The 54,696-nt window shown below is 58.8% G+C and carries 47 protein-coding genes; 23 read left to right on the top strand and 24 right to left on the bottom strand.

Annotated elements, in window-relative coordinates; genetic code table 11:
- On the top strand, positions 1 to 455 hold a 455-nt coding region (locus DI396_RS15650), incomplete at its 5' end, for a TolC family protein (protein ID WP_162617253.1).
- Here DI396_RS15650 and DI396_RS15645 read toward each other — a convergent pair.
- The 5 genes from DI396_RS15645 to DI396_RS15625 all read right to left on the bottom strand — a co-directional run bounded on the left by DI396_RS15645 (position 452) and on the right by DI396_RS15625 (position 6,812).
- Positions 452 to 1,093, bottom strand: a complete 642-nt coding sequence (locus DI396_RS15645) for a rhomboid family intramembrane serine protease (protein WP_110797288.1) — start codon at positions 1,091 to 1,093, stop codon at positions 452 to 454. The genes DI396_RS15650 and DI396_RS15645 overlap by 4 nt on opposite strands.
- On the bottom strand, positions 1,090 to 2,466 hold the full coding sequence (locus tag DI396_RS15640) for a hypothetical protein (protein WP_110797286.1): 1,377 nt from the start codon (positions 2,464 to 2,466) through the stop codon (positions 1,090 to 1,092). The genes DI396_RS15645 and DI396_RS15640 overlap by 4 nt, the downstream gene beginning before the upstream one ends.
- A gap of 96 nt (positions 2,467 to 2,562) precedes the next feature.
- A complete protein-coding gene (locus tag DI396_RS15635) occupies positions 2,563 to 3,162 on the bottom strand; it encodes a polysaccharide biosynthesis/export family protein (RefSeq protein ID WP_235851907.1) in 600 nt (199 codons plus the stop codon).
- Between the two features lie 230 nt (positions 3,163 to 3,392).
- Positions 3,393 to 5,849 (bottom strand): tetratricopeptide repeat protein, encoded by a 2,457-nt coding sequence (locus DI396_RS15630; RefSeq protein WP_110797284.1) that lies wholly within the window; start codon positions 5,847 to 5,849, stop codon positions 3,393 to 3,395.
- Positions 5,850 to 6,092: 243 nt separating this feature from the next.
- Complete coding sequence (locus DI396_RS15625) at positions 6,093 to 6,812, bottom strand: sugar transferase (RefSeq protein ID WP_235851906.1); 720 nt, start codon at positions 6,810 to 6,812, stop codon at positions 6,093 to 6,095.
- A gap of 604 nt (positions 6,813 to 7,416) precedes the next feature.
- On the opposite strand from DI396_RS15625, the gene DI396_RS15620 reads away from it, so the two are divergent.
- From DI396_RS15620 to DI396_RS15600, 5 genes are all read left to right on the top strand, one after another.
- On the top strand, positions 7,417 to 8,265 hold the full coding sequence (locus DI396_RS15620) for an ExeA family protein (protein ID WP_110797282.1): 849 nt from the start codon (positions 7,417 to 7,419) through the stop codon (positions 8,263 to 8,265).
- On the top strand, positions 8,265 to 9,824 hold the full coding sequence (locus tag DI396_RS15615) for a GumC family protein (RefSeq protein ID WP_110797280.1): 1,560 nt from the start codon (positions 8,265 to 8,267) through the stop codon (positions 9,822 to 9,824). Before DI396_RS15620 ends, DI396_RS15615 begins: the two co-directional genes overlap by 1 nt.
- Before the next feature lie 37 nt (positions 9,825 to 9,861).
- Positions 9,862 to 10,686 carry a CpsD/CapB family tyrosine-protein kinase gene (locus DI396_RS15610; RefSeq protein ID WP_110797279.1) on the top strand — a complete coding sequence of 275 codons (825 nt, stop codon included), beginning with the start codon at positions 9,862 to 9,864 and terminating at the stop codon, positions 10,684 to 10,686.
- 170 nt (positions 10,687 to 10,856) lie between these two features.
- On the top strand, positions 10,857 to 11,276 hold the full coding sequence (locus DI396_RS15605) for a PACE efflux transporter (RefSeq protein WP_110797277.1): 420 nt from the start codon (positions 10,857 to 10,859) through the stop codon (positions 11,274 to 11,276).
- 146 nt (positions 11,277 to 11,422) lie between these two features.
- A complete protein-coding gene (locus DI396_RS15600; protein ID WP_110797298.1) occupies positions 11,423 to 11,683 on the top strand; it encodes a spike base protein, RCAP_Rcc01079 family in 261 nt (86 codons plus the stop codon).
- Positions 11,684 to 11,747: 64 nt separating this feature from the next.
- On the opposite strand, the gene DI396_RS15595 is transcribed toward DI396_RS15600, so the two are convergent.
- Genes DI396_RS15595 through DI396_RS15575 form a run of 5 tightly spaced genes read right to left on the bottom strand, consistent with a single transcriptional unit; the run spans position 11,748 to position 16,578 of the window.
- Positions 11,748 to 13,112 (bottom strand): oligosaccharide flippase family protein, encoded by a 1,365-nt coding sequence (locus DI396_RS15595; protein ID WP_110797275.1) that lies wholly within the window; start codon positions 13,110 to 13,112, stop codon positions 11,748 to 11,750.
- Positions 13,113 to 13,119: 7 nt separating this feature from the next.
- Positions 13,120 to 14,097: a glycosyltransferase family 2 protein gene (locus DI396_RS15590; protein ID WP_110797274.1), complete on the bottom strand. Its 978-nt coding sequence runs from the start codon at positions 14,095 to 14,097 to the stop codon at positions 13,120 to 13,122.
- Positions 14,090 to 14,707, bottom strand: coding sequence for a sulfotransferase family protein (locus DI396_RS15585; protein WP_110797272.1), 618 nt, complete (start codon positions 14,705 to 14,707; stop codon positions 14,090 to 14,092). The genes DI396_RS15590 and DI396_RS15585 overlap by 8 nt, the downstream gene beginning before the upstream one ends.
- 27 nt (positions 14,708 to 14,734) lie before the next feature.
- Positions 14,735 to 15,583 carry a sulfotransferase family protein gene (locus DI396_RS15580; protein WP_110797270.1) on the bottom strand — a complete coding sequence of 283 codons (849 nt, stop codon included), beginning with the start codon at positions 15,581 to 15,583 and terminating at the stop codon, positions 14,735 to 14,737.
- Complete coding sequence (locus DI396_RS15575) at positions 15,580 to 16,578, bottom strand: glycosyltransferase family 2 protein (RefSeq protein ID WP_110797268.1); 999 nt, start codon at positions 16,576 to 16,578, stop codon at positions 15,580 to 15,582. The genes DI396_RS15580 and DI396_RS15575 overlap by 4 nt, the downstream gene beginning before the upstream one ends.
- A gap of 164 nt (positions 16,579 to 16,742) precedes the next feature.
- Between DI396_RS15575 and DI396_RS15570 the strand changes: the two genes are divergently transcribed.
- Complete coding sequence (locus DI396_RS15570; RefSeq protein WP_110797266.1) at positions 16,743 to 18,398, top strand: hypothetical protein; 1,656 nt, start codon at positions 16,743 to 16,745, stop codon at positions 18,396 to 18,398.
- Here DI396_RS15570 and DI396_RS15565 read toward each other — a convergent pair.
- The 5 genes from DI396_RS15565 to DI396_RS15545 form a co-directional block, all read right to left on the bottom strand.
- A complete protein-coding gene (locus DI396_RS15565) occupies positions 18,352 to 21,054 on the bottom strand; it encodes a calcium-binding protein (protein WP_162617252.1) in 2,703 nt (900 codons plus the stop codon). The two genes, DI396_RS15570 and DI396_RS15565, sit on opposite strands and share 47 nt — an antisense overlap.
- 371 nt (positions 21,055 to 21,425) lie before the next feature.
- Entirely contained in the window at positions 21,426 to 22,403 is a 978-nt protein-coding gene (locus tag DI396_RS15560; RefSeq protein WP_162617251.1) for a sulfotransferase family protein, read from the bottom strand.
- Positions 22,404 to 22,437: 34 nt separating this feature from the next.
- Entirely contained in the window at positions 22,438 to 23,286 is an 849-nt protein-coding gene (locus DI396_RS15555; RefSeq protein ID WP_110797260.1) for a glycosyltransferase family 2 protein, read from the bottom strand.
- Positions 23,276 to 24,130, bottom strand: a complete 855-nt coding sequence (locus DI396_RS15550; protein ID WP_110797258.1) for a sulfotransferase family protein — start codon at positions 24,128 to 24,130, stop codon at positions 23,276 to 23,278. Before DI396_RS15550 ends, DI396_RS15555 begins: the two co-directional genes overlap by 11 nt.
- Entirely contained in the window at positions 24,127 to 24,879 is a 753-nt protein-coding gene (locus DI396_RS15545; protein WP_162617250.1) for a WecB/TagA/CpsF family glycosyltransferase, read from the bottom strand. Before DI396_RS15545 ends, DI396_RS15550 begins: the two co-directional genes overlap by 4 nt.
- Before the next feature lie 291 nt (positions 24,880 to 25,170).
- Here DI396_RS15545 and DI396_RS15540 point away from each other — a divergent pair, with 291 nt between their 5' ends.
- Positions 25,171 to 26,568 (top strand): mannose-1-phosphate guanylyltransferase/mannose-6-phosphate isomerase, encoded by a 1,398-nt coding sequence (locus DI396_RS15540; protein WP_110797256.1) that lies wholly within the window; start codon positions 25,171 to 25,173, stop codon positions 26,566 to 26,568.
- Between the two features lie 54 nt (positions 26,569 to 26,622).
- On the opposite strand, the gene DI396_RS15535 is transcribed toward DI396_RS15540, so the two are convergent.
- Positions 26,623 to 27,585, bottom strand: coding sequence for a sulfotransferase family protein (locus DI396_RS15535; RefSeq protein WP_110797254.1), 963 nt, complete (start codon positions 27,583 to 27,585; stop codon positions 26,623 to 26,625).
- A 28-nt stretch (positions 27,586 to 27,613) separates the two neighbouring features.
- The gene (gene xrtD, locus DI396_RS15530; RefSeq protein ID WP_110797252.1) at positions 27,614 to 29,209 is read right to left on the bottom strand and encodes a VPLPA-CTERM-specific exosortase XrtD; all 1,596 of its coding nucleotides are present in this window, start codon (positions 29,207 to 29,209) and stop codon (positions 27,614 to 27,616) included.
- Positions 29,210 to 29,469: 260 nt separating this feature from the next.
- Here xrtD and DI396_RS15525 point away from each other — a divergent pair, with 260 nt between their 5' ends.
- On the top strand, positions 29,470 to 30,543 hold the full coding sequence (locus DI396_RS15525) for an acyltransferase family protein (RefSeq protein ID WP_110797250.1): 1,074 nt from the start codon (positions 29,470 to 29,472) through the stop codon (positions 30,541 to 30,543).
- 23 nt (positions 30,544 to 30,566) lie between these two features.
- On the opposite strand, the gene DI396_RS15520 is transcribed toward DI396_RS15525, so the two are convergent.
- On the bottom strand, positions 30,567 to 31,499 hold the full coding sequence (locus tag DI396_RS15520; RefSeq protein ID WP_235851908.1) for a replication initiator protein A: 933 nt from the start codon (positions 31,497 to 31,499) through the stop codon (positions 30,567 to 30,569).
- A gap of 640 nt (positions 31,500 to 32,139) precedes the next feature.
- Between DI396_RS15520 and DI396_RS15515 the strand changes: the two genes are divergently transcribed.
- The 3 genes from DI396_RS15515 (at position 32,140) to DI396_RS15505 (ending at position 36,114) form a co-directional block, all read left to right on the top strand.
- Positions 32,140 to 33,540 carry an AAA family ATPase gene (locus tag DI396_RS15515; RefSeq protein ID WP_110797247.1) on the top strand — a complete coding sequence of 467 codons (1,401 nt, stop codon included), beginning with the start codon at positions 32,140 to 32,142 and terminating at the stop codon, positions 33,538 to 33,540.
- 144 nt (positions 33,541 to 33,684) lie between these two features.
- Positions 33,685 to 34,716, top strand: a complete 1,032-nt coding sequence (locus DI396_RS15510; RefSeq protein WP_110797296.1) for a ParB/RepB/Spo0J family partition protein — start codon at positions 33,685 to 33,687, stop codon at positions 34,714 to 34,716.
- A gap of 201 nt (positions 34,717 to 34,917) precedes the next feature.
- Positions 34,918 to 36,114 (top strand): acyltransferase family protein, encoded by a 1,197-nt coding sequence (locus DI396_RS15505; RefSeq protein WP_110797245.1) that lies wholly within the window; start codon positions 34,918 to 34,920, stop codon positions 36,112 to 36,114.
- Here the strand turns inward: DI396_RS15505 and DI396_RS15500 are convergent.
- Genes DI396_RS15500 through DI396_RS15490 form a run of 3 tightly spaced genes read right to left on the bottom strand, consistent with a single transcriptional unit; the run spans position 36,103 to position 39,598 of the window.
- On the bottom strand, positions 36,103 to 37,392 hold the full coding sequence (locus DI396_RS15500; RefSeq protein ID WP_110797244.1) for a glycosyltransferase: 1,290 nt from the start codon (positions 37,390 to 37,392) through the stop codon (positions 36,103 to 36,105). The genes DI396_RS15505 and DI396_RS15500 overlap by 12 nt on opposite strands.
- Positions 37,389 to 38,423 carry a Gfo/Idh/MocA family protein gene (locus tag DI396_RS15495; RefSeq protein WP_110797243.1) on the bottom strand — a complete coding sequence of 345 codons (1,035 nt, stop codon included), beginning with the start codon at positions 38,421 to 38,423 and terminating at the stop codon, positions 37,389 to 37,391. The genes DI396_RS15500 and DI396_RS15495 overlap by 4 nt, the downstream gene beginning before the upstream one ends.
- Positions 38,424 to 38,461: 38 nt before the next feature.
- On the bottom strand, positions 38,462 to 39,598 hold the full coding sequence (locus tag DI396_RS15490; protein WP_110797241.1) for a Gfo/Idh/MocA family protein: 1,137 nt from the start codon (positions 39,596 to 39,598) through the stop codon (positions 38,462 to 38,464).
- A gap of 256 nt (positions 39,599 to 39,854) precedes the next feature.
- Here DI396_RS15490 and DI396_RS15485 point away from each other — a divergent pair, with 256 nt between their 5' ends.
- Entirely contained in the window at positions 39,855 to 41,177 is a 1,323-nt protein-coding gene (locus tag DI396_RS15485; protein WP_110797239.1) for a hypothetical protein, read from the top strand.
- A 30-nt stretch (positions 41,178 to 41,207) separates the two neighbouring features.
- Here DI396_RS15485 and DI396_RS15480 read toward each other — a convergent pair whose 3' ends face one another.
- Complete coding sequence (locus DI396_RS15480; protein ID WP_110797237.1) at positions 41,208 to 41,900, bottom strand: VPLPA-CTERM sorting domain-containing protein; 693 nt, start codon at positions 41,898 to 41,900, stop codon at positions 41,208 to 41,210.
- 443 nt (positions 41,901 to 42,343) lie between these two features.
- Here DI396_RS15480 and rfbC point away from each other — a divergent pair, with 443 nt between their 5' ends.
- From rfbC to DI396_RS15455, 5 genes are read left to right on the top strand one after another with little or no spacing between them, the layout of a single operon-like run.
- Positions 42,344 to 42,913: a dTDP-4-dehydrorhamnose 3,5-epimerase gene (gene rfbC, locus DI396_RS15475; protein WP_110797235.1), complete on the top strand. Its 570-nt coding sequence runs from the start codon at positions 42,344 to 42,346 to the stop codon at positions 42,911 to 42,913.
- The gene (gene rfbB, locus DI396_RS15470) at positions 42,910 to 43,950 is read left to right on the top strand and encodes a dTDP-glucose 4,6-dehydratase (protein WP_110797293.1); all 1,041 of its coding nucleotides are present in this window, start codon (positions 42,910 to 42,912) and stop codon (positions 43,948 to 43,950) included. The genes rfbC and rfbB overlap by 4 nt, the downstream gene beginning before the upstream one ends.
- Positions 43,947 to 44,795 carry a dTDP-4-dehydrorhamnose reductase gene (gene rfbD, locus DI396_RS15465; RefSeq protein WP_110797294.1) on the top strand — a complete coding sequence of 283 codons (849 nt, stop codon included), beginning with the start codon at positions 43,947 to 43,949 and terminating at the stop codon, positions 44,793 to 44,795. Before rfbB ends, rfbD begins: the two co-directional genes overlap by 4 nt.
- Complete coding sequence (gene rfbA / locus DI396_RS15460) at positions 44,792 to 45,694, top strand: glucose-1-phosphate thymidylyltransferase RfbA (protein WP_110797233.1); 903 nt, start codon at positions 44,792 to 44,794, stop codon at positions 45,692 to 45,694. Before rfbD ends, rfbA begins: the two co-directional genes overlap by 4 nt.
- Complete coding sequence (locus DI396_RS15455; protein ID WP_110797232.1) at positions 45,695 to 46,423, top strand: metallophosphoesterase; 729 nt, start codon at positions 45,695 to 45,697, stop codon at positions 46,421 to 46,423. It begins immediately after the preceding gene.
- Here DI396_RS15455 and DI396_RS15450 read toward each other — a convergent pair.
- A complete protein-coding gene (locus tag DI396_RS15450; protein WP_110797291.1) occupies positions 46,420 to 47,586 on the bottom strand; it encodes a nucleotide sugar dehydrogenase in 1,167 nt (388 codons plus the stop codon). The genes DI396_RS15455 and DI396_RS15450 overlap by 4 nt on opposite strands.
- Before the next feature lie 385 nt (positions 47,587 to 47,971).
- The gene (locus tag DI396_RS15445) at positions 47,972 to 48,466 is read right to left on the bottom strand and encodes a DVUA0089 family protein (protein WP_110797230.1); all 495 of its coding nucleotides are present in this window, start codon (positions 48,464 to 48,466) and stop codon (positions 47,972 to 47,974) included.
- A gap of 559 nt (positions 48,467 to 49,025) precedes the next feature.
- On the opposite strand from DI396_RS15445, the gene DI396_RS15440 reads away from it, so the two are divergent.
- From DI396_RS15440 to DI396_RS15420, 5 genes are all read left to right on the top strand, one after another.
- Positions 49,026 to 51,206: a type I secretion system permease/ATPase gene (locus DI396_RS15440; RefSeq protein ID WP_110797228.1), complete on the top strand. Its 2,181-nt coding sequence runs from the start codon at positions 49,026 to 49,028 to the stop codon at positions 51,204 to 51,206.
- Positions 51,167 to 52,468, top strand: a complete 1,302-nt coding sequence (locus DI396_RS15435) for an HlyD family type I secretion periplasmic adaptor subunit (protein WP_162617248.1) — start codon at positions 51,167 to 51,169, stop codon at positions 52,466 to 52,468. Before DI396_RS15440 ends, DI396_RS15435 begins: the two co-directional genes overlap by 40 nt.
- Before the next feature lie 248 nt (positions 52,469 to 52,716).
- Positions 52,717 to 53,424 (top strand): IS6 family transposase, encoded by a 708-nt coding sequence (locus DI396_RS15430; RefSeq protein ID WP_110797290.1) that lies wholly within the window; start codon positions 52,717 to 52,719, stop codon positions 53,422 to 53,424.
- Positions 53,425 to 53,482: 58 nt separating this feature from the next.
- The gene (locus DI396_RS15425) at positions 53,483 to 53,665 is read left to right on the top strand and encodes an SGNH hydrolase domain-containing protein (RefSeq protein WP_110797225.1); all 183 of its coding nucleotides are present in this window, start codon (positions 53,483 to 53,485) and stop codon (positions 53,663 to 53,665) included.
- A 175-nt stretch (positions 53,666 to 53,840) separates the two neighbouring features.
- A partial coding sequence (locus DI396_RS15420) for a TolC family protein (protein ID WP_162617247.1) occupies positions 53,841 to 54,696 on the top strand: 856 nt, incomplete at its 3' end.

The raw sequence follows: 54,696 nt of genomic DNA, 5'->3' as shown, positions 1-54,696 counted from the left end.
TCCCCGCGCTGCCCGCGACGGGCAAGGCCCGCGTGGAGGCCCGCCATTCGGCGGCGCGCCAAGCCCATCTTTCATGGTCTTCGACGGTTTTGAGCGCGATCATGGAGGTCGAGAATGCCCTTGTCGATTACCGTGCCAGCACCGAGGCTTTGGCCGCAGCGGGGCGGGCGACGGGGCTTTATAGCGAGGCGTTGAGCTTGCGCCGCCGCCTTGTCGAGGCGGGCGAGGCCACGGTCAGTGATTTGATTGATGCCGAACAAGAATTGTCCGACGCCGAGGATATGCGCGCGCAGATGCGTTTCCAACAGGCGCGGGCCTTCGTGGACCTCAACGTGCGTCTTGGCAGTGGCAGCCGTGTCGGCAAGGACGGCGACCCAATGCCGGGGGGTGCGGTCTCTTCGGCGCGGATTGATCCCGAACCGCAGATACAAGCACGGCCCGTAAATGGCGGTTAGTCGGAGCGTGCAGGCGGGGCGAGAAACACTGCGGCCATCCATCCGGCGATAAATCCGCCCAAATGGGTTTGCCATGCCAGCCGTCCGCCCATGGTCCAATACATCAAGACATTGAGGGCAATCAGACCCAAAATAGGCAAGAATAGAGCCTGCGCGGCTTTGCCTTCGGGGGCCGCGCGCCAATCGCGGCGGATGAAGGCGGCGGCCAATCCAAACAAGGCGCCGGAGGCCCCGACCATGGGCTGAGAGCCTTGACCCAAGAGCGCATAGCCCAAAGCTCCGCCAAAAATTGCCGCCGCATAAAGCGCCAAAAACCGCCTTTGGCCAAGGTCGTTCGCCAAAGGCGTGCCAAGGGAAAACAACGTCATCATATTGAGCGCGAAATGCCAGACACCCGCGTGTAAGAACCCGTAGCTGAGAAACATGATCACAGATTGCAGCGGGTAGTTGGCGCGCCAGTTGTCCAAAAGGCCGGGCCAGAACGCCCCGTATTGATAGACAAGGTTGCGCCAAAGCGGGCTGCCCCAAAGCCCTTTATCCGCGCCCATCAGCACCAATTCGGGGATCAGGCACAGCCCGAAGATCACATATAGCGCAAGCGGGACCCGTGCGGCCCGCTTGTGCGCTTGCCCGCTCATGGGCGGATCGTGAACTCGCGCTCCAGACTGAGGAATATCGCTTTGGAGCGGGCCTCGGACTGACCGGCGGTTTGGCTGGTGCGCAGCTCGACGCCCGTGCTCACCAACCAATCCTCGGTCAGTGCGTGGTTATACGCGATGCTCAAATTGGTGCGATCCCGGCTGACATAGGTGCCTGCGCCGCCATCTTCGACTTGGAAGTAACCGGCATTGAGCGCTAAGGAGGATGTCTCGTTCAGCTCATATTGCCATCCGGCATTGAGCCGCGTGGCAATCAGGTCTTCGTTATCGGCATTGGTCGAAGCGCTGCGGGTGACGCCCAGGTTGAATTGCCCCATGGCCATGGCCTGATTGTAGGTGACCGATCCGACCAGTTGCGCAGAGCCGAAATCAGATTTGCTCACGCCCATGTCGAAGGCCAAGGAGCCGCGCGGCAATTCCATCTCCCGGGTCACATGCAGGCTGTCGCGCTCGCCATTGGCATAGACTTCGTGGCGGTAGCTGGCGCCGATGCTGCCGTCCGCAAGGGCGCGGGTGATGCTGGCATGGGCGATGATGCCTTCCGATGTGGTGCGCCCGCCCGTGTTATCGGTGACGGTTTCGCCATAGCCGAGGCTGCCCTCAACCGTGGTGGTCTCGTCCATCTCATGGGTGAGGCCAAAGCTGATGTTGTCGCTTTTGCGGTGGGTTTGCAACGCGTTGTCGGCTTCGAAATCCGTATGGACCAGCTGCATGAACGCATCCGTGTCGGGCGCCAATGTGAAGCGCAACTTGCCGTCGACCCGGATGCGATCGCTGTCGTAATAGGAGGTGGACACCGTGTCTTCGTAATCGAAACCGCTGCGCTTGACCGACAGGGTCAAACCCAAGGGCGCGTTGATACCGGTCTTGAGGGTCGCACCATAACTATAGCGGGTACGCGTGCCCGTATCGTTCACCAGCACCAGATTGCCCGCGTCATCAATCGCCAGAACATCATCATTGAGCGGCGACAGATAGGCCAAATCGGTTTGCTGGTAATCGGCATCCAATTTGAGTGAGCTGTTTTGGTTGTTGAGCGCATAGGCCAGCCGCACGGCGGGGGCTTCAAAGCCGTTGCCGCCGTTGGACCCGGCCGGAAGATCTGCAAACCGCGCGACGCCGGACATATTGAAGTCCAGCACCGAGCGGCGTGTGACCGAGCGCAAGCCAAAGCTGAGCCTTGTGTCAAAGAAGGTCGCATCGCCCGGCGATGTGACGGCCAATTCGGCATTGTCCGTGGCGCGCAATTCGCTGCGCAGGCCAAAGGTCAACTCCAACCCGCCGTTTTCTTGCGCCGATAGGCCCGCGCCAGTGGCGGCGATGGCGATGGCGGCGCTGCCGGCGGCCAACACCTTGAGGTGTTTTCTGGCCGCTGGTGTTTTGTTTTGCTCTGTGTGTGCCGGCCTGTTTTCAGGCTCTATGCTGCTCTGCCCCCGCATGATCTGTCCCTATTCGAACAGCTTGCGTTCGGGCACGGCGATCACATCGCCATCCCTCAGCGGGGTCGAGCCGGCGATGCCGCCGCCCTTGTAGTTGAAGAGATAAATCTGCTCGATGCCGGTTTTGGGATCGGCCCGGCGCAGTTGCACGCGTTTGACGGCGGCGAATTTGCTGAACCCGCCGACCGAGGCCAAAGCTTGCAGCAATGTGATGCCCGGTTCGGCTTCGAACATGCCCGGTTTGGCGACCTCGCCCATCGCATAGATCGAGATCGTTGCAGGTGCGGCGGCGCCTCTGCGTTCGCCCAATTGCGCGACGCTGACATAGACATTCGGCGTGGTGGCGAAATTGCTCGCTAGACCGGCGGTCAGATTGGCGCGCACCGCATCGACCGACCGCCCCGAGGCGCGCACAGTGCCAACCACCGGAAAGCTGATCGTGCCATCGGGCAGGACAAGCGCGTTGCGGTTGAGGGATTTGTCTTCCAGCACTTCAATTTGCAAGATGTCGCCCGGCTGGATCGAATAGCGCGATTTGGCGCCAGCATCGCCGGTCATCCCCGCCAGTGCGAGTATCGACACGGCAAGTGCGATCACAAATTTATACATGGGTGGTCCCTTTATCTTCGGTCTTCAATGCAGATTTTTGTTAATCCTATGGGATTCGTTACCCCGCCGATACGCCGCATGCCAGTATTTTTTCGGGTGCATCCCGAAAGCCGCAGTGAAAACGACCCTTTTTTGTGGTGCCCTGCGCCCGAAAAGGCCCGCCGCAGGGCCGTTCGGGGCGCTGCGGCGGGCCAGAATAGACGTGCGGCGGCCGCCCCGAATCTTTCAGGTTACTGCGCGGGCGGCAGGGCGGCGATGGCGTCTTTGACCTCTTCGCGCAGCACCGGATAGGGCCGCCCGCTTTCGTTCAGAATATCCTGCGCCGCTTCGATTTCGCGCCGCGCCGCGTCCAGGCGGCCCAGGGCCTGATAGGTCAAACCAAGGTGCAAACGCACTGAAGGCTCTGTGGACAGGGCTTTGGCCGCCGGCTCCAGATATTCAAGCGCCTCTTCAAACCCGCCGCGACGATAGGCGATCCAACCATAGGTGTCCTGGAAGGCGGGCACTGTGGTGCCGCGCAAACGGCGGGCCACCACATAGGCCCGGTCCAGGCTTTCGGCATCGTCCCGCGCGGTGGACAGCAGGCTGGCGAGGTTGTTGGCCACCACCGGAACCGCGCTGTTCTCCTCGTAAAGCCCTTCGTAGATGCCGATGGCGCCCTCGATGTCGCCTTCGCGTTCGAGGAAACCGGCCCGCACCCATTTCAACGTGCCGCTGTCCGGCAAGGCCTCCTGCGCCGCATCCAATGTGGCACGGGCCTCGTCGGTGCGGTTTTGGCGCATCTGCAATTCATATAGCGTGGTCCAGGCCGGTTCGCTTTTCGGCGCGCCGCTGAGCACCTCTTTGAGCAGAGTTTCCGCTGCTTCGAGATCACCGGAGAGGCTCAAAACCGAGGCCAGAACGAATTTCGATCCGGCATCATCGGGATTTTGCGCGGTCAATTCCCGCGCCCGGGCCAAGGCTTCGTCAATACGGCCAGCCATGATGTGGGATCGGATCACGGCGGCCGCAGCCCCGTCGCCGCCTGTGCCGGTATTGGCGCGGTCCTCAAGGAATTTGGTCAGTTCATCGGCCTTGCCCTGACGGGCGAACAACTGCGCCTGCATTTCGACGGCTGCAGATTTGGATTGCTCGGTGCCGATTTGTTCCAACCGGCGGATGTCCTGTTCGGCGCGGGCCCAATCTTGCATTTCAAGGTGCACGCGGGTCAGTTGCATCAGGATATCAACATTGCTCGATTGCAGGCGCAGCGCCTCGATCAATACATCCTCGGCGCTGCGATATTTCGCCTCTTTCATCAGATAAAGCGCATAGTTCAGCGATTCCTTGGGCGCGCGACCCGAGGTTTCGACCGCCAAGGACAGCATTTCGCCAATCAGCTCGTGGTTGCCTTCGCGTTCGTGCACGCGGGCCAGAAGCGTCATGATCTCGGGGTTGCGCGGCGCTTCGCCGAGCGCGGTGCGCAGGGTAATAATCGCCTCGTCGGTTTTGTCGTCTTCCAAAAGCCATGCGCCTTTGATGGTCAAGGCGCCGACCTGCCCCGGGTCATGTTCCAGAACCTCTTCGATCAAGGCGCGCGCGCCGACCTGATTGCCGGTGGTGGCGCGCATCCGCGCAAGGGTGACCTTGATGCGGTCGATTTCCTCGTCCGGCTCGGCGCCGGCGATGATGCTTTCCATCAAGGTCAGCGCTTCGGTCTGTTGGCCGGCGGTGAACATGAAGCCCCCGCGCAGGGCGTCAAAGGTCACTTGATGCGTTGCCACATCGACAGGTTGCGGGGAGAGGGCATTGAGGCGGTCAAGCTCGGCCAGAGCCGCGTCGCCGCCTTTGATTTCCGCCAGAAAACGGATCAGGGTCAGCCGCGCCGCAGGGTCTTCCTGACCTTCGACGACCTGTGCGCGCAGCCAGTCTTCGGCCTTATCGGCATTCCCTTCGTTGATATACCACCGGACCAGAGCGCTGCTAACGGCGAGATCTTCGGGGAACAATTCGGTCATACGCAGCAATTGTGTTTCGATGCCGAGCTTATCGCCCATTTGGTCCAGGATTTTGATCCGCAACCCGTGCAGCGGACGCTCCAGAGGGGCGGCGGCAAGACCGGCGTCAATCTCGTCCAGCGCCCCGCTCCAATCGCGGTTGTTGATCAATTCGGCAATCAACACCTGCCGGGCGTTCAAAAGGTCGGGAGTGTCCTCGACCAATGTGCGGGCTTGGGCAATGGCGGCGGCACGGCCGGTGCCATCGTCGCTGCGTATGGCATCGCGGTAATCCATCGCCACCTCGATGGCCTGAAGTGCGGGCACATCGGGGTCGATGGCTGTGGCGGCTTCGAGAAATTTGCGCGCCTCGTTGGGGTTGTTGGTTTGAAAGGCAATCTCGGCCAAGGCGGTATTACCGGCAAGATTCGAAGGGTATTGTTCGACCAGACGCAGATATTGCGAATAGGCCCCTTTGATATTGCCTTTTTCGCGCAGCGTCTCGGCCATCAGGATACGGGCCTCGGCATGCTCTTCGTTCAATTTGAACACATTGCGCAGTTCGACCAGAGCGCGATCTCTGTCGCCTTCGGCCAGATAGGCTTGCGCGGCTTCAAAGTGCTCTTGAGCGCGGGTCTCGGCGTTGTCGCAGGCTGCTAGGGAAAGGGTGAGGGCAAGAGCCAAGGCGGGAGCGGACAAAATGCGTTTCAAGGTGTGATATTCCTAAGTCTTTGAATGACAGGCGCAGCATAACAGCCGCGCGCCGGGGTGTCTTTAGGTCAATGGCAGGGATGTCTTCGCAATTATGTGTGTTGATTGTGAGCGACACTGCGGAAGATCAAGGGCAATTGTGCGGCAAAGCCCCAGATATGCAAACACCGCCTCTGAAGAGGCGGTGCAATGCAGGTCATGCAAGGAGGCATTAGCCGGCCGGGATGGTGATCGGCAGGTCGATCAGCAACCGGTGCCGCGCAACACCACCATGACCGTCTGCATCAGGATTTTGACATCCGTCTTCAGGCTCAGGTCCTGGTGATATTGGTCATCAAATCCCACACGATCCGAGAAATGCGATGCGTGGCGATCCGACACTTGCCAGGACCCGGTGATCCCCGGACGCATGGCGAAATAGGCCTCGCCCTCATAAAGCGCGCGTTGATCGGCCATCATCGGGCGCGGGCCGACAAGGCTCATGTCGCCTTTGATCACATTGAGCAATTGCGGCAACTCGTCGAGCGAGGTCTTGCGCAGGATGCGGCCAATGCGGGTGATGCGCGGATCGACCACCAGCTTTTGGTGGGCATCCCATTCGGCACGCGCCTCGGGATTGGCTTTGAGATGTTTCTCGAGCTGGGTCTCGGCATCGCGCACCATGGTGCGGAATTTGTAGATCTCATAAACGCGGCCACCGCGTCCAAGACGTTTTTGTGTGTAGATCGGTTTGCCGCCATCCATTGCAATAAGCAATGTGATTACAGCCATCACCGGCACCAGAAAAATGCCGGAGACGATAAGAGCAAGGGTGATAAATGTAAGGTCCAGAATGCGCTTGAACTGTTTGGCATAGACCTGATCGCGCCGAAAATGCGGCGGTGTAGCCTGACCTGCGCGGCGCGGCAGCAGCTTGGAAGAGCTCGGCGGCAGCATAGGCATCTGGCGAAGGTGAAGGGTCATAATAAAAAGTATCCATTTTAAAAACGGTCGTGCCTGCTGGTAGCACAGATGTGGCAGCATCTCAGGTCTGGTTTACGTGACTTGCTTCAGCCAGCCCGCAAAACCGGGCTTTCGGACAAGGGACATGATCAGATGGGCAGCAGCAGACTAGTTCCAAGCTCAAGTTAAGGTCTCATTTAAGGAGATGTAAATGAAATCTTTTGCTAAAATTATGTAAAAACTACGGCAAGTTTTTGTTTTTCAACACATTTCATGAATTCGGGGAAAATGCTGCGGTGCAGCTTAATTAGGCATTATGCGCGGTTATCGGGAATAATACTGGGCATTTGTTAAGATTGTTGCGATTCCGGCCGGTAATAACAGAATCAATTTTCGCCCTGACGCGGGGCAAGTTGCCGCTGCGCGACAGCGGTGCGATTGCCACTTGGGCAACAATCTATGCGTAAGCGGCGGATTTTTTCCGCAGCGCGGCATATGCAGATGAAATCCGGTGCCTTTTCCGCCCCTTGCTCCGGGCTTGGGCTTTATTCCAAACCGTCCTGCCCGTATATATAGACGCAACAGGCGGGTTATTTCCGGCCCCTAGGAACAGGCTTTTTGACGTATGGCAACCGAAGCAATGTATGCGGATTTTTTTGGCCTCGCCGAACGTCCATTTACCCTCTTGCCCGATCCCAGTTTTTTGTATTGGTCCAAACAACACCAACGCGCCTTTTCGGTGTTGGAGTTCGGCATCCTGTCGCGGGCTCCGATCACTTTGATCACCGGCGAAGTCGGTTCCGGCAAGACCACGCTTTTGCAGGCCTTGCTGGCGCGGCTCGAAGAGGGATTGACCGTCGGTCTGATTTCCAATGCCCAGGGCGGGCGCGGCGAATTGCTGCAATGGGTGCTCAATGCTTTCGGGATCGAATCCGCAGGTCTGGAATATGTGAAGATGTTCCAGACCTTTCAGGATTTTCTGGTTGCGGAATATGCGGCCGGTCGGCGCGTGGTGCTGATCATCGACGAGGCGCAAAACCTGTCGGTCGAGGGGCTTGAAGAAATTCGCATGCTGACCAATGTCAACGCCAACAAGGACGAGTTGGTGCAATTGATCCTCGTTGGCCAACCCGAATTGCGTGATATCGTCCGCAAACCCGAAATGCGTCAATTGGCGCAACGCGTTGCGGCCAGTTTCCACTTGGGTGAAATGGACGGCCCCACCGTGGCTGAATATATCGCCCACCGTCTGCGCACCGCAGGCGGCACCGGCGAAGAGTTTACCCCGGAGGCCGCCGCGATGGTCTATGACCATACCGACGGGGTGCCGCGTCTGGTCAATCAATTATGCGATCTGTCGATGCTCTATGCGTGGAGCGCGGAAACCCGTGAGGTCAATGAGGCCACAATCAAAAGCGTGCTCGACGACGGCGTCTTCTTTGGGGCCGTGCGCGATGTGAAGGAAGACAGCTGATGACCACGATACACTATTACCTTTCGATCGTTCTGCGCCGTCTGCCGCTGGCTTTGATTGTGGCGGGGCTGATTGCGGGTTTTACCATCACAGCAGCGATGACCTTGCCGCCTGCCTATGTCAGCCAGACACGGTTGGTGGTGGAAAGCTCGCAGATCCCCGGGGATCTGGCCGAAAGCACGGTGCAATTGCCCCCCGAAGAGCAATTGCAATTGTTCGAGACGCGGCTTTTGACCCGTAATAACCTGCTCGATATCGCCAAACGTTTGAATGTGCTCGATGGTCAGGAAGACATGAACCCCGACGAAATCGTCGATGCCATGCGGGCGCGCACCAAGATCAAAAGCTCTTCGGGGCGCAACAAAGCCACCTTGATGACCATGACGTTCGAAGCCTCGCAGGCGCAAAAGGCGGCGGCTGTGCTCAACGAATATCTGACGATGATCTTGCAAGAAGATGCGCAATTCCGTTCGGACCGGGCCAGCCAGACTCAGGACTTTTTCCAACAAGAAGTGACGCGTTTGGGCGCGGAGCTGGATATCCAGTCGACAAGGATCCTGAAGTTCAAAAGCGAAAACGCCGATGCGCTGCCAGAAAACCAGAACTACCTGCGCAGCCAGCAATCGAGCCTGCAGGAACGGCAATTGCAGTTGGACCGCGAAATCACCAACTTGCGCGAACAGCGGCTGCGTCTGGAACAGATGTATAAAGCCACGGGGCGATTGGACACGACGACCCGTGATCTGCGCTCGACCGAAGAGGTCAAGCTCGAAGAGCTGAAAGAAGATCTCGCCGAGGCGCGTTTGGTCTTTTCCGAACAGCACCCGACCGTGAAGCTCCTGATCGCGCGGATCAGCCAGTTGGAAGACACCCTGCGGGCCAAGCAGGACGCCCCGTCCGCCGAAGATGGCAGCGGCGCGGCCGAAGAGGTCGATCCGGCCCGTGCCATGTTCGATTTACAGGTCGGCGAAATCGACACGCGCATGGCTTTGCTCGAAGAGCAGAAAACCGCGATCACCGCCGAATTGGAAAAAATCACCGACGGGCTGTCGCGGACCCCGGCCAATGCCATCGCCCTTGCTGCGCTTCAGCGCGATTACGATAACGTGCAGGGGCAATATAACGGCGCGGTCGCACGTTTGGCCAAAGCTTCCACCGGCGAGCGGATCGAAACCCTGTCGCGGGGCCAACGTGTCACCGTGATCGAACAACCTGCCGTGCCGAGCCAACCAACCAAACCCAACCGGCTGCTTTTGTCGGCGATGGGGGTTGCGGCGGGCCTTGGCGCGGGCGGCGCGTTGATCTTTTTGCTGGAGCTGTTGAACACCTCGGTGCGCCGGCCCGAAGATCTGGTCAATAAACTCGGGATCACCCCGATCGTGACCATCCCCTATCTGCGCACCCGCAAACAAAAAGCCATGCGCCGGATGCGGTTGATCATGGCGATCCTTCTGGTCTGTGCTTTGATCCCGGCGATGCTTTATGCGGTGCATACCTATTACAAACCTCTCGATCTGATCGCCGACCGGATCATGGATAAAGTCGGCTTTCGCGGCTAAGCCCCACGGCAACAGGCCCGCATAGGAGATAGTGACGATGGAACGTTTGCAGATCGCTTTAGAAAAGGCCCGCGCCAACCGGCAAGGCTCTGGTGTCCGCGCGGCGCGCCCGGCCGCAGCATCGGGCGCGCCCCATAGCAAAGAGGCCGCATGGGAGGCATTGACCGCCCTGGATGTGGATGAGCAGGCTCTGGCGCGCAATCGGGTTCTGGCCGTGAGCGGCGGACCGGAAGCGGCGCCGTATGATTTGCTGCGCACCCGCGTGATGCAGCAGATCCGCGAGCAAGGCTGGCGCCGCGTGGCCGTGGTGTCGCCCAATGCCTCGGCGGGAAAAACCACCACGGCGGCGAACCTGTCCTTTGCCCTGGGTCGTCAGGATGATTTTAGCACCATCACATTGGATTTCGATTTACGCCGCCCGGCTTTGGGCCATGTTCTGGGGCAGGCTTCTGCGCATAACATGGCTGATGTGATCCGCGGCCAGGTGGAGTTTGCCGACCACGCCCGACGCCTTGGCAGCAATCTTGCCTTTGGTCTCAACAATCGGGCGGTGACGCAATCGTCGGAATTGTTGCAAAGCCGTCAGACCATTGAAGTGCTTGAACAGATCGAAGAGGCCTATGCCCCGGATCTGATGCTCTTCGATATGCCGCCTTTGCACGGCGCCGACGACAGTTTCGGATTCTTGCATCAGGTCGACGCCGCCCTGATTATTGTCGAGGCCGAGAAAACCTCTATCGCGCAAATCGATGTGGTGGAACGCCAAGTCGCCGAAAGCACCAATGTGATGGGGGTGGTGCTCAACAAATGTAATTATGCGCGCGGCGTTTACGGGGCGAATTACGGCTACGGCTATTACTAGGATCCAGCCAGCCCCTGCGGCGGGCGGCAATGCGGGATAAACCCTGCGGCACGCATGGCTCAGGCGGCGTGTTCATCCGGTTGCAATTCCTATAGGATCTTCTTGTGAGGACGACCTCCCCCTATCGGGTACTCTTCCGGGACGGCCCGGTCTTATGACGGGCTCACCCCATGCGAAAAACCCACGACCGGATCCGCCACGCTATCAGCTTTGAAATCATCGGACTGCTGCTTGTCATCCCGCTTGGGGCGATGGGGTTCGGCATGGGTCTGGCGGATATCGGCGTTGTCGCCATCTTCGGGGCAACCATCGCAACGCTTTGGAATTACGTCTACAATTTGTATTTTGATCGCGCGGTGAAACGTTTGAGAGGCCGTGTTCACAAAACATTCGGCATAAGAATTTTACATGCCCTGCTCTTTGAATGCGGACTGTTGGTGATGACGCTTCCGATGTTTTCCTATTATTTGGGGATCGGAGTGTGGCAGGCATTTGTGATGGATCTGGCCTTTGTGGTTTTCTACCTGATCTATGCCTTCGTGTTTAATTGGACCTATGATCAGATCTTCCCCCTGCCCGAGGGCGCATAGTCCCGGCGGGAGGGCCAACTTTGATCCGGCCACCGCGCGGTGGGGGTCAGAACACTTAACCTCTTGCGGCCTATTTTCGGGGCCAAATCTAAGACGCAGCCGCGTGGTTCATGACGCGCGGCCAAACCTTTAAGGAGCCCGCCCCGATGTCCGATATCTTCGAAAACCATCAAGCCAGCCTGCAAAGTCCCGCAAGCCGCGTGTTTGCCGTCACGCCGGATGATGGCGCCGATCTGGCCACCGCGACCCGCGCCATCAATGTGGCGGCCGCCGGTATTGTTCGGGTGCAAACCGTGGCGGGCGATGTGGGCGATGTCTTTGTGGCCGCCGGCATTCCGTTTCCGGTCCGCGCCATCCGCATTCATGCCACCGGCACCACGGCGACGGGGATTGTCGGGTTGGCATAGGCGCCTAAAAATCAAATCTCTTCTGAACGGCCCCGAAGCGCACTTCGGGGCCGTTTTTACAAAGCTATCCCGTTGGCAGGCTCATATACCGCGCTACGATCGCCGCGATCAGCAAGATGCCCAGAATCCAGACCCATCCGAGGATCAGAGAGAACCGCGTCACCAAGGGCCGAACCTTGACCAACAGGTAGGCCGCACCGAACAGCGGCGCGAGGGCAGAGCCAATCAACGCGCCTTTGACCCCAAAGCTGGCATAGCCTGCGGGGATCAAAACCAACGCCCCCAATGCGCGCAGACCGCTGTTAATCATCATGGCTTTGCTTTGGCCGTCGATCATCAAAAGCGTCCCCAAAGGGACAAAGCGCATACTCAGAAAAACCAACCCCAAAAACCGCAGATATTCCCCTACGGCCGCGAAACGTTCAGGGTAAAGCAGATCAAGAAAAGCGGGGCCAAGGGTAATACAGCCCGTAAAAGCCAAGAGGCATATGGCGTCGATCGCAAACTGTACCCGCATGAATACTTTGGGGAGACGGTGCGCGGCTGTGCGGCGCACCTCGGCAAGCGTTGCCAAACCAACAAAATTACCCAACCGCTGAACCACCATGCGCCCTGCATCGATCCAGATCATTGCCACCGCGAAATACCCAAAGGCTACCGTCGACATGAGCGCCCCAAGAAAAAAGCGGTCGCTATAAAGGCCAAGCAATTGCAAGGCCGAGGCTCCAATGATGAATTTTCCAAAGGTCCAAAGCCGTGCTTCAATTTCGGTATCGCGCAGGAATTTCATCCGTGGTCCGTCATAGATCACATGCGATGCGAGGGTCTGCATCACATTCATAGACAGCGCCCCGAGCAGCAAAGCCCAGACCGTTGGCGACAGCTGCGCGCATCCGATCATCACCGCGATCGACAGAGCGCGCGAGACCAGCATACTGCTCACGAATCGCGCAAAACGCATCTGCCGATTGACCAATTCGCGCGATGTGGATTCAATCCCTTGCAGCAAGGGGGCCAATGCGGCCAAGGCCAAAAGCCAAGGCAGCCGAGGATCGGCATAGACCGTGCCCGCACGGGCCACATGCGGCGCGACAAGCCCCAAAAGTACAGCGCAGCACAGCACCAAGAGCGCAATACCGACACCCCGGCGCAGCTTCACGCTCCATGCCACGCGCATGAAATAGGGATCATCCCCATCCGGCTCGCGGGTGATTGATGTGCGAATACCAATATCGGTAAGCAGGTTTAGCGCCGTCAAAACCGTCATCACGATCATCATCAGCGAGAAGGCTTCGGGCAGCAAAATGCGCGTCATGATCAGGTTCGACCCGAGCCGCAGCGCGTTCTCTCCCACCACCCAGATCAGGTTCCAACCGCCTGCTGTGGCGGCGCGGCGACCAAGAGACTTTTGCGGTTTAGGCGCGCTCATGACGGTCTCACTTATATTCGATCAGGCCCGCGCGGCGGCCCAAAAGACGGCGCAGGTGGAACTCGGCGACGCCTTGGCCCTCGGCCAGTTTGCCCACCGTCAGCAGCGCGGCGTTCTGCCATGCGGCGCGATCCCCGCCCGCACGGCGCGCCAAACGGGCGATCTGCACAGGATAAAGCAACAGGGCCAAGATCCCCAACGCCGGCGCCGTCAAAAGCAGCAAGACAATCACCACCGGCAAGGCCAACCCCCATGCCGCCGCGCGTTTGGTTTCAGCCACGAAATGATATTCAGGCGCGGCCCCGTGCATATAGGCTCCCTCGGCAAAGGCATGGCCTGCCCGCCGCGTGCGTTTCCAAAATTGCCCGAAGGTGGTCATGGCCGCATCATGCAACGTCATCTCGGCATCAATGCGCCAAATGCTCCAACCGCGCCCGCGCAGCCGCACGCACATCTCCGGCTCTTCGCCTGCGATCAGGCCGGGATCATATCCGCCGACCTCATCGAGCGCGGCCATCCGCATCAAGGCATCACCGCCGCAAGCAAGGGCCTCGCCCACGGGCGTGTCCCATTCGCGGTCGCATTGCGCGTTATAGACCGAGGCATCGGGATGGCGTTCGCGGCGGCGCCCGCAGACCACGGCCGCGCGCGGTTCGGCTTGCATCTTGGCCAAGGCCTCTGCGACAAACCCCGGCTGCAATTCACAATCTCCGTCAATGAAAATCACAAACTCGGGCCGTGTGCCGGCGGCGCGCAGGGCCTCCAATCCGGTGTTGCGGGCACGGGCTGCGGTGAACGGCTGGCTCATGTCGAGATCCACAACTTCGGCGCCAAGCTCACGCGCCAAGGCGGGCGATCCATCGGTTGATCCGCTGTCCACATAGATCACCCGCGCCGCTTGTCCCAAGGAAACAAGGCAGGTACGCAAGCGTTTGCCCTCGTTACGGCCAATGGCAATGGCGGCGATGTATACGGTATTATCCATTGGCGCCTCTGCCCCATGCGGTTTTGAGATCCAACCCGGTCAAGGTTTCGAGCCGGTCAAAATCGGCGTAGAATTCTTCCGCCAATTTCGCGGCTGTCTGGGGGCGCATCGGCTGCGGCACATGGGTTTTGGCGGTGCCTTGCGGCATCCGCGCCAAGGCCCGCGCCCGCAGCTTTTGCCGCAACCCGTTCGGCACCAGATGGCGCAGCGCGGCCACCGGCCCAAGGCGGCGCATCAGGCCGCGTATTTGTTGAGACTGCGCAACGGTGCGGTTGTGATCGACCGCGCGGTTCACCGGCTCGCGCAGCATGTAGATGAATTTGGCCTCGGGGCAGTGGGTCTTGATACGCTCGGCCGTTTTGGGAAACAGCGGCGCAAGGCTGTAGAGCGTCGAAGCGTCGCCGCGCAATTGGCCCGGTTTTGCGTCGGTAAATAGGGCGGCATAACTGTCGATACCCGCCTCATAACGATCATCGCGGGCGAAAAACTCCGGCTCTTTTGGCTCGGTCAGGAACAGGTCCGGATGCGCCTGCAACCGCGCATGCAAGCTGGTGGTGCCAGCCTTAGCCGCACCGATGATAAAGAAATCGCAAACAGGGGCAGTGCTCATATCGGGTATCGGCTCCGTCCGGTGCGCTTAGGGCGCGCATTTTTCATAGGCCATATCAAGGCTGTCATTGTCCGGGAACAGCGCCTTGAGGCGGGATTGATCGGCGCGAAAACTGGCGGTCAGGCGGGCGCGGTCCTCGGGGTTCAACTTTGGGCGTTCCTGCATTTGCCGTCCTGCTTTGAGACGGTCGCGCACCGATTGCGGGACCAGCGCGCGGCGCAGCCATGTGGCCACCGGATTGTCGAAAATCACCCCGTGCAGCGGCAAGCGGCGGATGCGTTCCGCCGAGACATTCATCTGCTGCAAATCATCGCGCCATGTCAGCCCCGCCTGCCCCAAATGCGCGGCGGCTTTGTCCAAAACGCTTTGCGGATCGCGCTTCATTTCTTCCATTGTCATCACAAGGATATTCTGTGCACCAAAGGCATCGCACCACGGTGCGATCTGTTCGCCATAACGGCTATAAGCGCATAGCTCCGGGTGCTTTTCGAGTGCCTCCTCCAGCGGGCAAGCGATCACGCCTTGCGTCCATTCGTGGATGTAGTGAGAGATCAGCCGGTCCAAAGGGTCGCGGATCATATAGATCAATCGCGGCGCAATCCCCGCAGATTGCAAACGCGCAATCGTCTCTGGGTGGGTGGGCAATTTGGTGTAATGCGTGCTGGCTTCGCCGGTCAAATCACCGGCGCGCGCGTCCTTATAAAGCGCACCATACCAATCCGCACCGCGCGCATAAACGGCATCATCGGAAAAGAAATTCGGCTCTTTTGGTGTGGTGATGAAGATGCCGCTTTGTGCGCCAAGCTGCGCCGCCAAAGTCGTCGTGCCGCATTTCATCGCACCGATCAGGATGAAATCAGGGTTGGCTTTGCTCATTTCGGGGCCCGCCTGTCGCCAAGGGGGCGCATGAAGTTGGTCCAGATATCGCGCATTTCGCGTTCAACGGGCAACGTGTTGACCTTGCGGGTCAGCAAGAGCCGCGCATAGGTCAGCCCCGTGCCCAGATACCATGCGAGGTTGGCAGCCAAGAGACCAATGCGCCCATGGGATTGATACATCAACCGCGTGCGCGAGGCATAGTAATAAGCGGGCAGGCGTTTGCGCGCTTTGGCCAAGGATTTAACAGGGGCGCTGCCACCGCGAAAATGGATCGCACGGGCGCCTTCAACGTAACGGGTGCCCCATCCGGCGCGGCGCGCGCGCAGACAATATTCGGTGTCCTCAAAATAGAGAAAATAGCCTTCGTCCATCAAGCCGATCGCGTCGATCATCTCGCCGCGCAGCATGATCGCGGCAAAGCTGGCCCATTCGATTTGTTCCTGCGCAGGGGGCATATCGAGCGGAATATCATAGCGTTTGAGTAGCCGTGTCACCGGCCCGCTTTGCGCCCCGCGGATCATTTCAGAGCCGGGGGTGGGGAAGCGAAAACAACTGATCTGCCGCGTGCCATCGTCATATTCGAGACGGGCGGCAAACAGACCCGTTTCGGGATGGGCCTCGGCATCGGCCAAAAGCGCAGCAAGGCACCCCTTGTGTACCACAGCGTCGGAATTGAGCACGAAATAGAACCGCGCTTTCATCGCGCGTATGCCTTGATTATGCCCGCCGGAAAATCCGGTGTTCTCGGCCGAGACAACCAGGCTGACGGGGATGTCGGGATTTTCGGCGCGCGCGGCGGTCAGCCAATCGGTCAAAACCACATCAGAGCCATCGCCCGATCCGTTTTCGACAATCACCACATGGGCGCGTAGATCGCCGATATCATCCAGCACCGATTGCACGCAATCGATGGTCATTTGGGCGGTGCGGAAATTGATGATCGACACCACCAGATCCAGCGGCGCGGCGGGGGGGGATTCAACCTCGGTCATGGTCAGCTTTGATCTATCTATTCTGTCACAGCAGGCGGCGCGGGCAATACGCATATCTTTGGCGGAAAATGTGGCTTTAGTTTCGCATATCCGGTTTGGGAATGCTATGAGAGGGGTACGCGTATCTTTTAATAAAACCCAATAGTGTCACTCATAAGCCCCTGATGCCTAATGCCATTGCATATATTGCCCTCTTCGGGTTCCCGTTGGTCGCGGCCTTTCTGTTCCGCCGTTTCACTTTGATGCAGGCGGCGGTTCTCACGGTCCTGATCGGCTATCTATTTTTACCCGAAAAAACCGGCGTGAACCTGCCCGTTCTGCCCACGATCGACAAAAAAAGCATGCCCGCGATCTGTGCGCTGATTTTTGCCGCGCTCAAGATGAAAACCGAACGCCGGTTGGCCATACGGCGCGGCGCGCCGGTTGTGAGCGTCGGGGCTGAAACAAAAGAAGACAGAACCCCTTTGGGCCGCCGTGCCGCGCCCTCACGTGCGGCTCCCCAACAACGCAGTGCACAAACCACGCATCGCAAGGCCACCCCCAGCGCGCGCTCAGTTACACCCCCAAGCTCGATGCCGGTGACAAAAGCCCCCAACGGCAAACTCGTCTATCTGATCATTGGGATATTACTGTTCAGTACCATCATTACCTTTCTAACCAACCGTAGCGGATTGACGTACGGGCCTTTGCGGCTGCCTGCGATCCGGCCCTATGACATGCCTGCAATGATGTTGAATTTTGTCATCATGCTATTGCCGTTTTGGATTGGTTGGCGGTACTTACGCCGCCCGGAGGCGAGCCGAACGCTTTTGCGGATGCTCGCGTTGACCGGCGTTGCCTATGCCTGCCTTGTGCTCTTCGAAGTCCGGATGGCCCCGCAACTCAACACATGGATTTATGGGTTTTTCCCGCATTCATTCGCGCAGCATATGCGCGCGGGTGGTTTTCGCCCCATCGTTTTTTTGGCCCATGGGTTGCGTATTGGAATTTACCTGAGCTTTGCGGTTCTGGCCGCAGCCTCGCTGATGCGGCTGGAGGAAACATCGCGGGCGCGGATGCTCTGGGGGCTGGCGACGGGGTTCTTGTTATTAACCCTTTTGGTGTCAAAGAACCTTGGCGCGACAGGTATCACCATTTTGATGCTCGGTGCGGTGTTTTTGATGCCGCAAAGAATGAAGTTGCTCTTCGCTGCAACCATCAGCGCCGTGGTGTTGTTTTATCCCATGGCGCGGGCGATCGACGTTGTGCCAACCACCACTTTGGTGGAGTGGGCGGCAAAAGTGAGCCCCGAGCGCGCCCAGTCTTTGAATTTCCGATTTGAGCAGGAGAACGTGTTGCTGGACCGCGCGGCGCAAAAGCCAATAGCAGGTTGGGGGGCATGGGGACGAGCACGGGTCTATGACGCCGAGACCGGAAAAGATCTCTCTGTCACCGACGGCACTTGGATTATTTTCTTCGGCAACCATGGTTGGATCGGCTACTTATGCGTGTTCGGTTTGCTATGCCTGATCCCGATCCGCTTAATGCTGCGTCGCACACAACTGAATCCTAGCAGCTATGATATTGGTCTTGTGCTTGTTCTGACCGCAGGGCTGATCGACTTACTCCCAAACTCTTCTCTGGTGCCGCCTTTATGGTTGATCACTGGCGCCCTATGGGGGCGCTATGGTGCGCTTCGTCAAGATATAGAGAATAGACAAGCGCACCAAGGCATAGAGCCAAATGATATGGGCATGAGTAGGGCCGGCCCACGCAGCGATCCGTCGCGGCGGATCAGAAAATCCAATCCAGATCGGCCGTCCCCAAGCCCACGAGCATGAAGCTGTCATCACCGTTTCTAAATTCGAGCCCTGTATCTGTGGCGACCGCATAATCGGCAACATTCTCTTCGCCGCCAAAGAAATCTCCGAACCGGATCCGGTCTTCTGCGGTGAAGTCGAGGATTTCATCCTGTCCGTTTCCGACGACAAATGTATCGCGGCCAAGGCCACCGATCAGCATATTATTGCCACTACCGCCGACGATATAATCATCCCCGTCGTCACCAGATATCATGTCGTCTCCGACACTCCCGACCAGCTTGTCGTTCCCTTCTCCGCCATAGACCTGTGCGCCGCTATCGGCGATGTAGATGGCGTCGTCGTGGTCCGAGCCGAAAATCGTTTGCGCCCCTTCGATGAGATCACCCAAAAGCTCTGCAGTCTGCTGTGCATCTCCGGTGATTCTATCTCCGTTTTTATCGGTCAGGTCCATGTTGATCGACCAATAGGACAGGCCAATACTCTCGCCGTTGATGTCAATCGTCGCGTCACGCTCTGCGAAAAAATAGGTTTCTCCAACAGCATCCCCCAACGATTGGCCAAGCGCGGAATACGGATTGATGCGCGAAATCTGCATGCCTTGTTCCATCTCCGAGGCATCAACCATGTCTTGTGCTTGAAGGTCGCTGGGTTTGGCCCGCATCGGCATCATGGCCGCAACGGTCGTATGAGGTGTGTTCACCGAACCTTCCTCGATGCCCAGCGTGGGATCTGCGAAACCGAAAACACCATCGGCCAATTCCCAAATTCCACCGACTTCAAACTCAAGCGCTTCGATATCAAACAGGTAATCCGTCCCGTCGGTTCCTTCGAGAAGGTACCCATCGCCATGTTCGCTCAACGCGTACTCGCCAATCGTGCCCGAAAGACGCACAGTATCATGACCATCGCCGCCATTCATCCCGTCATCGCCCGCTCCGGCAATAAACACATCATTGCCGCGGCCACCGGTGAGGTAATCTTCCTGCGCCGTGCCAACAATCACTTCGCTCGCATCGGTGCCTTGCACCACAATCCCTTGCAAATACTGGTCGCCCGCTTCGGCGCCATCCCACCAAGCTTCGGTCACCTCGTTCAACTCTTCAAGAAGGTCTGCGCGGGGGTTCTCATCCAGCAAGCTGGCATAGAGGCCCCAAGATCCCCATTTGTTTGCGACTGACGCTTCGGTGAACTGCATGAAGGCTCCATCGGCGATATCGGTCCATGCGTCCCATAAAACCTGATAGAGTTCGGCCATCTCTTCACTGCGCACAAAGCCAGCCAAGAATTCCGTCAACTGTGTCAAGTCGGCATCGCTCATGCCTTGAACGGCAAAGCTGTGCTGTACGTGTTGGCCGCCCTCATAGGCGACAAGATCAAGGCCCGTTGCCTCGGCCAAATCCTTTTGCGCCTGCCAACTTTGAACCGTGAAGGGAATCGAGCCTTGATATTCTGGATCAAGCAGTTTGTTGAACAACCAATCGGTCGCATCAACCGAGCGATCATTAAGAACATCGAGAAGTTCGCTGCGCATTTCTGCGACCCGCGCCGTGGCACCGCCAAAGTAATTTGTGATGGCGATCTCATCAAACAATGTTGTCGGATTAACCCAAGCATCAGGCTCCATTTCAGCCCAAGTCGAGGCGGTGAGCATCTGCTCTGTTACCCAAGCATTAGCAGTTTGCGTGCCCAAGACGGGGACAAGGCGGTCTTCGGCTTCATCCCCGAACACCTCGTTCCAGATTTGCACCATATTCACCGACATCTTGGTGTAATATTCAAAGCGCAGATCAGAGCCCCATTCCTCAATGCTCTGGTCTTTCAACCAACGCGACTGATCAAAAGCCAAGTTCCAGATTTCGTTGGAATATTCAATGCGAATTTCCAAAGATGGATCAAGATTGTCACGCACATAGGTGGCGAATTGACGGATGTAATCGTCGTCTGCCAAATGCGGCATGTTGAACCACGGATCGGCTCCGACCTCGTTGGCGAGTTGCACCATGTCTTCAACCGAAGCGATATTGGTAAAACCGCGCTCAGCGGCATCGGGTGCATCATCCCAAGATGTGACCTCGGAATTGTTGGTCTGCATCCAGTTCATAAAACGGATTTGGCGCGCATCCCCGATCAATTCAATCCAATCGGGGTTGAAGGTCGCACCGGCTTGGTAAAGGTCATAGGATTCTTGTGGGACGATCGAGATATCACGGATGTAATCACCCGAACCCGAGAGGTCGGTTTCCATGATTTTGAGCGAGAAGGAATTGCCCGATGTGTTTTCAAAAACGATTTTGCCATCTTCTTCGCTTAGGATCGTTGCATCCCCGCTCAGAGTAATTGTGCCCGTTCCTTCATAATCGAGGACGTAAACACCGCTGCGTTGCTCGGCAAGAGCCGCGTCTGCTGTGCTGGTATTGGTCCAACCAAAGGTCGTCTGAACCCACAATCCGTCAGGAATTTCCGTCGGCCAACCGTCATCGTCGAAAAGCCCGCTTTCCAAGAGTTCCTCGTTGCGAACCGCGCCCCACTGTTCTTGGCTCGATGCGACCCAAGGATACATGGTCTTCATCAAATCAAGGAAAGGTTGCGCGCTGTTCCAGCTCGCGATACCGCTCAAGTTAAAGGCAAGCGTGGGGTTGTCATTTCCAGTTCCGGCAGTCGTTTGCGTTGTCATCAGTACCATCCCAATACAGCAAGACAGGATCATCATTCGTACAGAGCGCAAGCAGCTCACTATGAAAGAAGGCGATCCAAGCGTGATCAATTGTGTTTCTGTCACCTGCTAAAATCCTTCATGAATGGGGAGATCGTGGGCCCGATATGAGGCAAAAGAATGCGTATTAACGACGAATATATTCAAAGCATCTCCGTATGCCGCAACAAAGCCTTTGAAAATACGCCTCCTGTTGCCAAATGCGCGGAATATGGCCTAAATCAGCCCAAAAAACGCCTAAAACGCCACAAATAGACTGTGATATGTGGCTTTTTACGATTTCACCAAAACGCGCCCCTCCCCTAAAAATACCGACGCCCGCATGCGCCGCCCTAAATTTTCTTCCGGTTTCGGATTTTGAACATGATGAACCGCCCCGTGACGCGCAGGACATCGGCAAAATCCCCAACCCGCACCGGTTTGCGGCGCTGTTCGAACCCCAGCGCGTCGATCTGCGCACCGCAAAGCCGGCTGATCAGCCAGTATTCCAATCCCGTCAGGTCCTGTTTGGGTCCCTGATCGGAGAAGGATGAATTGGGCCGTTCGGGTTTGGTGATCTCGCTGTCCAGATCCTCACCCAAAAACGCCGCCAATCCTTTGGCCGTCTCTTGGCTGTCGCGGGTCAGGTCGTGGAACCGCACCAATGTCACGTCGCCTGCCCCTCTCGCCGCTTCGGTGCGATAGCTTTTGGCCGCCACGCGCCAATAGAGCGCATAGAACAGCGGATGGTACCGCCCCGGATGCCCATCTTCGGAAGTTTCGGGGATGAATTTATACGAGCGCAGCACCTCATGGGGTTGGCGCAGCAAATAGACGATACGGGCCTCTGGATAGGCCGCGCGCAAAGCGGGCAGGTTGCGAAAGGCTTTGGGCATTTTATAGCCCCATTGCGCCGACCCTGACCGCGCGGCGAGCCGCATCATCCATTCTTTTTGCAATTCAAGCCAAGTGTAGTCTTGCCCTGAAAAGCAGGCGCGCAGCGCATCGTTCATTGCATCCACCTCGTCTTCGCGCATCTTCGGGATGGCATAGGTGGTGTGGCGCAACCGCGCGCGGATTTGCCACCCCATGAAGTGCAGCAATGTCTCCAACTGTTCCGCGCTCGGGGTTTGATGATCAGACAGGCCAATCTCATAGGCTTTGTCTTGGATATAAAGATCGTCAAACACGTACCAATCGCCGATCTGCGACAAGACATGGCTCAAGAAGGACGAACCAGAGCGCGGCATGCCCACCACAATCACCGGCGCATTGTCGGTTTGCGGCGTGCTGATGCGGGTTTGGGCGAAAAGCGGGTCGGTCAGGGTCATAGGCACATCCTTAGGGTGCGAGGTGTCAGGCACATCATCGGCCACGGCTCCAATCCTTGCCTGCCGGTTTGAGCCGCACCGCCAGATGCACCGCCATATAGGCCGCAAAGCCAAAAGGCATACGCGCGGCAAGGCGCAACAGATGCGCGCGGGTCAGGGGCGCTTTGGCCTCATTCCCCATCAATTCGGGATAGAGCGCGGCCAATTCGGTAACGCCCGCGTCCTGGCGCCGCCGCACGCGCGTCAGCGCGGCAAAACCTTCGATCATCGGCCAGTGATACCGCGCGGGCACTTCGATGCGCTCATGGGGCGCGAAGTTCAGCCGCACGAATGTATCATCCGAGATGATGCGTGGAAAACCGCCCCAACGGGCGCGGCCGGATGCATTCACCGCAAAGAACCCCGCCCCCACCGCACCGCCTTTGACAAAGGGCAGGCTTTGCCAGAAGCGCGCATAAAGCCGGGTAAAACGGCTTTGTGCGGGCGCGACACACAGCGTCCCGGTTGCATAAAGCGGCGCATCGGCGGCCAAGGCCCGCGCCACTTGTCCCAACAAATCTGTGTCGCAAATCACATCGGCATCCAGATAGACGCGCGGCGCGGCGCCCTGCCCCATCTCCACAAGCGCCGCCTCGGCGCGGTCCAACGCGGCGGTTTTTCCGCCCTCAGGGCTGTCGATGCATATAAGAGTGTGGCCGAGGGCGGCAAAACGCGCGGTCTGTGCCTGCGTCTCGGTCACCGTGCCATCGGTGCAGGCATTGGCGGACACCACCACAACCATCGGCGGGCAGGTGATCTGCGCCAAGAGCGCCTCAAGGCAGGGCGTGATATAGCCCGCTTCATTATTGGCGGGGATGATCACGGCAAGGCGGCTATCCGTCATGCAGCGCGCTCCCCATGCCCAAATCTTGCGTAAGCGTCTCTAATGCGGCGCGGTTGGTGACATTGGTGCGCGCCGAGGTGCGTTTGAGCGCCGCCTTGACCGGAGCGCGCGCATGACCAAGCCAATCGCAAATGCGATCGATGCTGGGTTGATGCAGTTCGGGGCGCGCGAAGGCGGTGCTATAATTCAAGGTCAGCGGCGCGAAAGGCGCAAGAAGCTGGTCCTCATAGTCGAGCATCGCCAAATTCCAGCGCAATTGCGCCTCCATGATCGCAGGTTCAACCGCAATATCGAGGGTCTCTGCGGCGCTGCCCTTTTGCAAATGATAGGTCTGGGTCTGCTGCGCGACACTCAGTGATAGACACTGATCAAAGGTATTGCGGCGCATATGGATGAAGCGAAAACCGCTGTCGGCGAGACGGGCCAAAAAGGCGTGATGGTCGCGCAACCGCTGCACTTCGAACATCTGATAGGTGATGATCTTGGTGCCGTAAACGGCGACATCGGCGTTGCGGCTGCGGGCCATGTTGTGCAAAAATCCGGAAGGGTCGCACATCGCGTAATGCAACTCTTCGCCGCGGCAATCGATACCTGCCACCTGATTGAGCAGTTGCACCAAAAGCGTGGTGCCGGACCGGGGCCGCCCGAGAATGATGAAGCGTTTGGGGTCATGGGTCTTGCCGCGGCTCTTGGCGAAAATTTGCGCCTCGCGCAGATAGCCCTTGAGCGAAACGCGATCCTTGTGCCAGCGGCCCAAAACATACGGCGCGCCGACGGGCGGGGCGCTGTGCACCGGATGGTCTGACAGGTCGATCCGCTGTGGCATCATCCCCGCTCCGCTCATGGTTTTTGCTTCAGATAGAGCCGGAAAATGCGCGGCCCGTCGATCACGTAACGGCGAAACATCCGGCGCGGGTTGCTGCCCAAACGGTGCAACCATTCAAGCCCGTTGTCGCGCATGAACCGCGGCGCGCGGTTTTGGCGTCCGGTGAGAAAATCAACGCTGGCCCCGACACACAACGCAATGCCGCGCGCCGTCCCGCGCGTTTTGAGATCGGCGGCAAAATATTCTTGCTTTGGAAAGGAAATGCAGATCAGCAAAATATCGAAACGGGCGGCCTCGGCGGCCTCTAAGGTTGCCTGCCATTCGGCGCTGCCACGTGTCATCATCGGCGCGGCAATATGGGTGAGCGCCAGATCGGGATAAAGCGCGGCCAGATCAGCAAAGGCCGCATCATCGGGGCCGATCACCGCAATCTCTTTGCCGCGCGCGCCCGCGTCTTCCAAAAGATCACGGGTCAGATCCGATCCCGGATAGGGCCGCAAATCCAAACCGCTCATCCGTGCCAGACGGTTCAAAATCCGGCTGTCGCACATCAACCAATCGGCGCCGGTATAAATGCCGCGCAATTCAGGGTGTTTATTGAGCTGCACCACATGGTCCACATTTGGCGTGACCACATAGGCAAACGCGCCGCGCCCGAAGGACAAAATCCGCGCGCGCCAATCGGCGGGTGTATCGACCGTGAACTCGATCCCCATAAAGAGCGTGCTGGCCGGGGCGGCGGGGTCTTGAGAGGCAGTCGCCTGCATGGGGGTCATTTTTCCGATAGTCTGCGTCAAAAGCCCGTCTAAAAGGGGCGTGTAAAAAACCCGTGTCAAAGGGCCCGTGGCAAAAGAGTCTAGTGGTTTCAAATCTAAAACAAAACCGCTCGAGCCGGTGGGTTTGCGATACCACGGGGCGGCTGTGGCAAAAACCCTGCACTTACGGCGCGGCGGCGGGACAGTCCATATTCAGAGATAGAACCGCTTTACTCGCCACGTAAAAACCTTTTTGTTCAAAGAGCACTGCCCCAGACGTTTTTGACACGCAGGACCTATTAAATGATCATTCCCGCCATTCTTTGTGGCGGCTCGGGCACCCGCCTGTGGCCGCTGTCGCGCAAATCTTACCCCAAGCAATTCTTGCCACTGGTCTCGGACGAGAGCCTGTTTCAATCCACCCTGCGCCGCTTTGCCGCCGAAGGCTTTGCCGCGCCCCTGGTTTTGACCGGCGACGAATTTCGCTTCATTGCCACGGACCAAGCCGCCGCAACCGGATTGATGGATGCGCGCGTGGTGATCGAACCCAGCCCGCGCGACACCGCCGCCGCCGTTTTGACCGCCGCCCTCCTGTGCGAAGACACCCCCGATGCACAGATTTTGATCGCGCCGTCGGACCACGTCATCACCGATGTGCCCGCCTTTTTGGATGCCGTTGCCAAAGGCGCAAAGGCCGCCCGCGGCGGCACATTGGTCACCTTTGGTATTCCACCGACACGGCCCGAAACCGGCTATGGGTATTTGGAATTGTCCGAAGCAGGCGGCGAAGGCGCGCGACCTCTTGAGAGTTTTCGTGAAAAACCCGACCTGACCACCGCCGAAACGTTCCTCGCGTCGGGGCGGCATTTGTGGAATGCGGGTCTGTTCTTGGCGACTGTGTCGGATTTGATCGCCGCCTTCGAATTGCACGCGCCCGATTTGATCGCGCCCTGCCGCGCCGCAATCACAGGCGGCAGCGATGATTTGGGCTTTTTCCGTTTGGACCCTGCCCCGTGGAACGAGGCCCGCGCGATCTCTTTCGATTATGCGGTGATGGAAAAGGCCCAAGACGTGGCCGCCGTGCCGATGGAGTGCGGTTGGAATGATTTGGGCAGCTGGGATGCGCTTTGTGATCCCGGCAAAGACGTGACCACCCATGGCGCCGTCACGGTGATCGACAGCACCGACAGCTACCTGCGCTCGGAAGAGGCCAATATCCATATGGTGGGTGTCGGCCTTGAGGGCATTGTCGCCGTGGCCACCCGTGATGCGGTTTTGATCGCCTCCAAGGACCGCTTGCAGGATGTGAAAAAAGCCGTCGATGCCCTGCGCAAAAAGGGCGTCAAACAGGCCGATGAATACCCGCGCTATCACCGCCCGTGGGGCTGGTATGAAACGCTGTGCCTCGACACGCGGTTTCAAGTCAAACGCATCATGGTGAAACCGGGCGGTATTCTATCGCTGCAATCGCATGTGCACCGCTCGGAACATTGGATCGTCGTCGCGGGCACCGCCGAAGTGACCATTGGCGAAGAGGTCAAATTGGTGTCGGAAAACCAATCCGTCTACATTCCGCTTGGCACCAAACACCGCATGGCCAATCCCGGCAAGGTGCCGATGTATTTGATCGAAGTGCAAACCGGCAGCTATTTTGGCGAGGATGATATCGAGCGCTACGAGGATATTTATAACCGTAGCTAAGGGCGCTTTGGGCCGGAATCCGCCAAGGTTTCGGCCCGCGCCAAGGTCATGCGCCTATTTCAATTGCGCCTGATGGATGTCATTCATCCGCAGCCGGATCCGCGTGTTTGCCCCGCGCAGCTTGAACAGACGGCTGAGCTTTTCGCTCCAGAACAATGTGCGGCCATAGCGTTTCATCCCGAAGCGCCACAGGTAGAGCTTTTGCTCGACCTTCAATTTCAGCGCCTCAACCCCGCGTGGCACATGACCCGCCCCCGTCGGCGCATAGCCGCACGCGCGCATCAAATCGCCCGCTTTACCCTCGACCAAGGCGATATCGTAATCAGAGCATTTATGACGCCATTGCTCGACCAATTTGGGATCGGGCGGCGCGTAGCTGCTGCGCTCGTGATAGGTCAACATTGCCGGATTATAGTCCACGCCAATAAAGCCGCAGACAGCTTTCAATTCGCGGTCCATATCTCGAAACAGGGTCTCGTAGCGCAGGGTATGCACCCGCGCCGGATCGGCCAGTGTCTCGGCCTGCTGCCAACTTGTCTCTGTCGCGATCCAATGATCGATCCCGTAATAGGGCCGCGCCGCCCATCCCATCGGCACCGAAGAGCGCGCCACATCGCGCGGATCACGCAGCATATGGATCATCTTTGCGGCGGGCAAAATCCGCACCGCACGGGCCAGGTTGTGATGCAGATTGAAGCTGAGAATTTTATCCGGCGTGCGGGCCTGAAACTGGGCCAGAAAATCCGCGAGCAAATCAAGGCCCTCAAGGCCTTGGCGGATCTGCAATTTTTTGGAGCGGAAAATCCGGTCGACCTGCAGCGCGTCGAGATCATAACGCCACCCCGTTGGATGCGACGGATCAGGGCGCAAGAAATCGAACAGGAAATCCACCTCGCCAGGATTGGCGATCTGCCCGTGGGTGTCCAGCATCAGGCGGAACATCGTCGTGCCAGAGCGCATCGCGCCGCACACAAACACCCCGTCAAATGTCTCGAGCCCGTGATCGGTCACGCTCATGGTTTTGCTCTTTCGTCTCTATCGTGGCTCAATTGGGTACAAACCGCGGCAACACCTGCACCGTTTCTTTGAACATTTTCTTGAGCCGCACTTCGGCCTCTTCTTCGGTTTCGCCGCGCACAATCGGCGTGATCAACCGGACCAGCGCCCCATCGGTACGGCCCAAAGCGATCCCGTCATAAAGCAGGTAGAATTTCGCGGCGAAATCCCATGCGACGTGGCGGCCATGTTGTTCGAACCAGTAGTAGGCCAACATCCGGCTGGTGCCTTTTTGGATCACCGCGCGGTTGATCATATAGGGGGCATCGAACCCGACCTCGGGGGCGATATCGACCCGCTCGAGCCATGCGATTTCCCACCCTGCCGAAGGCAGGCAGATTTCCGGAGAATGGGTGCCGCCTTTGGTTTGGTCCTTATAGAAGGCAGAGAAAAATTCGACCTTCGCGGCCTCTTTGGGGCTCGAGAAGTCAATCGAATGATAGTCATCCGCGCCCAGAACCTGTTCCACCGCAGCACTCAGGGCGGGTTTGGGCGGTCCGGCTTTCCACTCCCCCATTTGCCGCGGGAAGAGGGCAAAGGGTTCGCGCGATGGTTGGACGATCTCGACGGCGGGGCGCATATACCATGCCGCAGCCGCAGCGGTCACCATCAAGGTGCCAAGGATCAGCGCGCGCGATGGCTGGACCAGGCGCAGCCGCGTCAATTGCGTCAACAACCCATCGGTGTCCAAATCCAATGCTTCGGGCAGGCTGGGCTTGTCAGGATGGATAAACAACATCAACCACGCCAGCAGGAACAAGATCACCACGCAGGCCATGAAAATCACCCAGCCCTCGAAGAAATGCGAAAACCCTTCGACATGTTCCGGGCCCCAGCGTTCGACAATGACCCCGGCCAACGCAATGCGCACCGAGTTCATGAACACGGTGATCGGCGCCGCAGAAATCAACAGCACCGCCTTATGCCACATCGGCCCCTGATAGAGGACGGCAAAGATGTAGGAGAAGGACAGGATCGGGAAGAGATAGCGCAGGCCAGAGCAAGCCTCGGCCACATGCAATTTATAGACGCCCAGATCGATGATATTGCCTTCAAGGAAGACCGTCACACCCAGGACATGCAAGAACCACACGCCAAGTTCCGAAGAGACCGCCTGCAAAAATGTCGAAAGTTTATAGTACAGCACGCCGGGCAAGGGCAGCATGTAGACAAGGTGCAAAACCGGCGGCCAAAAATGTTTGCCCTGTTGCCAGCCAAAGGAAATCAACAAAACCGCACCAACCCAAAGAATGGTGGCATAGGCGGTGATATCATCGATCTGGGCCAATTTTCCCAAAGCGCCAAAGGCCAGCGCCACACCAAGCAAAAGCAATCCCGGCCAGCGGTCGTTTTGCGCGCCAAGGTGGACGGGTTCGGTTTTCAACTGGCGCAAGAACAACAGGCCCGACAAGACCGGAATAAGCGGTCCGTGGCTGTATTCGGGCAATTGCCATGCCACCAAAAGTGCGTTCAGCCCCTCTTGGAAAAACACCGCCGCCGCGATCACAGCCATCAAAAGCCAAAACGGCCCCACATAGCGCGATAGGGCGTGGGTTGGAGGGGGGGTATCGCTTGCGAAGGACATAAGACAATTCCGGTTTATAAAATCTGGGCGAACATCACCGCAAAAAGGCGGCAGCTCTTGGGCGTTTATGCGTCTGTATAAAGGATTTCCAATATACTCGCCAGCGCCCCCAAGACAAAGTGAACGCCCCTGCGGCAATGGTGGCATATTCGCCCAAAATTTGACTGTCCGTGCACCAAACACCCGAAAACCGTGGCGCGCCGCGCGCCGTTCTGGAAGGTTGGGGGCTCTTCCTCCCTCCCGTTGAGACAAGGCCGCCCATGCAAAACCCACCTCAGAGTGACAAACCCAGTGGCAAAATCGAAAGCCTGCAAATGCTGCGCGCCGTGGCGGCGCTTTTGGTGGCGGCGTTTCACCTCAATGCCTCGGCGGTGTTGAATGGCGGCTATACGGGCGTGTTCAACCTGTTTGAACATGGCGAATCCGGCGTGGATTTGTTTTTCGTGCTCAGCGGGTTCATCATCTATTTCACCGCCGCGCAGAAACCCGATCTGACCGCGCGGCAGTTTTTAGCCGCACGGTTTTACCGGATTGTGCCGCCCTATTGGGCGGTGCTGGCCTGTTATATCGGATTGGCCGTGGTACTGGCGCAAGTTCTGGGGGATGCCTCCAAACTGCCCGATCTGCAAACCCTGCTGATTTCGGTTTTCATTCTGCCCTACCCTGATCATGTGATCATCATCGCCTGGACGCTGGCGCTTGAACTGGTGTTCTACGGTATTTTTGCCTTGAGCTATTTCCGCTTTGGCCGCACGGGATTGCTGACGGCCATGGGGATTTGGGTGGGGCTGTCGATCGCCCTGCGGGTGCAGGACCTGTTTGATCCGCGCCCCTTGGCGTTTTTGTTGCATTCGGCAGTCCTGGAATTTCTGTTTGGCATATTGATCGCCATGGCGGTTTTGGCGGGGCGCGCGCCGCTGCGCCTGCCGGCCCTGTTCCTCGGCGTGGCGCTGTTTATCTCCTATCTGATGAGTGGCACGCTTTTGGGCCTCACCGCAGGCCGCGAGATCGTCGCAGGCATTCCCGCCGCTTTCATCGTCTACGGGCTCACGGGCCTCAAAGGGCGGCAGCCCGCTTCGGTATTGCTGGCGGGGGATGCATCATACCTGTTGTATCTGGGGCATCTGTTGTTGTTTTCCGTGCTGCTCCGCGCCGCCGATATGGCATTTGGCTTTGATCTGTTGTCGTCCAGCGCCGCGATGTGGGCCATGCTCGCCGCGGCGCTTGGGGTCAGCATGGCGCTCAGCTATTATCTGGAGCGCCCCTATCACGCATGGGCGCGGCGGCGGCTCAAAGCCCGCGCCACCCGTGCCGCGCAAAGTCGGACCGTCTAACCCCCGCCTGAGGCGTTGCGTTCTCAGGCGTTGCGTTTTTTCAGCCATCCCAAAAACGCCGCCTCGGCCGAGCGCAAATGCGGCCGTCCCGAACGGGCCCAATAGGCGCGCCATTCCGCCTCCAATGCATAAATATCCTCGCCCGGCTCTGCGATGGCGCGGCCACGGTTGCGGGCCTCGTCGGTCAATGGCGCGGCCTCTGGCATATCCACAAGCGCCGCCTCGCTGTGCGGGGCAAAGCGGATGATATCGCCCGCCTCTTCGATCATGGCGTAATCGGGCAAGCCGCCCTTTTTCATAATATCGCGCAGCATGGCGCGAAACACACGCCGCGGGCTGGCCGATCCGGATTTTTTCAAAAGCGTCTCGACCGAGATGCGCCATTCGGGTTGGCGGCCACAATGTTTGCGCGCCAATTCATAAAGTCGCCGCTCCAAGGGGCGCCTTAGGCCGAAATAGTCTCTGCTCAGCGTCAAAACCGATTTCGCCAGAACCGCACGGTACAGCCATTCCGACAAGGTCACCGAAACCGACACCATCCGCCCCGCACGGGTGCGCCGCACGATCTCCCAGCTTTCGATCAAACCAAAACCGGAGGTCGTCTCTAAATCACCGGTGGCGATATTGGTGGTGATGCGGGTGCCGGCCAGACGCTCGAACGCATCGCGCAACCGCCGGTATCCATCGCCCGAGGTTTCGCGCCCCGTGGCCTTCAAAAGGTCATGCGCCGTCAAAGTGAGCCGCCGCGAAGTCGCGCGCCCGGCGTTCATCGCCGCCACAAGTTGGCTGATGCAAAAGATCAAAATATCCGCGTCAAAGATCGTGGCGCGGCCCTTCACCGAGGGGGTGATGGTGATCTCTGATCCGTTGTGTTCGTAATGCAGGATGCGCCGGTCCGGACGTGTCGAGAGCGAAAACAGCGGATGCTCCATCGAGGTGAGATCATGTTTGGGCATGGCCGCGGTAAAATCACAGGCAAAGAGATCGCCCGTACCGGTCGCCCCGAACCCGTCCCCGAAGGTTGGACCGGATGCACCAATTGCACCTGCGCCGCTCATCGCGACGACTCGCTATACTCTGTCATGGCCTGTCCATATTCCGCCCCACCGATCTTGCGCCGGATCGGGCTGATTGCTCTGCTCATCTCAATTCGAAACATCTCCCACGGGATAAAACCCGCTTCGGTGTTTCATTTACACCCACGCTAAAGCCCCCCTGCCCATCCGTCCAGCGCCGCTTTCGGGGGATCAGAGTCACCCTTGCGTGGTTTCAGAGTCGCCCTATCGTGGGATCAGAGTCACCCAGTATTTTCAAAATATCGAAAAACGATTTAAATTCAAATGAATACAATGATCTAAATTCAAACCGGCGCGCTGTAACTATTGAATAACATATAAATAACTTAGACAAAAAATTCCAAAACCCTCATAGTCCTCCCAACAAGAGCCACGGATTTCTCAAAAGCAGAGGAATCACAGCTCCGAATCCTCTCGTATTTGCTTAGAAAAAATCGGTTTGATCTGGTTATCGTTGCATGTAACGCCTTTCGTGGTACATTGGTGAAAACAGGTTACATATAACAGATAGAGGCGCGAGATGAGCAGCGACAGCCTTCCCCCGTATTTCAACCTTTCCCCCGACAAGGCCTTTGCCGATCTGACCCCGCCAGAGGGTACCGACGGGTTTGCCGAAGTGGCCGAGGCTTGCCGTGCCGGACGCGATGATCTGGCCTCGCGCGGATTGTCCGAAGACGGCAGCCGCAAGCTGCGGCTCTTCTCGACCTGGGAGATCACCAAATACATCCTGCCGGTCGCACCGGCGCATTTTCGCCGTGTGCTGCGGCAAAATCCGGAGCTGCCCCAAGGCTCGAGCGAGACCGAAGGCGGCGCCAAATGGTTCACCTTTGAAGAGGTGCTGCGCCTGCGTGCGCATTTTGCCGCCGAAGGTTCCAAGGCAAAAGACTATCTGCCCTACCGCCCCAAGGGCCTGCCCGCGAAAATCGTTGCCGTGGCGAATTTCAAAGGCGGTGTCGGCAAGACCTCGACCTGTGCCCATCTGGCCATGAGCGCGGCTCTGGACGGCTATAAGGTGCTGATGGTGGATCTGGACAGTCAAGGGTCGATGACCTCGATTTTCGGCGGTCAGATCGAAGATGAATGGTCCACGGTCTTCCCGCTATTGGCGCGGCACTACGCGCAGCACTTGCAAGGCGACAACCAGCGGCGGGTCGAGCGCGGTGAAGCCCCTCAGCCGCTTGACGAGACGCTCTCTGAAGCGTTGAGCAAATCCGCGCGTGATGTGATCCATCCGACCCATTGGCCGAACATCGATCTCATCGGTGCCCAGCTCAACCTCTATTGGTCCGAATTTCAAATCCCCGTCTGGCGGATGCAATCGCGCGGCTGGAAGCTGTGGGATGCCCTGTCCGAAGTTTTGGAGGCCGACGGGGTTCTCGACGATTATGACCTGATCTTTCTCGATACCCCCCCTGCCCTCGGCTACCTGACGATCAACGGCCTGGCCGCCGCAGATATCCTGCTGGTGCCGCTCGGCGCATCCTTCCTTGAATTCGACTCTACGGGGCGGTTTTTTGACATGCTCCATTCGACCTTTGCCTCGATCGAAGAGGGTGAGAACATCGCCGCCCGGGCCTTGGGCCGCGATGAATTGGCCTTTGAATGGGATGCGGTGCGCGCGGTGATCACCCGTTATGACGGCGCACAGCAAGCCGAGATGGCCGGATTGATCCAAGCCTATATGGGCCGCCGTTTGGCCCCGCACCGACAGGATTTTACCGCGCTGATCGGGCAAGCCGGCGAAAGCGTCAACGGCATCTATGAGGCGGATTACCGCGATTTCAACCGCGAAACCTATGCTCGCGGGCGCGCCACGTTTGACCAAACCTATGCCAGCTTTAAAGAACTGCTTTTGGGGGTCTGGCGGCGCGATGAAATGGCGCAAGCCTCTGAAAGCAAAGGCATGGAGACGGCGCAATGATGTGTTCCGCGCATGGATTTTCCGCCGTCCGTTCCAAAAAAACAAGTTTTTTCAATGCCTTAAGTGCCGCTCGTTTCGCGTGCGAAACATTTACGGTTTTACCTGCACCCTTGCGGGGATGCCGATTTGAAAAAGGAGGCCCCGATGGCCAAGCGTAAACGATTGACCCCTGCCCGTGCGGCGGCGCCCGAAGGGGCTGCGCCAGAGACCAAATCAGGTTTCCCTATGGGCGTGGCCCGCCACAGCCCGCCGAGCACCCCGCCCATCGCCCATGTGGCCGGACAAGCGGCCAGCGAGGCGGCCTTGCATGAACTGGCCGAAGACATCCGCCGGGCCCGCGCCGAAGGGCGTTTGGTGCAAAGCCTGCCCTTGGATGTGATCGATGAGGGATATCTCGTGCGGGACCGCATTGCGGTGGATGCCACAGAGATGGCCGCCTTGATGGGCAGCCTGCGGGACCGCGGTCAACAAACCCCGATTGAAGTGGTGGAATTGGATGGCGGCCGCTTCGGGTTAATCTCAGGTTGGCGGCGGCTCAGCGCGCTGCGCGAATTGGCCAAAGAAGATCCCGATCGGTTTGGCAAGATACAGGCTCTATTACGGCGTCCAGAGACGGCATCGGATGCATATCGTGCCATGGTCGAAGAAAACGAAATCCGCGTTGGCCTGAGTTATTATGAGCGCGCGCGTATCGTGGCACGGGCGGCGGGCGAAGGGGTCTTTGCCGATACGTCTGCCGCGCTGTCGGGACTGTTTGCCAGTGCCAGCCGTGCCAAACGCTCCAAGATAGGTAGTTTTTTGCGTCTGCATGATGCGCTTGATGACCGGCTGCACTTTGCTTCGGCCATTCCCGAACGGCTTGGCCTTGCATTGGTGAAGGCGCTTGATACCGATAAAGCGTTTGCTGCGCGGTTGCGTGACCGGCTGCGCAAAACCCCGCCCGCCAGCGCCGCCGATGAGATCGCCGTGTTGGAACGGGCCATTGATGTGCATGCGCCCAAAACAGAGACTGTTTCGCCACGAACCAAGGCTCATGCAGCGCCAAAACCCGATGTGGCCCAAGGTGTTCAACTCCACCGTTCTAAAGGGGGCTTGGTGATTTCGGGGGCAGGTGTGACCGAGGCATTCGAGGCCGATTTACGTGATTGGTTGGCCGCGCGTTTAAACAATCAATAGAGCGTCTCATAATGTGAGGCAGGACAGAGCCGCCCTGCCTTCATATTTGGCATATGACCATATAGCAGCATCGAACGGCTCGTTCTTACCAAATGCCGCCTGTGCTGCGTCTTATTAATACTTTGTTAACCATATACAGCCCTTCCTTAAGGGAACCCTCGATCAGTCTTCTATGGGGGAAGCGCGGGGCAAAGGGGCCCGATGGTTGTGTCACGTTTGGTTGTATCGACAGGTCCGGACGCGTCTTCGCGGCGCGACGACATTGATACGCTGCGCGCCATCGCGTGCATTGCTTTGGTGTCCTACCATGTGGTCGGCAGCCATCCCGGGGCGGGACTGCATTTGCCTCCCGAGCATTGGCTAAGCCGCTTCAATCAAACCTTTGTCGATATGCGCATGCCGCTGTTCAGCTTCATTTCCGGTTTTGTTTTTGTGGCCTCGGGCTTCGGGCGCGGGGCAGGGGCGCGGCTTGCCGGTAAGGCGCGGCGGTTGCTTGTTCCGATGTTGGTGGTGGGCACGCTATTTTGGGCGTTGCGCAGCCTGACCATCGGGCCGCAGGGGCCGCTTTGGCACATCGCGGTTCTGCCCTATGCGCATTTTTGGTATCTGCAAGCGACATTTGTTTTGATGGCTGTATTGATCGGCGCGATTTACATTACCCAAGACACGGCCTCTGTCATGCGACCGACCGCCGATAGAGAGTGGCGCGTTGGGGCGGCTTTGCTTGGCATGACGGGGTTTTTGTGGCTTTGGGGCGCGCGGGCCGAGGTGAATATCTTTGCGGTCAATAATGCGCTCTATATTGGCCCGTTCTTCTTTGCCGGCTTTATCCTTGCGCGATCACGCCGCGGCCTAAAGGCGCTTTTGGGCGGCGGATCGGTGCGGCGGGTGCTGGGCGGCGGCATATTGGCTCTGGCGGTGCTTATGGGCGCGCTCCTCGCCCTGGAGGCGGTGACGCTTGCGGGCCCCGCGCGGCGGGCGATGACCTTGGTTTTGGGGGCGGCGGCTTGCGGCGGGTTGATGTTGTTGCGGCCGCGCTCGGCGTTGATGGCCCGTTTGGGCCGCGCCTCCTATGCGGTCTACCTGTTCCATGTGTTTTTCACCGCCGGCACACGCATCGTCTTGCTGCGGATTTGGCCGGATATGGACGTGACGCTGATTTGGATTTTGGCGTTGTCGGCGGGATTGATCGGGCCGGTTGTGGTGCAATGGGGGGCTTTTGCCGCGCCGATGGGCCTATCGCGGTTTCTGGGGTTGGCGCTCTTCGGGGTGCGTATCCCCCCAAGGCATCGCCTCCTGCGCAGGAGGAGGAGGCTTACGGGCGCGGCAAAAGCTATTCCCTGCAGTCCTAGCGCGATTTCGTGTCGAAACAGCGCTAGGATTACCCTAAGTCTTTGAGGTCACGGCCGCATGGATATGCTTGGCCAAAAGCGCGGCATTGGCACCGGCATCATGGTGCGCCATCACGCGGGCGCGGCCCTCTGTTCCCATCTTGGTGAGGGTCTTGGGTGCGGCGTCCATCGCGGCGCGCATGGCCTGTGCGATGTCGTCCACCGATCCGGCGGGAACGATCCAGCCGACATTGTCATCGACCAATTCGGGGATACCCGCGATATAGGTCGAGATTGCCGGCCGGCCAAGCGCCAGGGCCTCCATGATCACCACGGGCAAGCCTTCGGCAAAGCTGGGCAGTAAAAGCGCCCGCGCCGCGCCCAGATGTGCGCGCACCTCGGCATTGGTTTTCCATCCCAACAGCGTGACATTTTCTTGCAAGCCGTGCTGCGCGATGAGCGCCTCGATTTGCGGGCGGATATCGCCATCACCGATAAACTCCATATGCATATCGGGGTGTGTTAGAGCCACTTTCGCGGCGGCCTCAACGATCAGAAGCTGCGCCTTTTGCGGGCAAAGCCGCCCGACGCACACAAAGGGCGCACGCGCATCAAACGGCGCGGTGGATGCGGGGAATTCGTCCATATCAATACCGCAATGTACGATGTGGATCTTGTCCCATTGATCATACCCCGCCGCCAAAGCCACCTGTGTGCGGCAAAAATGCGAGATGGCGGCGACAAACCGCGCCTCGCGGGTTTTGAATTTCAATGAGGCAGGGCCCCAATCTATCAACTCATCGGGTCCGTGGACCATAAAGCTGAACTCTGGCCCGCCGAGGCGATGCGCCAACAAAGCGACCGCTGCCGAATTGGTGGAAAAATGCGCGTGGATATGGGCGATGCCATCACGTTTTGCAGCGCGCTTGAGCGAGATGGCCTCTAGGAAATAGGCGGCGTGGCGGATGACGCCGCCGCGGGCGTTGCCGACCAACCGGCCCCATGCCTTGAGCGCTGAGAGAATGCCGCGCGGGTTGGCGGCGACTTCGCGGAAGAAATCCGCCAGCAATGCCTTGGTGCGTCCTGATAAAAGATACTGCGTGCGGGCCTGTTCTTCGATGTCTTGCGGGTCGACCAAGGCGGTGTCCCATGGCCGGATTGCATAGCGCGTCACATCATGGCCCTGCGCCTCCAGAGCATGGATCTCGCGGCGGATGAAGGTGGTGCTGGTCATCGGATAGGCGTTCAAGAGATAGCCGATTTTGAGCGGCGGCGTGTCGGCCGATGCAGCGGTCGATACCGTGGTTGATGTGCCTGTTGATGCGTCGGTGGATACGGTGGTCATTGCGCGCGCGCCTCCGCGATCAAACGGGCCACTGCGATTGACAGATCATGCGGCACCAACGGGCTTTGAGCGCCGCTTGGCAGGGTCTGTGCAAAGGCGGTGAGGATGGGGTGATACATATTGGCGCCAAAACCGTGATAGGCGCCCATACGGTGGCCAAGGCGGGCTTTGAGGCGGCGCAGGGCGGGCATGGCTTTGAGTTTGGCGGCCTTGCCTTCAGGAGAGATCCCATCGGCGGAGGGCGATGTTGGGCTGAAATAGTCTCTGATATGGAGGTGCTCACCGCCCAAGGCGCTGTCCAGGTGCAGGTGCCGTCCGCCATTCGAGACGGATAGGGTATTCGCCCCGCCCATATCAAGCGCCACGGTGATCACGCTGCGCGCACCGCTCTCATGGGTCAGCAATAAGGTCGCGCCCAAATCAACGCCGTTGCCGTCACGGCGCAGGTCGGTTTGAAAATCGGCGACGGGGCCGAAGAGATCGCGCGCATAGGCCAAACCATAGATCGCGCGGTCGAGGATCGCGCCGCCCGTTTTTGGATCAAACAGGCCGGGCATGGCGGCGGGGGCGACGGGCATCGAGAAATCAAATGTCATCCGGTGCGGTCCTGCGGCGGGGCCAAGATCGCCCTTCAGGGCGCGATAGGCGGGCAGGGCGAGGGTCCACAGGTTTTCCATCAACGTCACGCCGCGCTCGGCCGCGAGGGCGCAGAGGGCTTCGGTCTCTGCTGCCGTGGTGGTCAACGGTTTTTCGACCAAGACCGGCAGCCCTGCCATGATCGCGGCGCGGGCCAATGTGGCGTGTTGGCCGTTGGCATTGGCAATGTAGACGGCCTTAATGTTTGCAGATAGAAACTCTTGTTCTTTATCAAATGGTTGACCACAATTTAGGGCCTGCGAAAATGCTGTGGCACGGGGCAGGGTGGAGGAGAGCACCGCAGCAGGCATGAACTCTGCGCTGTTGTGCAGTGCGCGGGTCATCGTGGCAGCCATCCGTCCGGTGCCAATGATGCCGATGGGGGTCTTTGTCATGGCGGTCTTCCTTCAAAACAGTCTCTGTTACGCCGCAATCAGGCGAGTTTTTCGGCCCACGCCATGGGTGCAACCGGGGTAAAACGGGTTTGCATTTGCACCGCTCCGGTTGTTTCGCCCGCATTTTGCAGTGCCAGCGTCACCTCGTTGATATGCAGCGCCAGATCGGGCGACATCCGGCAGGGGCGCGCATCGCGAATTGCCTCTAACATCTCGACAGGGCCGAGGGCGAAATTCATCGCTGCCGCGCCCTTTCGGCCCAATTTGGCATGGGTTTCCCCCTTGGGCAGGCGCAGTTTTTTGGCAAAGGGCGCGTTCATCAACCGGCGGCGCAGAGTGAAGCGTTTGCGGTATTTTACCGGCGTGTCGTTCTTCCAGCATTCATCGATGGAAATCACACCTTTGTCGCCGATGAGCTGTAATTCGTGATCATGGGGCGCGAGGATCGAACAGGTCAGCCGCGCGACAACGCCGCTTTCAAAGAAGAGCGCGCCTATAGAGAAGTCCGGCGCGCATTCTTCGGCGGGGGTTTCCTTTTCGGCAAGGTTGGCCGAGGCGGCGACCACGGTGCGCACCGGGCCAAACATCGGTAAGAGCCATGCAAGATAGTAGCCCGCGTGCTCAACGGTGCAGCCCACGCGAAATTCATCCGCATAGGGCCAAGGCGCGCCGCTGTCGGAGGTCCATTTTTTATACGGCGCTTGCGGGATGAAATCATCGTCCATTTCCGCGTAAACGAGGCGGATTTTTCCGGCGACATCTTCGCGCACGGCGGCCCAAAGGGTTTGCGCGGTCTCGCTCAAAAGGCTGCAGGGCGCCGATGCGATGCGCAGTCCCTTGGCTTCGGCCAATTGGGTCAACTCATGGGCTTGGTCCATTTGCATCGCCAGCGGTTTTTCCGAATAAACGTGATGCCCCGCCTCAAGACAGGCGCGGCTTACGTCATAATGGGCGTGCGGATTGGTCAGGTTGAGGATTATGCCCTGCGCATCGGTGGCTTCGAACAGGGCCTCCATAGACGCGATCGGGGTCAGCTTCCAATAGTCGCAAAACGCATCGCGCCGCGCGGTGTCGATGTCATAGACACCATTAATGCGGATCTCGGGGTAGAGCGCGAAGGACCGCAGATACAGGTCGGCCACATAGCCAGCCCCGATGATCGATACATTTAGCAAATCCAGTCCCGCCTGCGTTCATCCCGTGTTGCGGCAGACTAAGAAGATCGGCGCCGAAATGGCAATTGAAACCGCCGTTTTACGGGGCGGTTGATGGCAGGGGCGGCGGCATTGCAACACGAAAAGGCAGGGGGCGATTTTTGAGCTGTTTGCTTCGGCATGCGCGCGGCGGTCAGGGCAGGGCGCGCGCGCTGGCGAGATGTTGTTAACCAGCGTGTCACAGGTTTACCGCTCCAGCTTCTGAGGAGACGCCCGTATGGACATTGGATCCGGTTATTCGCTTTCGGCCTGCACATTGGCGCAGGATGTGTCCTATTCGGGACCGCAACCGCTTGCTCCACTGGTGGGGATTTTGGAGGCGCAAAAGGTGATCATCATCGGCGCGTCGATCACCGAAGCGGCGTTTGAAACCGATAACGTGGTGAATGCCAATGTGGCGGCCCATGCGGCGGCGCTTGGCTTTACCGGCACGGTGGTCAGCTATGCGCAGGCAGGCGACCGGATCGCGCAGGGCATCGAGCAGGCGGCAGCCGCGAAGCTCGATCATGCCGCGAGTGAGGGCAGCAACCTCTATATCGCCCATATCGGCGGTAATAATGTCAGCGCCCATCGACCCTATCCCGGCGGAGAGCCGGAATTTACCAACCAATATACCACGCTTTTGGCCAATATCACCGCGACGGACAAAATCGTGCCCTTGCCTTTGACCAAGCGGCTTTATGGGATTGGCGAGGCCGGGTATCCGGCCAACCCCAATGACGTGGACAATGCGGATCCGAACACGGATCAATACGGATCGTTGCCCTACAATGAAAATGCCATCTATCCCTTGATCGATATCTATGCGCCCGATTGGCGCGCGGTGGGTCAGGTCCCCTATGTCGATCCCTATGGGTTTATCGAGCGTCATCCGGATCTGTTGACTTCGGATGGCATCCATGGCGCGGGCCATGCTTTTGCGCGCTATGTCTTGTCGAAGGTGGCCGCGCGGGCCTTGGGGCAGGGGGCGCAGGACAGCCGCGCGGGAAAGACATTGATGTATCGGTTCTCTGTCGGGGCGTCGCCCACCACCGCCATCGCCCCGATCAACAATATTATCGCCTACGCCAATGGCGCGGGATATCCGGTCTTTACCGGCGCGCAATTCTTGGACGGCTCGGTTGATGGGCATTCAGTTTTGCGCATGGGGACATTCAACAATGGCGGCAGCGGCGCGGGCGCGGATGCTTTTTCCCGTATTGCCGACAGCCGTTTTCACGATGTGGATATGCTGTCGAACTATATCTATGTGCAGGGTAGCAATGTGTTGCGCATCACCATTGGCGGTTTGGCCGTGGGCGATACGGTCACGGCCACAGCAGTGGCGGGCCACAGCGCGGCATGGGATGCGCGATCCGGCGATCTGACGCTAAATGAGGGAGAGGTTTTGACCCTTAATCCGCAAAGCGATGCCGCGTCGAACCAAGTGGTGTTCCAACCCGTCACCGTTCCGGCAAGCGGCGAGATCAATTTTGATCTCGCGGTCTCTGCGGGGGCCACATATGGGCTGCTGTCGGGGTTGGGGCTGGATTTCTCTTGAGGGCGCAGATGGCCCTCAAGAGTTAGAGAATCAAGCGGCTTTGCGGCGGCGGCGCATCGCGCCGAATGTGCCGAATGCACCGACCATCAAAAGCGCGCTCGCAGGCAATGGCACGGCGGGCGTGTCTTCTTCCCAGACGATTTCCAGCGCGGCGATTCTGAAGGAATCGCCAAAGCCGTGAGCCCCGATACCGAAGATATTTGAGACGGCGAGTGGCTCGGCAAACTCATAGGATCGGCCGTCAAGAAGACCGAACCCACCCAAGAGCGACATGTTGATTCTGGGGTCGAAGTCCATGACGCTGCCGCCGGCGCCGATCACCGAGAAGGAAAAGTCATCGCTTGCGTCGATTTCAGAGAAATATATTCTCTTGATCGAGACGGCGCTATCGAAAGCAAATTTAATCACCTCGTCGCTTCCGAAGCTGTCGACCGTAGGCGAGTCTGTCAGACAGGTAAAGCGGCCGCAGGTGGTGACGCCTAGACCGCCTAGGGTTTTGTTGATCCGAACCTGATCACCGATTGCGCCATCCGCGTTGAGCTCATGGCCCGTGGCCTCCATAGTCAAGTCACCGCCGCCGGCGGTGTATGTGTAAGAGGAATGGGTGAACAGATCAGGGATAGCGCTGCCCAAGTAAATGGTATCGGTCACGGTTGCGGCGCTGGCAGCGGAGGCTGTCAAAGCAAGGGCAATCGGGGCAACGATTTTGGTAAACAGTGTCATGGCAGCGACCTCTAACTAATAAATAAAGCTTAACCCAATTCTAGCACATGAGGCATGATCGGCAAGGCTGTGCCGGTTTTAACCATGAATTTAAGGGAAAATTGTTAATTTCCGGCGCTTTTCTCATCAAATTTGTTTCCGATATTGTGTTAATCGGGGCAATAATGCGCCATTGTTCGGAAATGGGCGGGTAATAAAGCCCGATTTGCCCATTGGGCGCCGCCGAATCACCATAGTTTTGCCGCAACGCGGCGATAGCTGCGGTGCGCCTGTCACTTCGGATGAATTGTAGAATTATATCATGAGGTTGCCCCATAGTGTCGCAAAGGTGGTTGATGCGGTGCGTGCCGATCACAGGCGCGGCCCCTTACGGGTTTTCTGCGTGACAGCATCAGATCGGGTTGTTACCCCTGAAGGAGACCGGTTTAACAAAGTGATTGCTGATGGATATTGACCCCACAAACTTGCCGGGTGTTTTGCGCCTGGCCCCGCGCCGTTTTGGCGATGCCCGCGGTTTTTTCTCTGAAAGCTGGAACCGCAAAACCCTTGTCGAGGCGGGGGTGGATTTGCCCGAGTTTGTGCAAGATAACCATTCGCTGTCGGCGCGCGCGGGCACGGTGCGCGGATTGCATTTCCAATCGCCCCCCCATGCGCAGGGCAAATTGGTCCGTTGCGGTCGCGGGGCGCTTTATGATGTCGCGGTCGATGTGCGTAAAGGCTCGCCCACCTACGGGCAATGGACCGGCGCCGAATTGAGTTTCGAGAATGGCGCGCAATTGTGGATCCCTGCGGGGTTCCTGCACGGGTTTTTGACCCTGACCGATGACACCGAGATCGTTTACAAATGCACCGATCACTATGCGCCCGAATGCGACGGCGCGGTGAAATGGGACAGCTGCGGCATCGATTGGCCGATGCCCGAGGCCGCCGAGGCGCTCTTGTCTGACAAAGACGCCGTGGCACAGCCTTTGGCCGATTTCGACAGCCCCTTCACATGGGAGGGCGCGGCATGAAAGTCCTTGTCACCGGCGGCGCCGGGTTTATCGGATCGGCCGTGGTGCGATTGGCGATTGCGCGCGGGCATCAGGTGGTCAACCTTGATGCGCTGACCTATGCGGCCTGTTTGGAGAACGTCGCCGAGGCGGCTCAAAGCCCCAATTACGCCTTTGTCCATGCCGATATCCGTGACCGCGCCGCATTGGATGCGGCATTTGCCGAACATGCCCCCGACGCGGTGATGCATCTGGCCGCCGAAAGCCATGTGGACCGCTCGATCGACGGGCCGGGGGCCTTTATTGAGACCAACGTCAACGGCACCTATCATATGCTTGAGGCCGCGCGCGCCTATTGGGCGGCGCAGGGCAAGCCCGACACCTTTCGGTTTCATCATATTTCCACCGATGAGGTTTACGGCACATTGGGCGCGACGGGGCTCTTCACCGAAGAGACGCCCTATGCCCCAAACAGTCCCTATTCCGCCTCTAAAGCGGCCTCTGACCATTTGGTGCGGGCTTGGGCCGAGACTTATGGATTGCCTGTTGTTCTGACCAATTGCTCGAACAATTACGGCCCCTATCATTTCCCCGAGAAATTGATCCCCGTGGTGATTTTGAACGCGCTTGCGGGCAAGGATCTGCCGATTTACGGCGACGGATCGAATGTGCGCGATTGGCTTTATGTCGAGGACCACGCCGACGCGCTTTTGCTGGTGGTGGAAAAAGGCGCATTGGGGCGCAGCTATAACATCGGCGGCGAGAACGAGCGCAGCAATCTGCAATTGGTCAAAGCGCTTTGCGCGATTTTGGACGTGAAACGCCCCAAGGAGACCGGCTCTTACTCCGATCAAATCACCTTTGTCACTGACCGGCCCGGCCATGATGCGCGCTATGCGATTGATCCCACCCGCATCCGCACCGAATTGGGGTGGCAACCCTCGGTAACAGTTGAAGAGGGGCTTGAGAAAACCGTCGATTGGTATCTGGCCAACGAAGATTGGTGGCGCGCCTTGCAAGCCCGCGCCGGTGTCGGCGAACGATTGGGCACAGCATAATGTTGGTCTTTGGTCAAACCGGACAAGTGGCGCGCGAATTGGCACGTATCCGTCCCGATGCGGTGTTTTTGGGGCGCGATAGAGCCGATTTATCCGATCCCGCTGCATGTGCCGCCGCCATTCGCGACCATGCCCCGACAGCCGTGATCAATGCCGCCGCATGGACCGCCGTGGATGCCGCCGAGGCCGAGGAAGAGGCCGCAATGGTGGTCAACGGCGCGGCTCCTGCGGCCATGGCGCGGGCCTGTGCCGATCTGGGCGTGCCTTTTGTGCATATCTCGACCGACTATGTGTTCGACGGGTCCGGCACCGCGCCCTTTGCACCGGATTATCCCACCGGACCTTTGGGCGCATATGGGCGCACCAAACTGGCCGGCGAAGAGGCGGTGCGCGCGGCTGGGGGCACCCATGCCATTTTGCGCACCTCTTGGGTGTTTTCCGCCCATGGCAATAATTTCGTCAAAACCATGCTGCGCCTTGGCACCGAACGTGACGCATTGACCATCGTCGGGGACCAAATCGGCGGGCCGACGCCCGCAGCGGGGATTGCGGCGGCCTGCGTGACCATCGCCGAGCAGTTGATCGAAACGCCCACGCTCAGCGGTATCAGACACTATTCTGGCGCGCCTGATGTTTCTTGGGCCGATTTCGCCCGCGAGATTTTCGCGCAGGCAGGGATCACTTGTGCGGTTACCGATATTCCGACATCCGATTATCCGACGCCCGCCGCGCGCCCGCTCAATTCGCGGATGGACTGCGCCAACCTCTCTGATTTCGGCCTTGCCCGCCCTGATTGGCGCGCCGGCCTTACCGATGTATTGAAAGACTTGGGAGCCATTTCATGAGCAACGCACAAGCACGCAAAGGCATTATTCTGGCGGGCGGCTCCGGCACGCGGCTTTATCCGCTGACCATTGCGGTGTCGAAACAATTGATGCCGATCTATGACAAGCCGATGATCTATTATCCGCTGTCGGTTTTGATGTTGTCGGGCATTCGCGAGATCGCGGTGATCACCACGCCGCAAGATCAGCCGCAGTTCAAGCGCCTGCTTGGGGACGGCAGCCAATGGGGGCTGAGCCTGACCTATATCGAGCAACCCTCGCCGGACGGTTTGGCGCAAGCCTATATTCTGGCTGAAGATTTCCTGGATGGCGCACCCTCGGCGATGGTTTTGGGCGACAATATTTTCTTTGGCCACGGCCTTCCCGAAATGCTTGATAGCGCGGGCAGCAAGGATATCGGCGGCACGGTGTTTGGCTATCATGTCGCCGATCCCGAACGCTATGGCGTGGTGAAATTCGCCCCCGATGGCACGGTTGAAGAGATCATCGAAAAGCCCGAAGTCGCGCCCAGCAATTATGCCGTCACGGGGCTTTATTTCCTTGATGGTGAGGCGCCCAAACGGGCGCGGGCGGTCAAACCGTCCGAGCGCGGCGAGTTGGAGATCGTCACGCTTTTGGAAAGCTATCTTGCCGATGGCACGCTCTCGGTGGAACGGATGGGGCGCGGCTATGCGTGGCTCGATACCGGCACCCATGCCAGTTTGCTCGATGCGGGCAACTTTGTGCGCACCTTATCGGAGCGCCAAGGCATGCAATCGGGATGCCCCGAAGAGATAGCCTATGTCAAAGGCTGGATTGATGATGCGCAAATGCAGGCCCACGCCGAGACCTTCAAAAAGACCTCTTACGGCACATATTTGGCGCGGCAATTGGCGGATGGTCAACGGAGCCGCGGATAAATGAGCCTTCTAGCGCGTCTTATGCGCCGCCGCGCGCAGGCCGCCGAAGGCATGGCCCCTGATGAGCCGCTCGTCGTGGTGGGTGACATCCACGGGCGCGACGATCTGTTGGACATGATGTTGGCGCGGCTTTTGCCAAGTGATGCGCGGATCGTCTTTGTCGGCGATTATGTCGACCGCGGCGCCGGCAGCGCGGCGGTCTTGCAGTGTTTGCATGATCTCTGCGCCGCACGGGCAGGGACCGTTTGCCTCAAAGGCAACCACGAGGTGATGCTGTTGCGGTTTCTGGCCGCTCCCGAAGACAATGCCGCATGGCTGACTTACGGCGGATTAGAGACGATTCATAGCTTTGGCATTGCGGGGCAGGGGGCCGCGCCGTCCGTCTTGGCCGAGGCGTTGCGCGCCGCGATGGGGGCGGAATTGATCGATTGGATGAGTGGTCTGCCGCGCCTCTTTCAAAGCGGCAATGTCGCGGTCAGCCATGCCGGCGCCGATCCGACGCGGGCGATCCGTGATCAAAGCGACGATGCGTTGATCTGGGGCCAAAGAGGATACGGGCGGATGCAGCGCAGCGACGGCATCTGGGTCGTGCATGGCCATGTGATCGTGCCGCGCGTTAGCGCGCAGATGGGCCACATCAACGTCGATACCGGCGCTTATAAAACCGGACGGTTGTCGGCGGTCATGGTGCGGGCAGGGGCATTTGACGTGGTCGAGACGCGCGGTTAATCCGCGCCGAAGAGATCGCGGGTGAACACCTTATCGATGGCCCCTGCGAGGTCTTCGGTCACGCGGTTGGCGACGATGACATCCGAGGTGGCTTTGAACGCTTCGAGATCGCGCATCACCTTTGACCCGAAAAACGCCTCCTCTTCGAGCACCGGCTCATAAACCACGACCTCGATGCCTTTGGCCTTGAGCCGTTTCATGATGCCCTGGATCGAGGATTGGCGGAAATTGTCGCTGCCGGCTTTCATCACCAACCGGTAGATGCCGACCACTTTCGGCGCCGATGCGATGATTTGATCGGCGAGGAAATCCTTGCGGGTGCGGTTGGCGTCGACAATGGCGCGGATGAGGTTTTGCGGCACTTCGGAATAATTCGCCAGCAATTGTTTGGTGTCTTTGGGCAGGCAATAGCCGCCATAGCCAAAGGAGGGATTGTTATAATGGCTGCCGATGCGCGGATCCAAACCAATGCCTTCGATGATCTGGCGGCTGTCCATGCCGCCGGCCATGGCGTAGCTGTCCAATTCGTTGAAAAATGCGACCCGCATGGCGAGGTAGGTATTGGCAAAAAGCTTGATCGCCTCGGCCTCATTGGCATCTGTTAAAAGGACGGGGACATCCTTTTTGATCGCCCCTTCCAGCAACAGGTCGGCAAAGGCGCGCCCGCGTGAGGATTGGTCACCGACGATGATCCGGCTGGGATAGAGGTTGTCATAGAGCGCGCGGCCCTCGCGCAAAAACTCGGGGCTGAAGATCACGCGGGCGGTGTCATGCAGAGCCTGTTGCTGCGCAATAAATCCCACGGGCACGGTAGATTTGACCACAACGGTGGCCTTTGCGTTGATCTCTAGAACGGCTTTGATCACGGTTTCGACGCTGGAGGTGTCAAAATAATTGTTGTCAGGATCGTAGTTGGTGGGGGTGGCGATAACGACAATTTGCGCGTCTTTATAAGCCTCGTTGGGATCGGTGGTCGCCGTCAGGTTCAGCGATTTGTGCGCCAGAAACTCTTCCAACTCCGGATCGGTGATCGGACACTGCCGCGCATTGAGCATCTCTACCCGCGCGGCCGAAATATCCACAGCCGTCACGTGATGGGTCTGCGCAAGTAAAACGGCGTTCGACAGGCCAACATAGCCGATACCAGCAACTGCAATTTTCATCTCTGCCTCTTCCATCTGCTCACGCACTGTGGCTGTGCTTATGCGCGATCGTACCACATCTGTCTTGTGTCTAAGCGCAGGCTCGGGCATTTCGATGACCTTTGTGCCACGTAAATCGGGCGGTTACGCGGCCAAACATTCTGGTTGCACACGAAATCAAGTTAGCATCGGTCGACATTGCGAGGGCAAAAATGCGGAATTTGGACTTTATAAAACATAATCTAGATTACGCGTTAAGGTCGGGTGTGCAGGCGGGCGCTACCCCCAACTGCCACTCTTGTTAGCAAACAGTAGCTTACGTGCAGGCGAAAAACCCCGCGCCATAGGGACGCGGGGTTCTAAATGTCATGATGTCATGCATTGCTCGGGCCGTGGCCCGCGCGGCTTAGGACTTGCGGCGACGCGACAGGCCGAAGAGGCCCAAAGCACCGGCCAGAAGCGGCAAGCCAGCAGGCAGCGGCACGGCAGGGACGTCTTGAATGGTCAAAACCACATCGCCGGACATGTTGGGCGTACCGAAATCAGCGACAGCCAATGTGTAAACGCCCGTCGAAACCCAGAAGTTGGAGATCAGCGAGTTGCTGAACGCTCCGGCTGGTCCGCACAAGGAGGTTGGGCAGCCGTCATCATTGAATGCAAGCACCGATCCGGTCGCGGAGGCGCCGGAATACAGCGTCAGAACGGGGTCGATGGTCGGGCCCATTGTGTACATGTCGTAGAAGCCCGCCGAAAGGAAGACCGTCGTGGTGCCAACTGTACCGGGGTCACCCGCCGATGCGCCGGTTCCAACGTAAACCGTATCTGTGATGGTCAAGGCCGATGCCGAAGAGGCGGCGGCGATGCCTGCGGCAACAAGTGCCGTCTTGAAAAGTGTTTTCATTACTAACTCCATTACCTCTGGCAGCGAGGCTGTTAATGCAAAGCGTCTAGAACGCATGACGCTATTAACCTCTTTATATCTAAGCCGAAGTTGACACCAAAGAGATTTCAGTGGGTTCCGCATGGTAAATGTAGCAGGTGCAGAAAGGTCACAAGGGGTTTGTGGCGGAGATTTTGGCGGGGTTGGGGTATGAAAATAAGGGAAATGTTAACCGTTCTTGCTTGACGCGAGGGGAAGGTCGCCCAATAGGCGCGCCTAAAATTTCATCGCGCCTTGCGGCTGCAGGTGGATTTGCGGGCAATATCCCGCCGCCTATTCAAAAAACCCTATCAAGAATGCGCCATAAAAACGAATCAATTTTTGGCAAAAATCGGGCAAAAATCCCTGTTGGGACCCCAATAAATTAGCACTTTTGAGGCATTGCGCAGCCTATCTTGGATCTCCTGTCGTGGCGGTGCACGCCAAAGGGATTCCCCCGGCGGGTCCCGTTTGCAGGCAGTTCAAGGCACGTCGCACAGGCGCAATCGCGCGACAGACATATGTAGGAAAGGGTCGGAAAATGACACAAAAGACCGCCGATACCGGACCGGTTCTGTCGTATCGCGCTGCGCTGCGGCGCATTCGGCCTGCTTTGGGATTGGCGGGGTTGTTTAGCGCGGCTGTCGGTCTGCTGATGCTGACCGGATCGCTCTATATGCTACAGGTCTACGATCGTGTTCTGGCCTCGGGGTCTGTTCCAACCTTGCTTGGCCTCTTTGGCCTTGTGGTCGTGCTCTACGGCTTTTTGGGTCTTTATGATTTTTTACGCGCGCGGGTGCTGGGGCGCGCGGCAATGCGTTTGGATCAATCGCTTGGCGAGACGGTATTTGCGCGCACATTGGACGTACGGCGGCAAGGCGCCTCAAGCGGGTTGCGCGATCTGGAGATGGTGCGCGGTTTTTTGTCGGGGCCGGCGGTGACGGGAATTTTGGACGTGCCATGGGTGCCGTTCTATTTGGCGATCCTCTTTGTGGTGCACCCATGGTTGGGGTGGTTGACCTTGGCGGGGGCGATGGTTGTGGCGGTTCTGGCGGGCTTGGCGCAACTGTTCACGCGCGGTCCGATCCGCGCCGCATCGGGGCATGATGCGGCAGAGCGCGAGTTTACCGAAGGCGCGCGGCGCGGGGCCGAAGCCCTGCATGCCATGGGCATGGTCGGGGCCGTGGCGCAGGTCTGGCAAACCCATCACCGCGCCACATTGGGAGCGCATCAACACGCCGCCGGCCCCAGCGAAAAGATCAGCGCCGCCAGCCGTGCATTTCGCATGCTATTGCAATCGGCGATCCTGACCATGGGGGCCTATTTGGTGCTACAGCAGGAGATTTCGGCGGGGATGATTGTCGCCTCTTCGATCCTCTCGGGGCGGGCCTTGGCGCCGGTGGATCAAGTGATCGGCCAATGGCGGGCCATGGGTCATGCGATGGCGGCGCATCGGCGGTTGTCCGAAGAGTTTGCTGAGGCCGCGCCCCGTGCCCAAAGCGTCGCCCTGCCCGCGCCGCGCGGCGAGATCACCGTCAAAGGCTTGACCAAATTCGCACCGCTCCCCCCTGGTGTACGCGCCTCTGCGGACCGCGCGCGGATGCTCACACAGGTCGCCTTTTCCCTCGATGCGGGCGATGCGCTTGGGGTCATTGGGCACAGCGCCTCGGGCAAATCATCATTGGCGCGGCTTTTGGCGGGGGTCTGGGCGCCGGATGCGGGAGAAATCCGCTTTGACGGGGCCACGCCCGATCAATGGCCGCGCGACGCGTTGGGGCGCGCCATTGGATATCTGCCGCAAGAGGTGGTGATGGTGCCGGGATCGATCGCGGAAAATATCGCGCGTTTTGATCCGGACCGTAAAAGCGAGGCGGTGATGGCAGCGGCCAAACTGGCAGGGGTGCATGAGATGATCTTGACCCTCGCGGGGGGCTACGAGACCTTGGTTGGTGGGGCCTCGACGCCGCTATCTGGCGGGCAAATCCAACGGCTTGGTTTGGCCCGTGCGCTCTACGGCGATCCTAATATCGTCGTGTTGGACGAGCCGAACTCAAACCTTGATGCCGCAGGGGACGAGGCATTGGCGCAGGCCATTCGTGCCCTGCGCGCCCGCAAGGCCACAGTGATCGTCATGGCACACCGTCCCTCGGCGATTGCAGCGGTGAACAAGGTGATGGTGCTGAAATCCGGCACCGTGGCACAGTTCGGCCCCAAAGAAGAGGTCTTGAGCGGTGGTAAGGTGGGCGTGCCAAATGCATCTGCGACCCCTGTTTCGCGCACCGCACCTTTGGGAAAAACAGGCCCTGTTCCGCCTCAAACCCGTCCAACTGCCGCCCCCTTTGGCCCCGTCCATCCGGCTTTGATGACGCCTGCCACGCAACCTGCGGCGGGCAAATCTGCCCGGATTCAGGCCGCTGCTGCTGCGCCAGTCGAGGGGCCCGCAGGGGGGGAGGCGCCGCAAACTCCGCCCCCGCAAGAGCGGCCATCGGGTTCCTTTGCCGCCGCAGGGGTTTCGGCGCCAGCGGGCACGGCCATGCCGTCATTTGTGCCCAAGTCCCCCGCGCCAACGGTTTCGGGGACCGCAACGGGCCGCATTGATATGGGCCGTATCGATCCGGGATGGGCCGAGGAAATGGCCACGATCAATGCCCGCTCCCCCAATTCACCCGCACAGGAGACCCCATGCACACCGCAGATGTTCCGCAGCTCCAGACCGAATTGAGCCTGCCCGCGCGGCTCGGTGCCGTGGCGGCCTTGGTGCTGCTCGTTGGGCTCGGGTTTTGGGCCAGCCTTGTGCCAATCTCGGCTGCCGTGGTGGCGCGTGGCCAAATCGATGTGCGCGGAAAACCCATCGTGGTGCAAAGCTTTGAAGGCGGCACCATTGCGGCCCTGCCCGTGCGCTCCGGCGATCAAGTGTCCAAAGGCGATCTTTTGGTGCAGCTTGACCCGACATTGTTGCAAGCCAGCCTTGAGGTTGCGCAGGCGCGACTTGGGGCGGCTTTGGCTCTGCGGGCGCGGTTGATGAGCGAACATCAAGGGTTACCCACGCCGCGTTTCGACATCCCCGCCCTACCCTTTGCCTTGCCTGATCTGAGCGCCGAAGAAGAAGGCCAACGCCGGATTTTTGCGGCGCGCCGCGCGCTGTTTGACGGCCGCGCCGCGCAATTGGCCGAGGCCGAAGTGCAAATCACCGCGCAATTGCAAGGATTGGCCGGGCAAATCCGTGCCAAACGCGATCAAATTGCCACCCTGCGCCTTCAAATCGACAATGCCCGTACCCTTGCGGACCAAGGGTTGGCGCGCAGCAATCAGGTGTTGGATCTGCAACGGATAGAGGCCGAGATTTTGGGTCAGATCGCCGGATTGGACAGCTCCGCCGCGCAGGCTGCGGGATCGCTCCAAGAGGCCCGCATTAGCGAGCTGCAAGCACGGCGCGAAGTGGCCGAGCAGGTGGCGACCGAACTTCGCGCTGCCAATGCCGAAATCGAAGAGTTGATCCCGCAAATCCTCAACACCACGGCGCGGTTGACGCAACTGTCGATCCGCGCGCCCATTGACGGCGTGGTGCATGAAATGGAGGCCACATTGGGCGGTGTCATCGCTCCCGGTGCCACGGTTTTACAGGTGGTGGGGCAAGAACAGGGTCTTATTTTCACCCTGCGGGTCGATCCCGGCCAAGCCGACCAACTCGAGATCGGCCAACCCGCGCGCTTGGTCATCGCGGCCCTCCCGCGCGAAGCGCCGCAGCTTGCGGGGCGGCTTGAACGGATTGCGCCGACCACCAGCACTGACCAAATGAGCGGCCAAATATACTATAGCGCCGAGGTCGAGGTGCCCGCCGCTGAATTGGCGCTTTTGGATGGCTATGCGCTGCGCCCGGGCCTTCCGGTCGAGGGCTACCTAGAACGCCCGGCACGCAGCGCCTTGGCCTATCTGCTCGATCCTTTGGCACGCCATCTCGATCACGCCTTCCGCGAGGAATAAAGCCCCCTCGTCAAAGAGAAAGGCGTTGCCTCACGGGGGTTCTGCCATATGATCGTCTCGGGATTTGAGATGGGGCGTGCGGGTTTACGCGCAGGCCAAGAAGGATTTGAGCGTGTATAGAAAAGAGATCGACGGGCTTCGCTCAGTCGCGGTTTTGCCGGTGATTTTATTCCATGCCGGTTTTGGTATTTTCGGGACTGTTGCATTAATCATCATGCTTTGACAGATTTGTGCTTTTGAGGTTGATGATGCCACGCAGGTCTCCGTTCAAACACCATCGCTTTCCACGTGATATCATTTTGTGCGCTGTGCGGTGGTACTTGCGCTATCCGCTGTCCTACCAGGACGTGGTCGATCTGCTCGCAGAGCGCGGGATTACCATCGATCGGTCGACCGTGTATCGGTGGGTTCAGAAGTTTGGGCCCGAACTCACCAAGCGAACAGAGAAACATCTGCACCGCGCCAGCCTTGATTGGCATGTGGATGAAACCTACATCCGGGTCGGCGACAAGTGGCGATACCTGTGGCGCGCCGTCGATGCGAACGGTCAAATGATCGACTTTCGCCTCACCGCAAGACGAGGCGCGAAAGCTGCCAAGGCCTTTCTCAACAAAGCCATTGAACGAGTTCGGCTCCATCGACCGGTCACTATCATTACAGACAAAGCGCCGACTTATCGTCGTGTCATCCGCGAGCTCAACCAACGATACGACCCGCACTTTGATAGCATCAAACACATTGATCGTAAGTGGCGAAACAACCTAATCGAAAGCGATCATGCCGCCATGAAGCGGCTCCTTGGCTATCGCCAAAGCTTTCGGTCGTTGCGAACAGCAAAGGCGACCCTAAGTGGAATTGAAACCATCCGAACCATCAAACGTGGCCATCTCCAAAACAAGCAACCAGGCGTCAGTGGCGAGATTCAGTTCGTCAGCCAGTTGTTCGAAGCAGCTTGATGTGGCGGACTGACTTGGTGCTATTCTTACTGGTGTCAGTTAATGCAACAGTCCCCTTTTGGATGCCTTAGAAGCGCAGGGCGCGCGGATGCTCGATCCGGCGCCGATCGTCTGCGCTCAAGGGCCTGCGGGGCAATGTGTGCACTATGACGGCACGGATTTGCTTTACCGCGACGATGATCATCCCTCTTTGGTCGCGGGCCGTGCGATTGCGACGCGTGCGGTAGAGATGCTGCCCTGATATCCCCTCTTACTGGGGTTTTGCAGGTGGGCGAGCGGCTGGAGTATTGCGGCATAGCGGGCACAAATGCGCGGGATATGCGGCAGATTTTGGGGTTTTCCTTGCTTTTTATGCCTCCTCACGCAGGATCGGGCCAAAGCCACCGTTGGTAAAGGCGGGGCGCGAGAGGCAGAGTATGATCCAGATCCCCGTATTTAAGGGCCCCATTGTGCGGGCCGTTATGTCTGGCGTGCAAACGCGCGCTTTGCGCCGCGCGCCACGGCGTTTGGGGCGTTTGCTTTTGGCGGGCTCTGCTATGGCGCTTTTGGCGGGTTGTTTGGCCCCGACCCATTACACCGCTCCCGGTTTCGGATTTGGCGATGGGTATGGCCGCGCGGGCAAGGCGGGCGGCAAGTTTGGTCGTTCGGGCCCAGTGCTTTTAAGCAATGCGATGTGGTGGCAGCGGTTGAAAGATCCGGTTCTGGACGGATTGATTGCCGAGGCGCTCAAGCAAAACTATTCCCTGCGCGAGGCGCGCGAAAAAGTTGTCGAGGCGCGCGCGACTTTGGGTACGGTGCCTTCGCCGGATGGATCGCTGCAGGTGTCGCTGGACGGCAAATTAACCGGCAAGGATACCGCGAGCGAGACACTTGGCCTGTCGTGGATGTTGGACCCTTGGGGCGGCAATCTCGCCAGCCGCAAAAGCGCCATGGCCAGCTATGAGATTGCCGCTGCCGAAGCCGATGCGGCGCAACTTTTGGTGATCTACAATCTGGCCAATGCCTATTTGAACCTGCGCTATCGCCAAGAGGTGCTCGGCCTGCGTGAGGGGGAATTGTCGATGCGCCGCCGAACGCTCGGGTTAACCCGCACCCTGGCGCAAAGCAGCGAAGCGACCAAGCTCGACATCACCCGATCGCGCGCCCGTGTTGCCGAGATCGAAGCGCGCCTGCCCGAAGCGCGCGCCGCCATCACCGCGACCCAAAACGAGATTGCCGTACTGACCGGTCATGCGCCGGGGCATTTGCCCGTGGCGGTTGGCCGCGCGCCGC

Source organism: Litorivita pollutaquae, assembly GCF_003205515.1.
GTDB classification, from domain to species: domain Bacteria; phylum Pseudomonadota; class Alphaproteobacteria; order Rhodobacterales; family Rhodobacteraceae; genus Litorivita; species Litorivita pollutaquae.
This window is presented reverse-complemented; position numbering and strand designations above follow the sequence as displayed.

Excerpts from the sequence above, each read along its gene's own strand:
- DI396_RS15645 (WP_110797288.1), bottom strand. The coding sequence starts at position 1,093 with ATGAGCGGGCAAGCGCACAAGCGGGCCGCACGGGTCCCGCTTGCGCTA.
- DI396_RS15635 (WP_235851907.1), bottom strand. The coding sequence starts at position 3,162 with ATGTATAAATTTGTGATCGCACTTGCCGTGTCGATACTCGCACTGGCG.
- DI396_RS15625 (WP_235851906.1), bottom strand. The coding sequence starts at position 6,812 with ATGACCCTTCACCTTCGCCAGATGCCTATGCTGCCGCCGAGCTCTTCC.
- DI396_RS15620 (WP_110797282.1), top strand. The coding sequence starts at position 7,417 with ATGGCAACCGAAGCAATGTATGCGGATTTTTTTGGCCTCGCCGAACGT.
- DI396_RS15615 (WP_110797280.1), top strand. The coding sequence starts at position 8,265 with ATGACCACGATACACTATTACCTTTCGATCGTTCTGCGCCGTCTGCCG.
- DI396_RS15610 (WP_110797279.1), top strand. The coding sequence starts at position 9,862 with ATGGAACGTTTGCAGATCGCTTTAGAAAAGGCCCGCGCCAACCGGCAA.
- DI396_RS15605 (WP_110797277.1), top strand. The coding sequence starts at position 10,857 with ATGCGAAAAACCCACGACCGGATCCGCCACGCTATCAGCTTTGAAATC.
- DI396_RS15600 (WP_110797298.1), top strand. The coding sequence starts at position 11,423 with ATGTCCGATATCTTCGAAAACCATCAAGCCAGCCTGCAAAGTCCCGCA.
- DI396_RS15595 (WP_110797275.1), bottom strand. The coding sequence starts at position 13,112 with ATGAGCGCGCCTAAACCGCAAAAGTCTCTTGGTCGCCGCGCCGCCACA.
- DI396_RS15590 (WP_110797274.1), bottom strand. The coding sequence starts at position 14,097 with ATGGATAATACCGTATACATCGCCGCCATTGCCATTGGCCGTAACGAG.
- DI396_RS15585 (WP_110797272.1), bottom strand. The coding sequence starts at position 14,707 with ATGAGCACTGCCCCTGTTTGCGATTTCTTTATCATCGGTGCGGCTAAG.
- DI396_RS15580 (WP_110797270.1), bottom strand. The coding sequence starts at position 15,583 with ATGAGCAAAGCCAACCCTGATTTCATCCTGATCGGTGCGATGAAATGC.
- DI396_RS15575 (WP_110797268.1), bottom strand. The coding sequence starts at position 16,578 with ATGACCGAGGTTGAATCCCCCCCCGCCGCGCCGCTGGATCTGGTGGTG.
- DI396_RS15570 (WP_110797266.1), top strand. The coding sequence starts at position 16,743 with ATGCCTAATGCCATTGCATATATTGCCCTCTTCGGGTTCCCGTTGGTC.
- DI396_RS15565 (WP_162617252.1), bottom strand. The coding sequence starts at position 21,054 with ATGACAACGCAAACGACTGCCGGAACTGGAAATGACAACCCCACGCTT.
- DI396_RS15560 (WP_162617251.1), bottom strand. The coding sequence starts at position 22,403 with ATGACCCTGACCGACCCGCTTTTCGCCCAAACCCGCATCAGCACGCCG.
- DI396_RS15555 (WP_110797260.1), bottom strand. The coding sequence starts at position 23,286 with ATGACGGATAGCCGCCTTGCCGTGATCATCCCCGCCAATAATGAAGCG.
- DI396_RS15550 (WP_110797258.1), bottom strand. The coding sequence starts at position 24,130 with ATGAGCGGAGCGGGGATGATGCCACAGCGGATCGACCTGTCAGACCAT.
- DI396_RS15545 (WP_162617250.1), bottom strand. The coding sequence starts at position 24,879 with ATGCAGGCGACTGCCTCTCAAGACCCCGCCGCCCCGGCCAGCACGCTC.
- DI396_RS15540 (WP_110797256.1), top strand. The coding sequence starts at position 25,171 with ATGATCATTCCCGCCATTCTTTGTGGCGGCTCGGGCACCCGCCTGTGG.
- DI396_RS15535 (WP_110797254.1), bottom strand. The coding sequence starts at position 27,585 with ATGAGCGTGACCGATCACGGGCTCGAGACATTTGACGGGGTGTTTGTG.
- xrtD (WP_110797252.1), bottom strand. The coding sequence starts at position 29,209 with ATGTCCTTCGCAAGCGATACCCCCCCTCCAACCCACGCCCTATCGCGC.
- DI396_RS15525 (WP_110797250.1), top strand. The coding sequence starts at position 29,470 with ATGCAAAACCCACCTCAGAGTGACAAACCCAGTGGCAAAATCGAAAGC.
- DI396_RS15520 (WP_235851908.1), bottom strand. The coding sequence starts at position 31,499 with ATGCCCAAACATGATCTCACCTCGATGGAGCATCCGCTGTTTTCGCTC.
- DI396_RS15515 (WP_110797247.1), top strand. The coding sequence starts at position 32,140 with ATGAGCAGCGACAGCCTTCCCCCGTATTTCAACCTTTCCCCCGACAAG.
- DI396_RS15510 (WP_110797296.1), top strand. The coding sequence starts at position 33,685 with ATGGCCAAGCGTAAACGATTGACCCCTGCCCGTGCGGCGGCGCCCGAA.
- DI396_RS15505 (WP_110797245.1), top strand. The coding sequence starts at position 34,918 with ATGGTTGTGTCACGTTTGGTTGTATCGACAGGTCCGGACGCGTCTTCG.
- DI396_RS15500 (WP_110797244.1), bottom strand. The coding sequence starts at position 37,392 with ATGACCACCGTATCCACCGACGCATCAACAGGCACATCAACCACGGTA.
- DI396_RS15495 (WP_110797243.1), bottom strand. The coding sequence starts at position 38,423 with ATGACAAAGACCCCCATCGGCATCATTGGCACCGGACGGATGGCTGCC.
- DI396_RS15485 (WP_110797239.1), top strand. The coding sequence starts at position 39,855 with ATGGACATTGGATCCGGTTATTCGCTTTCGGCCTGCACATTGGCGCAG.
- DI396_RS15480 (WP_110797237.1), bottom strand. The coding sequence starts at position 41,900 with ATGACACTGTTTACCAAAATCGTTGCCCCGATTGCCCTTGCTTTGACA.
- rfbC (WP_110797235.1), top strand. The coding sequence starts at position 42,344 with ATGGATATTGACCCCACAAACTTGCCGGGTGTTTTGCGCCTGGCCCCG.
- rfbB (WP_110797293.1), top strand. The coding sequence starts at position 42,910 with ATGAAAGTCCTTGTCACCGGCGGCGCCGGGTTTATCGGATCGGCCGTG.
- rfbA (WP_110797233.1), top strand. The coding sequence starts at position 44,792 with ATGAGCAACGCACAAGCACGCAAAGGCATTATTCTGGCGGGCGGCTCC.
- DI396_RS15455 (WP_110797232.1), top strand. The coding sequence starts at position 45,695 with ATGAGCCTTCTAGCGCGTCTTATGCGCCGCCGCGCGCAGGCCGCCGAA.
- DI396_RS15450 (WP_110797291.1), bottom strand. The coding sequence starts at position 47,586 with ATGAAAATTGCAGTTGCTGGTATCGGCTATGTTGGCCTGTCGAACGCC.
- DI396_RS15445 (WP_110797230.1), bottom strand. The coding sequence starts at position 48,466 with ATGAAAACACTTTTCAAGACGGCACTTGTTGCCGCAGGCATCGCCGCC.
- DI396_RS15440 (WP_110797228.1), top strand. The coding sequence starts at position 49,026 with ATGACACAAAAGACCGCCGATACCGGACCGGTTCTGTCGTATCGCGCT.
- DI396_RS15435 (WP_162617248.1), top strand. The coding sequence starts at position 51,167 with ATGCACACCGCAGATGTTCCGCAGCTCCAGACCGAATTGAGCCTGCCC.
- DI396_RS15430 (WP_110797290.1), top strand. The coding sequence starts at position 52,717 with ATGCCACGCAGGTCTCCGTTCAAACACCATCGCTTTCCACGTGATATC.